The sequence below is a fragment of the Thermobifida cellulosilytica TB100 genome, from assembly GCF_001517975.1.
GTDB lineage: Bacteria > Actinomycetota > Actinomycetes > Streptosporangiales > Streptosporangiaceae > Thermobifida > Thermobifida cellulosilytica.
Genome location: NZ_KQ950182.1, coordinates 400523 through 457341, shown reverse-complemented (window position 1 = coordinate 457341; position 56819 = coordinate 400523). Strand labels below are relative to the sequence as shown.

At 70.8% G+C, this 56819-nt stretch carries 55 protein-coding genes and 1 tRNA gene (2 of these 56 running past the window's edge); 15 read left to right on the top strand and 41 right to left on the bottom strand.

Translation table 11 applies throughout. The annotated features are described in order from the left end of the window. From AC529_RS12175 to AC529_RS12165, 3 genes are all read right to left on the bottom strand, one after another. Nucleotides 1-276, bottom strand: the beginning of a protein-coding gene (locus tag AC529_RS12175; RefSeq protein ID WP_232306712.1) for a DUF2397 family protein. It extends 489 nt beyond the left edge of the window; 276 of the gene's 765 nt are visible here — the first part of the coding sequence; the start codon lies at nucleotides 274-276; the stop codon falls past the left edge of the window. Nucleotides 277-413: 137 nt separating this feature from the next. Beyond that, nucleotides 414-1130 carry a nuclear transport factor 2 family protein gene (locus tag AC529_RS12170; RefSeq protein WP_068756677.1) on the bottom strand — a complete coding sequence of 239 codons (717 nt, stop codon included), beginning with the start codon at nucleotides 1128-1130 and terminating at the stop codon, nucleotides 414-416. Nucleotides 1131-1303: 173 nt separating this feature from the next. Beyond that, nucleotides 1304-1385: transfer RNA gene (locus AC529_RS12165), tRNA-Tyr, on the bottom strand. Nucleotides 1386-1620: 235 nt separating this feature from the next. Between AC529_RS12165 and AC529_RS12160 the strand changes: the two genes are divergently transcribed. Beyond that, nucleotides 1621-2118, top strand: coding sequence for a YajQ family cyclic di-GMP-binding protein (locus AC529_RS12160; RefSeq protein WP_068756675.1), 498 nt, complete (start codon nucleotides 1621-1623; stop codon nucleotides 2116-2118). A gap of 87 nt (nucleotides 2119-2205) precedes the next feature. On the opposite strand, the gene AC529_RS12155 is transcribed toward AC529_RS12160, so the two are convergent. Further along, a complete protein-coding gene (locus tag AC529_RS12155; protein WP_068756927.1) occupies nucleotides 2206-3099 on the bottom strand; it encodes a M48 family metalloprotease in 894 nt (297 codons plus the stop codon). Between the two features lie 546 nt (nucleotides 3100-3645). Here AC529_RS12155 and AC529_RS12150 point away from each other — a divergent pair. The 5 genes from AC529_RS12150 to AC529_RS12130 all read left to right on the top strand — a co-directional run bounded on the left by AC529_RS12150 (nucleotide 3646) and on the right by AC529_RS12130 (nucleotide 8692). Further along, nucleotides 3646-5499, top strand: coding sequence for a 2-oxoacid:acceptor oxidoreductase subunit alpha (locus AC529_RS12150; RefSeq protein ID WP_068756673.1), 1854 nt, complete (start codon nucleotides 3646-3648; stop codon nucleotides 5497-5499). Next, on the top strand, nucleotides 5489-6547 hold the full coding sequence (locus AC529_RS12145; RefSeq protein ID WP_068756671.1) for a 2-oxoacid:ferredoxin oxidoreductase subunit beta: 1059 nt from the start codon (nucleotides 5489-5491) through the stop codon (nucleotides 6545-6547). Before AC529_RS12150 ends, AC529_RS12145 begins: the two co-directional genes overlap by 11 nt. A 122-nt stretch (nucleotides 6548-6669) precedes the next feature. Next, complete coding sequence (locus AC529_RS12140; protein WP_068756670.1) at nucleotides 6670-7332, top strand: NAD(P)H-binding protein; 663 nt, start codon at nucleotides 6670-6672, stop codon at nucleotides 7330-7332. A gap of 180 nt (nucleotides 7333-7512) precedes the next feature. Beyond that, complete coding sequence (locus AC529_RS12135; RefSeq protein ID WP_068756668.1) at nucleotides 7513-8034, top strand: hypothetical protein; 522 nt, start codon at nucleotides 7513-7515, stop codon at nucleotides 8032-8034. Nucleotides 8035-8137: 103 nt separating this feature from the next. Then, entirely contained in the window at nucleotides 8138-8692 is a 555-nt protein-coding gene (locus AC529_RS12130; RefSeq protein WP_157080193.1) for a GNAT family N-acetyltransferase, read from the top strand. Here AC529_RS12130 and AC529_RS20940 read toward each other — a convergent pair. Further along, nucleotides 8652-9368, bottom strand: a complete 717-nt coding sequence (locus AC529_RS20940; protein ID WP_068756666.1) for a GNAT family N-acetyltransferase — start codon at nucleotides 9366-9368, stop codon at nucleotides 8652-8654. The two genes, AC529_RS12130 and AC529_RS20940, sit on opposite strands and share 41 nt — an antisense overlap. A gap of 150 nt (nucleotides 9369-9518) precedes the next feature. On the opposite strand from AC529_RS20940, the gene AC529_RS12120 reads away from it, so the two are divergent. Beyond that, nucleotides 9519-10274, top strand: a complete 756-nt coding sequence (locus tag AC529_RS12120; RefSeq protein WP_068756664.1) for a MerR family transcriptional regulator — start codon at nucleotides 9519-9521, stop codon at nucleotides 10272-10274. 27 nt (nucleotides 10275-10301) lie between these two features. Here the strand turns inward: AC529_RS12120 and AC529_RS12115 are convergent, their stop codons facing one another. The 3 genes from AC529_RS12115 to msrA form a co-directional block, all read right to left on the bottom strand. Next, complete coding sequence (locus tag AC529_RS12115; RefSeq protein WP_068756662.1) at nucleotides 10302-10862, bottom strand: potassium channel family protein; 561 nt, start codon at nucleotides 10860-10862, stop codon at nucleotides 10302-10304. 382 nt (nucleotides 10863-11244) lie between these two features. Further along, complete coding sequence (locus AC529_RS12110) at nucleotides 11245-11787, bottom strand: NYN domain-containing protein (protein WP_083948160.1); 543 nt, start codon at nucleotides 11785-11787, stop codon at nucleotides 11245-11247. Nucleotides 11788-12054: 267 nt separating this feature from the next. Next, the gene (gene msrA, locus AC529_RS12105; RefSeq protein ID WP_068756658.1) at nucleotides 12055-12723 is read right to left on the bottom strand and encodes a peptide-methionine (S)-S-oxide reductase MsrA; all 669 of its coding nucleotides are present in this window, start codon (nucleotides 12721-12723) and stop codon (nucleotides 12055-12057) included. 95 nt (nucleotides 12724-12818) lie between these two features. On the opposite strand from msrA, the gene rarD reads away from it, so the two are divergent. Then, complete coding sequence (gene rarD / locus AC529_RS12100; RefSeq protein WP_068756655.1) at nucleotides 12819-13760, top strand: EamA family transporter RarD; 942 nt, start codon at nucleotides 12819-12821, stop codon at nucleotides 13758-13760. Between the two features lie 67 nt (nucleotides 13761-13827). On the opposite strand, the gene AC529_RS12095 is transcribed toward rarD, so the two are convergent. The 19 genes from AC529_RS12095 to AC529_RS12005 all read right to left on the bottom strand — a co-directional run bounded on the left by AC529_RS12095 (nucleotide 13828) and on the right by AC529_RS12005 (nucleotide 34698). Continuing rightward, the gene (locus AC529_RS12095; protein WP_068756654.1) at nucleotides 13828-14655 is read right to left on the bottom strand and encodes a YsnF/AvaK domain-containing protein; all 828 of its coding nucleotides are present in this window, start codon (nucleotides 14653-14655) and stop codon (nucleotides 13828-13830) included. Nucleotides 14656-14829: 174 nt separating this feature from the next. Then, nucleotides 14830-15834, bottom strand: a complete 1005-nt coding sequence (locus AC529_RS12090; RefSeq protein WP_068756652.1) for a polyprenyl synthetase family protein — start codon at nucleotides 15832-15834, stop codon at nucleotides 14830-14832. A 137-nt stretch (nucleotides 15835-15971) separates the two neighbouring features. Beyond that, nucleotides 15972-17609, bottom strand: coding sequence for an NADH-quinone oxidoreductase subunit NuoN (gene nuoN, locus AC529_RS12085; RefSeq protein ID WP_068756650.1), 1638 nt, complete (start codon nucleotides 17607-17609; stop codon nucleotides 15972-15974). After that, nucleotides 17606-19171, bottom strand: a complete 1566-nt coding sequence (locus AC529_RS12080; protein ID WP_068756648.1) for an NADH-quinone oxidoreductase subunit M — start codon at nucleotides 19169-19171, stop codon at nucleotides 17606-17608. The genes nuoN and AC529_RS12080 overlap by 4 nt, the downstream gene beginning before the upstream one ends. A 53-nt stretch (nucleotides 19172-19224) precedes the next feature. After that, nucleotides 19225-21171 (bottom strand): NADH-quinone oxidoreductase subunit L, encoded by a 1947-nt coding sequence (gene nuoL, locus AC529_RS12075; RefSeq protein WP_068756646.1) that lies wholly within the window; start codon nucleotides 21169-21171, stop codon nucleotides 19225-19227. Nucleotides 21172-21189: 18 nt separating this feature from the next. Continuing rightward, nucleotides 21190-21489, bottom strand: a complete 300-nt coding sequence (gene nuoK / locus AC529_RS12070) for an NADH-quinone oxidoreductase subunit NuoK (protein WP_068756644.1) — start codon at nucleotides 21487-21489, stop codon at nucleotides 21190-21192. Further along, nucleotides 21477-22337 (bottom strand): NADH-quinone oxidoreductase subunit J, encoded by an 861-nt coding sequence (locus AC529_RS12065; RefSeq protein ID WP_068756642.1) that lies wholly within the window; start codon nucleotides 22335-22337, stop codon nucleotides 21477-21479. The genes nuoK and AC529_RS12065 overlap by 13 nt, the downstream gene beginning before the upstream one ends. Beyond that, on the bottom strand, nucleotides 22334-22885 hold the full coding sequence (gene nuoI / locus AC529_RS12060) for an NADH-quinone oxidoreductase subunit NuoI (RefSeq protein WP_068756639.1): 552 nt from the start codon (nucleotides 22883-22885) through the stop codon (nucleotides 22334-22336). Before nuoI ends, AC529_RS12065 begins: the two co-directional genes overlap by 4 nt. Next, nucleotides 22878-24233 (bottom strand): NADH-quinone oxidoreductase subunit NuoH, encoded by a 1356-nt coding sequence (gene nuoH / locus AC529_RS12055; protein ID WP_068756637.1) that lies wholly within the window; start codon nucleotides 24231-24233, stop codon nucleotides 22878-22880. Before nuoH ends, nuoI begins: the two co-directional genes overlap by 8 nt. Further along, a complete protein-coding gene (locus AC529_RS12050) occupies nucleotides 24230-26713 on the bottom strand; it encodes an NADH-quinone oxidoreductase subunit G (RefSeq protein ID WP_068756635.1) in 2484 nt (827 codons plus the stop codon). The genes nuoH and AC529_RS12050 overlap by 4 nt, the downstream gene beginning before the upstream one ends. Then, nucleotides 26713-28029: an NADH-quinone oxidoreductase subunit NuoF gene (gene nuoF / locus AC529_RS12045; RefSeq protein WP_068756633.1), complete on the bottom strand. Its 1317-nt coding sequence runs from the start codon at nucleotides 28027-28029 to the stop codon at nucleotides 26713-26715. The genes AC529_RS12050 and nuoF overlap by 1 nt, the downstream gene beginning before the upstream one ends. Further along, a complete protein-coding gene (gene nuoE, locus AC529_RS12040; protein ID WP_068756631.1) occupies nucleotides 28026-28751 on the bottom strand; it encodes an NADH-quinone oxidoreductase subunit NuoE in 726 nt (241 codons plus the stop codon). Before nuoE ends, nuoF begins: the two co-directional genes overlap by 4 nt. After that, a complete protein-coding gene (locus AC529_RS12035; protein ID WP_068756629.1) occupies nucleotides 28748-30052 on the bottom strand; it encodes an NADH-quinone oxidoreductase subunit D in 1305 nt (434 codons plus the stop codon). Before AC529_RS12035 ends, nuoE begins: the two co-directional genes overlap by 4 nt. After that, nucleotides 30049-30807 (bottom strand): NADH-quinone oxidoreductase subunit C, encoded by a 759-nt coding sequence (locus AC529_RS12030; RefSeq protein WP_068756627.1) that lies wholly within the window; start codon nucleotides 30805-30807, stop codon nucleotides 30049-30051. The genes AC529_RS12035 and AC529_RS12030 overlap by 4 nt, the downstream gene beginning before the upstream one ends. After that, the gene (locus AC529_RS12025; RefSeq protein WP_068756625.1) at nucleotides 30804-31361 is read right to left on the bottom strand and encodes a NuoB/complex I 20 kDa subunit family protein; all 558 of its coding nucleotides are present in this window, start codon (nucleotides 31359-31361) and stop codon (nucleotides 30804-30806) included. Before AC529_RS12025 ends, AC529_RS12030 begins: the two co-directional genes overlap by 4 nt. Before the next feature lie 73 nt (nucleotides 31362-31434). After that, the gene (locus AC529_RS12020; RefSeq protein ID WP_068756623.1) at nucleotides 31435-31794 is read right to left on the bottom strand and encodes an NADH-quinone oxidoreductase subunit A; all 360 of its coding nucleotides are present in this window, start codon (nucleotides 31792-31794) and stop codon (nucleotides 31435-31437) included. Between the two features lie 83 nt (nucleotides 31795-31877). After that, nucleotides 31878-33182, bottom strand: coding sequence for a geranylgeranyl reductase family protein (locus AC529_RS12015; RefSeq protein WP_068756621.1), 1305 nt, complete (start codon nucleotides 33180-33182; stop codon nucleotides 31878-31880). Nucleotides 33183-33600: 418 nt separating this feature from the next. Further along, a complete protein-coding gene (locus AC529_RS12010; RefSeq protein ID WP_068756619.1) occupies nucleotides 33601-34311 on the bottom strand; it encodes a demethylmenaquinone methyltransferase in 711 nt (236 codons plus the stop codon). 72 nt (nucleotides 34312-34383) lie between these two features. After that, entirely contained in the window at nucleotides 34384-34698 is a 315-nt protein-coding gene (locus tag AC529_RS12005; protein WP_068756617.1) for a DUF4229 domain-containing protein, read from the bottom strand. Between the two features lie 374 nt (nucleotides 34699-35072). Between AC529_RS12005 and AC529_RS19660 the strand changes: the two genes are divergently transcribed. After that, nucleotides 35073-35276: a BldC family transcriptional regulator gene (locus tag AC529_RS19660; RefSeq protein ID WP_083948158.1), complete on the top strand. Its 204-nt coding sequence runs from the start codon at nucleotides 35073-35075 to the stop codon at nucleotides 35274-35276. A 99-nt stretch (nucleotides 35277-35375) separates the two neighbouring features. Continuing rightward, nucleotides 35376-35720 carry a PLD nuclease N-terminal domain-containing protein gene (locus tag AC529_RS11995; RefSeq protein WP_068756614.1) on the top strand — a complete coding sequence of 115 codons (345 nt, stop codon included), beginning with the start codon at nucleotides 35376-35378 and terminating at the stop codon, nucleotides 35718-35720. 67 nt (nucleotides 35721-35787) lie between these two features. On the opposite strand, the gene ccsB is transcribed toward AC529_RS11995, so the two are convergent. The 8 genes from ccsB to proC all read right to left on the bottom strand — a co-directional run bounded on the left by ccsB (nucleotide 35788) and on the right by proC (nucleotide 43440). Further along, nucleotides 35788-36780 (bottom strand): c-type cytochrome biogenesis protein CcsB, encoded by a 993-nt coding sequence (ccsB, locus tag AC529_RS11990; protein WP_068756612.1) that lies wholly within the window; start codon nucleotides 36778-36780, stop codon nucleotides 35788-35790. Nucleotides 36781-36783: 3 nt separating this feature from the next. Next, nucleotides 36784-38343 carry a cytochrome c biogenesis protein ResB gene (resB, locus tag AC529_RS11985; protein ID WP_232306711.1) on the bottom strand — a complete coding sequence of 520 codons (1560 nt, stop codon included), beginning with the start codon at nucleotides 38341-38343 and terminating at the stop codon, nucleotides 36784-36786. Nucleotides 38344-38369: 26 nt separating this feature from the next. Then, entirely contained in the window at nucleotides 38370-39182 is an 813-nt protein-coding gene (locus tag AC529_RS11980; protein ID WP_068756609.1) for a cytochrome c biogenesis CcdA family protein, read from the bottom strand. After that, complete coding sequence (locus AC529_RS11975; RefSeq protein ID WP_068756607.1) at nucleotides 39179-39796, bottom strand: TlpA family protein disulfide reductase; 618 nt, start codon at nucleotides 39794-39796, stop codon at nucleotides 39179-39181. The genes AC529_RS11980 and AC529_RS11975 overlap by 4 nt, the downstream gene beginning before the upstream one ends. Nucleotides 39797-39950: 154 nt before the next feature. Beyond that, nucleotides 39951-40154, bottom strand: coding sequence for a helix-turn-helix domain-containing protein (locus AC529_RS11970; RefSeq protein WP_068756605.1), 204 nt, complete (start codon nucleotides 40152-40154; stop codon nucleotides 39951-39953). A 298-nt stretch (nucleotides 40155-40452) separates the two neighbouring features. Beyond that, entirely contained in the window at nucleotides 40453-41250 is a 798-nt protein-coding gene (locus AC529_RS11965) for a phosphatase (protein WP_068756603.1), read from the bottom strand. 126 nt (nucleotides 41251-41376) lie between these two features. After that, on the bottom strand, nucleotides 41377-42555 hold the full coding sequence (locus tag AC529_RS11960; protein ID WP_068756601.1) for an acetoin utilization protein AcuC: 1179 nt from the start codon (nucleotides 42553-42555) through the stop codon (nucleotides 41377-41379). Between the two features lie 90 nt (nucleotides 42556-42645). Continuing rightward, nucleotides 42646-43440 (bottom strand): pyrroline-5-carboxylate reductase, encoded by a 795-nt coding sequence (gene proC / locus AC529_RS11955; RefSeq protein ID WP_068756599.1) that lies wholly within the window; start codon nucleotides 43438-43440, stop codon nucleotides 42646-42648. A gap of 111 nt (nucleotides 43441-43551) precedes the next feature. Here proC and AC529_RS11950 point away from each other — a divergent pair, with 111 nt between their 5' ends. Further along, nucleotides 43552-44274: a DUF433 domain-containing protein gene (locus AC529_RS11950; RefSeq protein WP_068756597.1), complete on the top strand. Its 723-nt coding sequence runs from the start codon at nucleotides 43552-43554 to the stop codon at nucleotides 44272-44274. 8 nt (nucleotides 44275-44282) lie between these two features. After that, on the top strand, nucleotides 44283-44564 hold the full coding sequence (locus tag AC529_RS11945) for a PIN-like domain-containing protein (protein WP_198156399.1): 282 nt from the start codon (nucleotides 44283-44285) through the stop codon (nucleotides 44562-44564). A gap of 90 nt (nucleotides 44565-44654) precedes the next feature. On the opposite strand, the gene AC529_RS11940 is transcribed toward AC529_RS11945, so the two are convergent. Next, entirely contained in the window at nucleotides 44655-45299 is a 645-nt protein-coding gene (locus tag AC529_RS11940; protein WP_083948157.1) for a TetR/AcrR family transcriptional regulator, read from the bottom strand. Nucleotides 45300-45335: 36 nt separating this feature from the next. Further along, complete coding sequence (locus tag AC529_RS11935; RefSeq protein ID WP_068756593.1) at nucleotides 45336-46241, bottom strand: sugar phosphate isomerase/epimerase family protein; 906 nt, start codon at nucleotides 46239-46241, stop codon at nucleotides 45336-45338. Between the two features lie 118 nt (nucleotides 46242-46359). On the opposite strand from AC529_RS11935, the gene AC529_RS11930 reads away from it, so the two are divergent. The 3 genes from AC529_RS11930 to AC529_RS11920 all read left to right on the top strand — a co-directional run bounded on the left by AC529_RS11930 (nucleotide 46360) and on the right by AC529_RS11920 (nucleotide 50948). Next, entirely contained in the window at nucleotides 46360-47058 is a 699-nt protein-coding gene (locus AC529_RS11930; RefSeq protein WP_068756591.1) for a class I SAM-dependent methyltransferase, read from the top strand. 381 nt (nucleotides 47059-47439) lie between these two features. After that, the gene (gene radA / locus AC529_RS11925) at nucleotides 47440-48804 is read left to right on the top strand and encodes a DNA repair protein RadA (protein WP_068756590.1); all 1365 of its coding nucleotides are present in this window, start codon (nucleotides 47440-47442) and stop codon (nucleotides 48802-48804) included. A 266-nt stretch (nucleotides 48805-49070) separates the two neighbouring features. Further along, nucleotides 49071-50948: a cellulase family glycosylhydrolase gene (locus AC529_RS11920; RefSeq protein ID WP_198156398.1), complete on the top strand. Its 1878-nt coding sequence runs from the start codon at nucleotides 49071-49073 to the stop codon at nucleotides 50946-50948. 72 nt (nucleotides 50949-51020) lie between these two features. Here AC529_RS11920 and AC529_RS11915 read toward each other — a convergent pair whose 3' ends face one another. The 4 genes from AC529_RS11915 to AC529_RS11900 all read right to left on the bottom strand — a co-directional run. Beyond that, nucleotides 51021-51731: a type 1 glutamine amidotransferase gene (locus AC529_RS11915; protein WP_068756588.1), complete on the bottom strand. Its 711-nt coding sequence runs from the start codon at nucleotides 51729-51731 to the stop codon at nucleotides 51021-51023. Nucleotides 51732-51742: 11 nt separating this feature from the next. Then, the gene (locus AC529_RS11910) at nucleotides 51743-52999 is read right to left on the bottom strand and encodes a MurT ligase domain-containing protein (protein ID WP_068756586.1); all 1257 of its coding nucleotides are present in this window, start codon (nucleotides 52997-52999) and stop codon (nucleotides 51743-51745) included. A gap of 207 nt (nucleotides 53000-53206) precedes the next feature. Beyond that, on the bottom strand, nucleotides 53207-55069 hold the full coding sequence (locus tag AC529_RS11905) for a hypothetical protein (RefSeq protein ID WP_232306710.1): 1863 nt from the start codon (nucleotides 55067-55069) through the stop codon (nucleotides 53207-53209). Nucleotides 55070-55361: 292 nt separating this feature from the next. Next, nucleotides 55362-56819: the 3' portion of an RNA polymerase sigma factor gene (locus AC529_RS11900; protein ID WP_232306709.1), read on the bottom strand. Its footprint extends 66 nt past the window's final position; 1458 of the gene's 1524 nt are visible here — the last part of the coding sequence; its start codon lies beyond the right edge, outside the window; it ends in the stop codon at nucleotides 55362-55364.

The window sequence follows — 56819 nt, the reverse complement described above, 5'->3', positions numbered from 1 at the left end:
GTTCTCGGCCGGGGCGAGCGTGCCGTGGCCCGCCGGCCGCACCGTCGAGGTGTCGACGGCCGGGGCGTCCCACCAACTGGAGGCCGCCGCGACGTTCTCCTCCACGCTCCCGCCCAGGTGCCGGGCGGGGTGGAGGGCGAAGGCGGCGGTGTAGAGCCGGTGTGCGGTGTCGGCGTCGGCCTGCTCGAACCAGGAGGCCAGCCTGAGCACGGCGGCCCGCCCGTGCCGCGTCTGCGCGCGGCGGCCCGTCGGCTCCCGGATCACTGAGTCACCCACACCTCAGCAGACTAGAGACCTCCCGGTCCTGCTGCGTCCCGAATCCCCTGAGATCTGACTCGCTCCGACCCGGAAATCCGCGCGGTGACATGCCGTTTCTCCCGGACCGGGCCCCAGGAAACGGTTTTTCGGGCCCATCAGCCCTGTGACCTGGCGTAATCGCCCGATGTCTCCCAGTCGAGGAGGGTCACGGGCTCGTCGCCGACCACCCAGGCGTCGTGGTGCGGCGCGATGCGGATCGTCTCGTCCTTCGTCGCCTCGAACTCGCTGCCCTCGGCCATCCGGACGTGGAGCGTGCCGGAGAGGATGTAGCAGAAGTGCGCGTAGGTGCACAGTTCGGTTCCGGCGATCGGTTTGACGTGGCGCGACCAGCGCCAGCCCGGTTCGAAGACGGCGCGGGCGACGTCGCTTCCGTTGCCGCGGAGCAGTTCCAGGCGGCCCTTCTCGAAGGTGCGGACCTCGTCGGCCTCGGCGAAGGTGCGCGTGCGGGTCCTCACCGGCGCGGAGGTGCCGCCGTCGCGGGCCCGGATGCCGGACTGGTGCACGATCCTGCCGCTGCGCAGGTCGAGCATGGCCGTGATCAGGGCCTGGGAGCCGTCGGGGTAGGTGCACCGCTGGAGGTAGGCGGCGTGGTCGCCCTGGACGACGAACTGCTCGACCTCGTTGCGGACGGCCCGGTCGAAGAGGTCGTGCAGCGTCCTGCCTATGGCGTCGCGGCCGTGCGCCCGCAGCGGTTCGCTCGGCGGGCTGGTGCGGTCGACGAGCTCGTAGTCGGCCTCCTCGTCGAACGTGGCGAGCACCGCCTCGACGTCGCGGTGTTCGATGGCGCGGACGAGTTCTTCCTGGAGGGTCACGGCGGCCTCCCGGAGTCGTGTGCTGCTTCCCTCTCTGGAAGCCTGCGTCCGGGGAGGCTTCGGGCTAACCCAAGACCGGGTCATCCTCTGGTGAAGTCCGGCCGGGAGCCCGGGACGACGAGAAGCGGCCTTCCGCAGGGTTTCCCCTGGTGGAAGGCCGCTTCTGCGAGGTGTGGCAGGTGTAGGGTTCGAACCTACGTAGGCTGAGCCGGCAGATTTACAGTCTGCTCCCTTTGGCCGCTCGGGCAACCTGCCTTGTGGTGCGTTCCGCTCTTCGGCGTCGCGCATGAATGAGAATAGCGGACAGCGGCGCGGAGGCGAAATCGGACACCGGCTCTCCCGGCTCCACGGCCTCTCCGGGCGTACCGGGCTAAGCTCTGTCACTGCTGTGGCCGGGGCCGCGGTGTACCGCCGCCCCGGTCACGACCGATCGCGATCCATCGGCCGGACCAGGCGTCCCCGGCCCAGGAACTTGGGGGTGCGAGCAGACGTGGCTGCCGAATCCAGCTTCGACATCGTCTCCAAACTCGACCGGCAGGAGGTGGACAACGCGGTCAACCAGGCCGGTCGGGAACTGTCGCAGCGCTTCGACTTCAAGGGGACGGGCACGACCATCGCCTGGGCCGGCGACCACGCGGTGGAGATCAGGTCCACCTCCGAGGAGCGCGCCAAGGCCGCGCTCGACGTGTTCAAGGACAAGCTGGTCAAGCGCGGCGTCTCGCTGAAGGTCCTGGACGCCCCCGACGAGCCGAAGGCGTCGGGCAAGGAGTACCGGCTGCCGATCGCCCTCAAGGAGGGCATCAGCACCGAGAACGCCAAGAAGATCTCCAAGATGATCCGGGAGGAGTTCCCCAAGGGCGTCCGGGCGCAGATCCAGGGCGACGAGCTGCGGGTCAGCTCCAAGAAGAAGGACGACCTCCAGGCGGTCATCGCCATGCTGAAGAACAGCGACCTGGACGTGGCGCTGCAGTTCGTCAACTTCCGCTGACCGCGGTCCGGCCCCGCCGGAGCCGGACCGCCGACCGGGCGCGCCGCCCCTCGGGCCGCGCGCCCGTCGCTGTCGGGGCGTGCCGGGTCACCGGCGTCCGTCCGGCCCCCCGCCCGGCCCGCCGCGGTTCCACCGCGCGGCCAGGTCCTGGAGGCGGCGGATCCGCTCCCGGGCGGGCGGGTGGACGGTGAAGAGCCGTCCCGCCAACTGGTCGGCGAAGGGGTGGGCGATCATCAGGTGCCCCGAGGTGAGCAGCCCCCGGTGGGTCGGCAGGGGGTGGGTGCGGGCCGCGACCTCGATCCGGTGCAGGGCGTTGGCCAGGCCGACGGGGTCCCCGGTGAGGCGGGCGGCGGCCTCGTCGGCCGCGAACTCCTGCGCGCGGCCGACCGCGGCCCGGACGACCGCCGCGGCGAGGGGGCCGACCGCGAGGAAGATCAGCCCTTCCAGCAGCCCCTGCCCGTCCTCGTCCTCGGAGTCGGCCAGGGGGAGCAGCAGGGACAGCGCGGTGAGGGACGTGATGCTCAGCGCGAGCATCGCGGCGACCGTGCCCACGACGGTGTCGCCCCTGCGCAGGTGGACGAGTTCGTGGGCGATGACGCCGCGCAGCTCGCGCTCGTCGAGCAGGGAGAGCAGCCCGGTGGTGCAGCACAGGGCGGCGCGCCGCCGGTTCCACCCGGTGGTGAAGGCGTTGGGCGCCCTGGTCGGCGACAGGTACAGCCGTGGCATGGGCTGCCGTGCGTCGGTGGCGATCTCCCGGACGATCCGGTACAACTCGGGCTGTTCGATCTCGCTGACCGGGCGGGCGTGCATCGCCCGCAGCGCCATGGTGTCGCCGAAGAGGTAGATGAGGCCGTTGACGACGGCGACGACGACCAGCCCCAGCTTGACCCCGGTGATCCCTCCGCACATCCAGCCCAGGACGATCAGAAGTATGGAGAGACCGACCACGAGCGCTGCCGCGCGGAACGCGTTGTGCCGCACGCCCACTCCCCTCCATGCCCGTAAGGCCCGGTCCACCTGCCCGGTCGGTACACCGTGACCAACGTCCGGACCCGGTCCCGGCGTTCCCCGGGACGGGCCGGGGAGGCCCGTATCACCCCACCCCACCCCCAGGCCCGCAAACTATGATCATCTATAGTTTGCCTGTGACCTTCACTACTCACCGCTCCAGTAGCGGGTGCGCCCTGGCTCGGCGGTGGCACGTGGACCTGCTCCGCATCAACGGCGGTCTGTGTCGCTCCTGACGCCGGGGGCGCTTCCGGGAGGGCGATTGCTCCCACCTGGTCCAATGTCCCCAGCCAACCCTGTGACGTGTCCCTGTCCCGGGTGCGCGTAGGCTTCTTCCCCGGAGCTTGGAGGCGAGTGCGGCCACTGAAGGGCCGCCGACCGCCGCACCGGGGTGGCACCACCGCCCTGGGACAGCGACCCAGCCGTGACGAACCAGCCACCCCTCGCCACGGTGAGACTGAGGTAACCCCAAGCCGCCGCGTCCGGCGCGGCGACTTCTTTAGGAGGTCGGCGATCTCAGTGCCCAAAGAGATCCAACAACTCGACCGTGTCATCATCCGCTTCGCCGGGGACTCCGGCGACGGCATGCAGTTGACCGGTGACCGGTTCACCCAGGAGACCGCGTCGTTCGGCAACGACCTGTCCACCCTGCCGAACTTCCCGGCGGAGATCCGCGCTCCGGCCGGCACGCTGCCCGGCGTGTCCAGCTTCCAGTTGCACTTCGCCGACCACGACATCATGACCCCCGGCGACGCGCCCAACGTGCTGGTCGCGATGAACCCGGCCGCGCTGAAGGCGAACCTGGAGGACCTGCCCAAGGGTGCGACCGTCATCGTCAACACCGACGAGTTCACCAAGCGCGCCCTGGCCAAGGTCGGCTACTCGGCCAACCCGCTGGAGGACGGTTCGCTGGCCGACTACAAGGTCAGCCCGGTGCCGTTGACCTCGCTGACGGTCAAGGCGCTGGAGTCCTTCGACATCTCCAAGAAGGACGCCGAGCGCGCCAAGAACATGTTCGCGCTGGGCCTGCTCTCGTGGATGTACAACCGTCCCACCGAGGGCACGGTGAAGTTCCTGGAGACCAAGTTCGCCAAGAAGCCCGAGATCATGAAGGCCAACATCGCGGCCTTCAAGGCGGGCTGGAACTTCGGCGAGACCACCGAGGACTTCGCGGTCTCCTACGAGGTCAAGCCGGCCGCGCTGCCCGCGGGCCGCTACCGCAACATCACCGGCAACCTGGCCCTGTCCTACGGGTTGATCGCCGCCTCGAAGCTGAGCGGACTGCCGCTGTTCCTCGGCTCCTACCCGATCACCCCGGCCTCCGACATCCTGCACGAGCTGTCCAAGCACAAGCGGTTCGGCGTGCGCACGTTCCAGGCCGAGGACGAGATCGCGGGCGTGGGTGCGGCGCTGGGCGCCTCCTTCGGCGGCGCGCTGGGCGTGACCACCACCTCGGGTCCGGGCATGGCGCTGAAGGCCGAGACCATCGGCCTCGCGGTGATGACCGAGCTGCCGCTGGTCGTCATCGACGTGCAGCGGGGCGGGCCGTCCACCGGCCTGCCGACCAAGACCGAGCAGGCCGACCTGCTGATGGCGATGTTCGGCCGCAACGGCGAGTCGCCGCTGCCGGTGCTGGCCCCGCGCTCCCCCTCCGACTGCTTCGCGATCGCGATCGAGGCCGCACGGATCGCCACCAAGTACCGCACCCCGGTGATCGTGCTCTCCGACGGCTACCTGGCCAACGGGTCGGAGCCGTGGCGCATCCCCGACCTCTCCGAGCTGCCGGACCTGTCCGTGGAGTTCACGACCGGCCCCAACGGGGAGAACGGGGAGTTCCTGCCCTACCTGCGCGACCCCGAGACCCTGGCCCGCCCCTGGGCGGTGCCGGGCACCCCCGGCCTGGAGCACCGCGTCGGCGGCATCGAGAAGAGCGACCGGACGGGCGAGATCTCCTACTCCCCGGCCAACCACGACCTGATGGTGCGCACCCGTCAGGCCAAGGTCGACAACATCGCGCGCGACATCGAGCCGCTGGAGGTGGACGACCCCACCGGCGACGCCCGGGTGCTGGCGCTGGGCTGGGGCGGCACCTACGGGTCGATCGCCACCGCCGTGCGCCAGGTCCGCCGCTCCGGGGCGAAGGTGGCCCACGCCCACCTGCGCCACCTCAACCCCTTCCCGGCCAACCTGGAAGAGGTGCTCGGCCGCTACGAGCGGGTCGTGGTTCCCGAGATCAACATGGGCCAGTTGGCCCTGCTGCTGCGCGGCAGGTTCCTGGTCGACGTCATCAGCTACACCAAGGTGCGTGGCCTGCCGTTCAAGTCCGAGGAGCTGGCAGGAGTGCTGCAGGAGGTCATCGACCGTGCCGAGTGAGAACAACGGGGCCGCGTTCCGCGGTCTGAGCCTGGTGCCGCGCAGCGACACCGCCTACAAGATGAAGGACTTCAAGTCCGACCAGGAAGTGCGGTGGTGCCCGGGCTGCGGCGACTACGCCATCCTCTCCGCCTTCCAGGGCTTCCTGCCCGAGCTGGGGGTGCCGCGGGAGAACATCGTGGTCATCTCCGGCATCGGCTGCTCGTCCCGCTTCCCGTACTACCTGTCCACCTACGGCATGCACTCGATCCACGGGCGTGCCCCGGCCATCGCCACCGGGCTGGCCGCCTCGCGCCCGGACCTGAGCGTGTGGGTGGTCACCGGGGACGGCGACGCCCTGTCGATCGGCGGCAACCACCTGATCCACGCGCTGCGCCGCAACATCAACATCAACATCCTGATGTTCAACAACAGGATCTACGGGTTGACCAAGGGCCAGTACTCGCCCACCTCCGAGGCGGGCAAGATCACCAAGTCCTCGCCGATGGGCTCGCTGGACAACCCCTTCAACCCGGTGTCGCTGGCGCTGGGCGCCGGGGCGACGTTCGTGGCGCGCACCGTGGACTCCGACCGCAAGCACCTGACCGAGGTGCTGCGGGCCGCCGCCGACCACCCGGGCGCCTCGTTCGTGGAGATCTACCAGAACTGCCCGATCTTCAACGACGACGCGTTCGCCCTGGTCAAGGACCCGGCGGAGCGGGACACGCGGGTGCTGCGCCTGGAGCACGGCCAGCCCTTGAAGATCGGCGAGGACCGGGGCGTGGTCCTCGGCGACTACGGTGAGCTGACCGTCGTCGACCTCGCCGAGACGGACGAGGAGCGCCTGGTGGTGCACGACGCCCACCGCGCCGACCCGGCGTACGCCTTCGCGCTGTCGCGGCTGGACGAGCCCGCGTTCGCGCACGTGCCCATCGGCGTGTTCCGCGACGTGGAGGCGCCCACCTACGACGCGGCCATGACCGAGCAGATCGAGCAGGCCAAGGCGCAGCAGGGTGAGGGCGACCTCGCCGAGCTGCTCGCCGGGAACGACACCTGGACCATCGGCTAGCCGCGGGTCCGGTACCGAACGCAGCGGGCGCGCGCCCCACGGGGTGCGCGCCCGTCCGCGTCCGCGGCCGCTCCCGGGTGTCCCCGACCGGTGCCGCGGAGGGGGGTACTAGCCTTTCGGCCATGCGTATCGTCATCGCCGGAGGACACGGCAAGATCGCCCTGCGACTGGAACGGCTGCTGGCCGAGCGCGGCGACACTCCCGTGGGTCTCATCCGCAATCCCGACCACGCCGACGACCTGCGCGCGGTCGGCGCCGAACCGGTGGTCGTCGACCTGGAAGCCACGACCGTCACCCAACTGGCCGAGAAGGTGATGGGCGCGGACGCGGTGGTGTTCGCCGCGGGCGCCGGTCCCGGCAGCGGGGCCGCCCGCAAGGAGACCGTGGACCGCGCCGCAGCGGTCCTCACCGCCGACGCGGCCTCGCTGGTGGGAGCGCGGCGCTTCCTCATGATCTCGGCGATCGGGGTGGACGAGGGGCCCGCTCCCGACGCCGACCCGGTGTGGGCGGCCTACGTCAACGCCAAGAAGGCCGCGGACGACGACCTGCGGGGCCGCAGCGAGCAACTGGACTGGACGATCCTGCGGCCGGGACGGCTGACCGACGAACCGGGAACCGGAAGGGTCCGGCTCGCGCCCAAGGTGGAGCGGGGGCCGGTCTCCCGGGACGACGTGGCCGCGGTGCTGGCAGCCCTGCTGGACGCCCCGGCCACCGTCGGACAGGTGCTGGAGCTGGTCGGCGGGGACACGCCGATCAGCGACGCGGTGGCCGCGGTAGGCCGTTGACCAGCGGCACGGGCCGGCGTCGGGAACGCCGGCCCGTGCGAACCCTTCGGCTCCTCTGTGGCTCTCAGAGGGGCAAAGGGGGCATCATGGTGGAGATGGCCCTCGGGTCTTCTCCGCGACAGGCGCGGATGACAGCAGCGCTCGACAGCGCTCGTCAAGGGCAGATGGGTACGGTTACAGATGAGCGTCACACAGGTCGTGAGGGACAGCACCGTCGTCGAGCACGCCAAGGTCGCGGCACAGCAGAAGCGGCGCATGTTCGTGGTGCAACTGCGCGTCAACACCTACGACGAGCCCTCAAGCAGCGTCCGCCCGGGACTCACCCGCATTCTCGAAGGCATCGAGGAGGCCGGTTGGCGTCTGGAGCAGATCTCCTACAGCCAGGACGGCAACGGCGAGCCCGCCCAACTGTGCATCTTCCGGCCCGCCCCCGCCGACGCGTCGGAGAAGGCCGAGGAGAGCAAGGCCGAGGCGGAGCAGCCGAAGCAGCCGCAGCAACCGCAGCAGCCCACCGGCCAGCAGCAGCCCTACCAGCAGCAGGACCCCTACGCCAACTACCAGTACCAGCAGGGGCAGCAGTACGACCCGCAGCAGGGCTACGGCCAGCAGCCCTACCCCGGCTACGGCCCCCAGCCGGGCTACGGCCAGCAGTACCCGGGCTACGGCCAGCAGTACCCGGGCTACGGCCAGCAGCAGTGGTGACGTCCGCGGGCGGGGCGGGGACCGGAGTACCGGCTCCCGCCCCGCCCTGTTCCGGACCGGGCCGCCGCGCCCGGTCCCGGCGGTGACGGAGGAGGGAGCCCTGGTGTCCGGCCCCGTCCTGCGTCCGGCGGCGGCCGAGGACGGTCCCGTGCTGGCCCGGATCGACGCCGAGACCTGGTCGCCTGCGGTCACCCCGGCTCCCCGCTTCTCCCCCGACCGCCCGTTCTTCGCCTCCGCCTCCCCCGCCGACGTGCTGGTCGCCGAACTCGACGGGCGTGTGGCGGGCTACGCGCGGGTGACGCCGTACCTTCCGCTGCCCAGCGCCGCCCACGTGCAGCAGCTCGCCGCGCTGGCCGTGGCCCCGGCGGCCCAGCGGCGCGGCGTGGGCCGCGCGCTGCTGGCCGGAGCCCGCGACCTGGCGGTGCGGCGCGGCGCCCGCGTCCTGCTGCTGCGCGTGCTGTCCAGCAATCCGGGGGCGATCGCGCTGTACCGCTCGGTCGGCTACCGGGTGGAGGGGGTGCTGCGGGGGGTGTTCCGCCTCGACGGGGAGTACGTGGACGACGTGCTGATGGCGCTGGACCTGACCGTCCCGGACGGGCAGGGCGCGGACGGGGCCGTCAGCCCCACAGGTGCCAGCGGGCCTGGGACACCTCGGTGAAGCCCAGGGAGCGGAAGAGCGGCGCTCCCGCCTCGGTGGTGGCCAGCACGGCGCGGCGGTCGGCGTGGTCGGCCAGCGCCCGGGCCGCCAGCAGCCGGGCGATTCCCCGCCCCCGCTGCTCGGGAAGGACGGCCAGGGCGTGGAGGCCCACCGTGGCGCCGTCGTCGTAGGTGCAGCAGGCCGCCGCGGGGACGCCCTGCCTGCGGGCCAGCCACACCCGCAGCCCGGCAACGGTGGGGGCGTGCGGCGGGAGGAGCCGTCCGGGGGCGCACGGCCACGGGAGCAGGCGGGGGAAGCCGTAGGCGATGACCTGCTCGGCCGCTTCCAGGCCCGCCCGGTCCGTCACCCGCGTGACCTCCAGGTCGGCCTTGCACGGCGGGGGCGGAACCGCTCCGGGCGGCCGGGCCATGACCGGCATGCGCACCGTGGCGACTCCGGCGCTCCCCGGCGCGGGCAGCGTGCCGAAGGGGTCCTCGACGATCCCGGCCGCCGCGGCGAGGTACCCGGCTGCCGCCGCGGGCAGCCGCCGCAGGGGGCGGCGGGCGACGATCCGGAACCGGTCCAGGGGGACCTCCCGCAGCACCACCAGGTCGGGGCTGTCGTGGCGGACCTCGGTGTGGACGGTTCCCAGTCCGATGCGTCCGGAGGCGGCGTTGGCCGCGTAGCTTTCCGGCATTGCCCGTCTCCGTGGTGGAACCGATCTGCCCTCCGCAGCCTAGCCTGCACCCGGGGCAAGAAGTCCGGGGAGGGCGGACGTGCGGCGGTCTCCCCGTGAACCTGACGCGGCGCCAGGTTCTAGCGTCGTTCCCCCGAAGGAGGAGAGCTGATGCGTGAGCGCGGCGGACGGTTCTGGAAGGTCGGCGAGCTGGCCCGGCCCACCGGGCTGACCGTGCGGGCGTTGCACCACTACGAGCACGTGGGGGTGCTGCGGCCGGCCTGCCGCACCTCGGCGGGGCACCGGCTCTACGACGAGGCCGGTGTGCGGCGGCTCTACCAGGTGGTGGCGCTGCGCGAGCTGGGCCTGCCGCTGGAGGCGATCGGGACGGTGCTGTCCGGCCAGGTCGACCTGGCCGACCTGCTGGACGACCACCTGGCGCACGTGGAGCGGCAACTGGACGCGCTCCGGTCGCTGCGGCGCCGGCTCACCGGGCTGGCGGCCACCGCCCGCTCGGCACGCGGGCTGGACCCCGACGACCTCTTCGGGCTGATGGAGGAGGTGGCCGAGTTGGAGGAGACCATCCGCGCCTACTACACCGACGAGCAGATCGCCTACCTGGAGCGGCGCCGCCGGGAACTCGGCGAGGAGGTGATCGCCTCGGTCGAGGCCGAGTGGCCGCGGCTCATCGAGCAGGTGCGGGCCGAGACGGAGGCGGGCACCGACCCGGCCGACCCCAGGGTGCGGACGCCGGCCGCGCGCTGGACGGAGCTGGTGGAGATGTTCCACGGCGGCGACGAGGGGGTCCGCGACGCGTTGTACCGGAGGTACCGGGACAGAGGCGGGGCCATCGCCGCGCAGCAGTGCGGCCCGACGGCCGCGATGACGGCCTACGTCCAGCGGGCGGTCGACGCGTCGGCGTCCTGACCCGGGCGGGTGCTTCGCGTCGGCCGGTCAGGCGGGCGGGGGCGGCCCGTCGGCGTCCCGGGTCTGCCGTACGCTTCTGGCCGCGCTGAACAGCAGCCGCAGCACACCGCCCAGCACCACCAGGTTGAGCAGCATCTGCACCATGACGAAGGCGCGGGCCGTCGCCGTCAGCGGGACGATGTCGCCGAAGCCGACCGTGGTGAACACGGTGACCGTGAAGTAGAGGGCGTCCAGTCTGCTGAGCGGTTCGGAGAAGGCGTCGGGGGCCACGAAGGACTGTAGGTGGTAGACGGTCGCGAAGACGGTCAGGAACAGCGGGACCACGAAGCCGACCGCCGCCGCGCCCCGGATCCCGGGGAAGCGCGCCCGGGAGATGGAGTACACCTGCCAGAGCACGACGACGGCGAAGACCGCGAGCATCGCGGTCAGGCGCAGCAGCGGCGCGGCGGCGCCGCGCTGCGGGTCGACGGGCACGACGGCGTAGGCGGTCAGCAGGGCCGTGTCGGCGGCGAGGACGCCCAGCGCGGCCCGGCTGGCGGCGGCCGCCCGCTGGCGGAGCAGCAGGGGGTCCAGGTCTGCGGAGTTCACCCGGCCTCCCCGTTCCGGGGAGCCGTCCCCGGGCGCGGCGCCCTCCGCAGCGGCGGCCGGGACGGGACGGACAGGCGGCTCATACCCCCGAGTGAACCACCGGGCTCCCGGAGTGTCCGGGAGGCCGCGGCGCGCGTGTCGGAACACCCGGGAGGCGCGGGGCCGACGGCGGCCACCGGGGGTGTGCCGCTGGGCCGTCCTCGTCCACGGACGCCAGCGGCGCGCGGCTGCGCACCCGACCAGCTGTTTCCTGTCGGACGGGCGGGAGGCCGCTGCGGGGCCGTGCCCACACTCTGGGAGTGAACAGGAACCAGCTTCCACAGGCACCGGCTGGAAAGAACGAGCCTTCCCCCAGGGCCCTCCCGCTTCCCAGCCTGCGACCTCACGCCTTGGAATAATCCGTTACGTCTTTGACCTGCTGGTATACCTGTTCATCCAACCAGTGGCACCACAGGTTCTTCTGGCGTATCGCCAAGCGTCGGTTGTGCATTCCAGAACCGCTCCAAGCCGCCACCTCAACTCGCGGCTTACCCCCGTTACCGCGGCCGAACTCGACCACTGCTTCAAGAGCAGGCTTCAGGTCGGTATCGGTCGACATCAGGATTCCCACGTCATAGCGTCCCTGGATCGCCAAGGCCACGAAGTCGATGGCCAGAGCTACATCGATGCCCTTCTCCTGGGGTTTCTCCCCGGGCTGGGACTGATGAGGCCAACCGTACGGGTACCTCAACGCCCGAGTGATCACTGTGACCCGGGAACTCTGTTGCCAGACGTCGATCTGCCGCGTACACGCGGCATAACCCTTGGGGTCATGGCTGGCATCTGGCCTTCCTCTATACACCCGGACTTCTTCGAGCTCACGCTCGTAAGGGCTGGAGGCAATCAGATACTCACCAAGGAGCAGCGGAGAGATCTGACCGCTCATGTCATGTGGGGTGCGTGGAGATCATGGAAGCACGTGCGCGCACCCTTGTAGATGTTCTGGTAGTCCAAGAAGAGGACGACACGTTCGGCCACGATAGGGGGCTCCGATGAATAATCCCCGCCAGTCCAGGTACCCCAGGACGGCGGGGAGCAGTACCTACTGTATAGATGCCAGCGGCACGAAAGGTCAAGCCGGACCTGAACAAAGATACCCAAACAAAGGAAAGTTTTTACCCTCCGGCGCGACGCCGCCGCCCGGCTTCCCGGCTCAGCTGTCGGCGGGTGCGACGCCCACCGGGCAGGTCGCTCCGGTGCCGCCCACGCCGCAGTAGCCGTTGGGGTTCTTGGCCTCCGACAGGTACTGCTGGTGGTAGGGCTCGGCGAAGTAGAACGGGGTGGCCGGGACGATCTCGGTGGTGATGGGGCCGTAGCCCATCCGGGTCAGGACCGGCTGGAAGGCGTCGCGGCTGGCCTCGGCGGCGGCGCGCTGCGCGTCGTCGTGGCAGAGGATCATCGAGCGGTACTGGGTGCCGACGTCGTTGCCCTGGCGCATGCCCTGGGTGGGGTCGTGGTTCTCCCAGAAGACCTTGAGCAGGTCGGTGTAGGAGATGCGGTCGGGGTCGAAGACCACCCGCACGGCCTCGGTGTGGCCGGTCAGCCCGGTGCACACCTCCTCGTAGGTGGGGTTGGGGGTGTAGCCGCCCGCGTAGCCGACGGCCGTGGTGATGATGCCGTTCTCGGCGCCCAGCCGCCAGAAGGTGCGCTCCACGCCCCAGAAGCAGCCCATGCCGAACTCGGCGATCTGGGCGCCCTCGGGATAGGGCGGGGTCAGCGGGGTGCCCAGGACCTCGTGGCGTTCGGGGACCGGCATCGGGGTGTCGCGGCCGGGCAGGGCGTCGGCCCGGTCGACCATCGTCGTCTTCGTGAAGCCGAACATGACTTCAGGCTATCCGCGCTGTCCAATCTCCCGGGGCCGCGCCACTGGGCATGCGCCTCCACGGGGCCCAGACTCCTTCTCATAGTCTGACCCCTGTGTCCGAACTCAACAAAGGCATGCTCTACGGCACGAGCGCGTACTTCTTATGGGGCTTCCTGCCCCTCTACTGGCCCCTGATCAGCCCGCCGTCCAGCCCTTTTGAGGTCCTCCTTCATCGGATGATCTGGTCATTGGCTGTCACCCTGGTGGCGCTGCTGGTCCAGCGGAACTGGGGGTGGATCCGCGAGGTGCTGCGCAGCCCCAAGCGGCTGCTGCTGCTCGTCCTCTCGGCCGGGGTGATCTCCGCGAACTGGGGCGTCTTCATCGTCGCGGTGACCACCGGGCACACCCTGCAATCCGCGCTCGCCTACTTCATCAACCCGCTGGTGAGCGTGGCGCTGGGCACGCTGATCTTCCGGGAGCGGCTGCGCTCGGCGCAGTGGGCGGCGGTCGCCCTCGGCACGGTCGCCGTGGTGGTGCTGACCGTGGACTACGGCTCCCCACCGGGGCTGGCCCTGGCCCTGGCCTTCTCCTTCGCCGCCTACGGCGTGTTGAAGAAGTTCGTACGGCTGGACGGGGTGGAGAGCCTGACCGCCGAGACCGCGGTCACGTTCCTGCCCGCGCTGGGCGTCGTGCTCTTCCTGGAGTCCTCGGGGGCCGGCACCTTCGCCTCGGTCTCCCCCGTGCACTCGCTGCTGCTGGTCGGCAGCGGGGTGGTCACCGCGGTGCCCCTGATGCTGTTCGGCGCGGCGGCCCACCGCATCCCGCTCACCATGCTGGGGCTGTTGCAGTTCATCGCGCCGGTGATGCACTTCCTCATCGCGTGGCTGATCTTCCGGGAGGAGCTGTCGACCGGCCGGTGGATCGGGTTCGCCCTGGTGTGGGCGGCGCTGACGGTGTTCGTCGTGGACATGCTCCGCCAGGCCCGCCGCTCCGCCCGTGCGGCCGCGCAGCCCGAATCCGGGACGGAGCCCCGGGCCGTGGCCGGGGCGGACTGAGGACGCGCGGGAGGGCGGCCCGCCGGTGGGACCGGACCGCCCTCCCCGTGTGGACCGCTGGGCCGCCTCAGCGCTCGCGGCGCCTGCCGGACCGCTTGTCCTCCTCGTCGATCTCGATGTGCTCCTTGCGGAGCTCGCCGGTCACCCTTTCGGTGTCGGTGACCTCCTCCTTGGAGATGCGCACCCGCTCCACGGGCACCTCCTCCTTGCCGACCACCGCGTGCTCCTCGTGCAGGACGATCTCCTCCTCCTGCTCGCCCATCCGGCTCCTGCCCGAGGTCGGCTCCTCGCCGGTCACCGGCTCGCGTTCGATGCGCAGCTCCTCCCGGCGCACGGAGACGTCCTGCTCGAACGGCTCGCTCTCCACGGTCTTGTGTATGCGGGCCCGGCCGGACTCGGTGCGCTCGACGCCTATCCTGGCCTGCTCCTCGGAGCGGGTCATGAACGCCTCCCCGCCCCGGCCGGACGCCTCCTCGGGCGACCGCTCCCCGGCGCCGCGCTCCTCTCTGCGCGTGCGCTCCTCCCTGCGGGCGCGCTCCTCTGCGGAGACCTCCTCGGCCTGGCCGCGCGGTCCGGGGACCTTGGGCTGCACGCCGTAGTGGCGGTAGAGCTGGGCCTCCTGCTCGGGCGAGAGGTGGCCGCCGGCCTCGAAGCGGGGCGAGTCCTTGATCAGGCTCTTGGAGAAGGGGACGCGCAGGTCCTCGTCGGTGATCTCGGCTCCGGCCAGCGGAACGAAGCTTTCCTGGGAGCCGAACATGCCGGTCTGGACCGTCACCCATGTCGGCTGGTGGGTCTGGTCGTCCCGGTAGACCTGGCCGATCCTGCCGACGCTGTGGCCGTCCTGGTCGATCAGCTTGTGCCCGATCAGCTCCTGGATTCCCAGCCGGGGTGCCATGCGAATCAACTCCCTTGGTCCGTGCCGCCTCAGACGGCTGCTCGCCGCGCTGCCTGACCGGCATCGCGGCAGTTCAGGGAGTCGGCTACCCGGTCGGCCGCGGGGTGACCCGCGACATGACCCGACATATACCCAGAAAAGGGCGGGGCGTGACCGGGCACGGCCCCGCCGGGGTCAGCCGTTGCGCTCCACGACGTAGTCGCACAGCGCCAGGAAGGCGCTCCGGGCCGGGCAGTCCGGGAGGGTGAGCAGCTCCGCCCGCGCCCGGTCCGCCCAGGAGTGCAGGTCGTCCTCGGCGGCCTTCATCGCCGGGTGCGCCCGCAGCAGGGCCAGCGCCTCGGCGGTCTCGTCGTCGTCCAGCGGACGGCCCAGCAGGGAGCGCAGCCGGGCGTGCTCGGGCTCGGTGCCCTGAAGCGCGTACAGCATCGGCAGGGTCAGCACCCCCTCGCGCAGGTCGGTGCCGGGGGTCTTGCCGGACTGCACGGTCTCGCTGGCCACGTCCAGGAGGTCGTCGGAGAGCTGGAAGGCCATGCCCAGGGCGTCGCCGGCCCGGGTGAGCGTCTCGATCACCTCGGGGTCGGCCTTGCCGAACATCGCGCCGAACCGGGCCGAGGAGGCGATCAGCGACGCCGTCTTGTCCGCGATGACGTCGAGGTAGTGCTTCATCGGGTCGACGCCCGGGCGCGGCCCCGCGGTCTCCATGATCTGGCCTCGCACCAGGCGGCCGAAGGTCTGCGCTTGCAGGCGGACCGCCTCGGTGCCCAGGTCGGCGAGGATCTCCGAGGCGCGGGCGAACACGTAGTCGCCGGTGAGGATCGCGATCGTGTTCCCCCAGCGCCGGTTGGCGCTGGGACGGCCCCGGCGCAGCTCGGCCTCGTCCATCACGTCGTCGTGGTAGAGGGTGGCCACGTGCGTCAGTTCGACCACCGCCGCGGCCGGGACGAGGTCGGGGTTGCTCGCGTCGCCGAAGCGGGCGGACAGCAGAACCAGGATGGCGCGGAGCCGCTTGCCCCCGGCTGCCAGCAGGTGCGCGGCGGCCTCGTTCAGCAGCGGGTCGCTCTCCTCCACCGTGTCCCGGAGCAGTTGCTCCACCTGCTCCAGCTCGGCCTGGATCTCCCCGGCGAGCGCCTTGTCAATACTCGGCAGCGTCAGAAACCCGCTCGGGACAGCACCGCTCACCTGAAGCTCCACCTGTCAGCAGGGCGCGCGATACTTCGCTTCGCGAAGTACCGCGCGCTCTCGAAACGAACACAGACTGATTCAGAAGTTATCCGACACAGAGTCAACGACCAAAGCGGGTGTCGGTTTCCTCCTGGTCACCGCATGAAGAGGGCTTCAGGAACGGTGCCCTCCGCAGCGGTCGTCTCCTCCGGCTGCGGGACCAGGTTGTCCAGCACCGGGCCGGGGAAGACGCCCAGGAGCAGGGTAGCCGCAACGCCCACGCCGACGACGGTGCCGGTGAGGGCGCCCGGGCGGAGCACCCGGGGCGCGTTCTCGGCGGGCTCGGCGAAGAACATCAGCACGATGATGCGCACGTAGAAGAACGCGGTCACCGCGCTGCTGAGCACGCCGACGACCACCAGCGGGGTCGCCCCGGCCGCCACCGCCGCCTCGAACACGGCGAACTTGCCGATGAAGCCGCTGGTCAGCGGGATTCCGGCGAAGGCGAGCAGGAACAGGCCCAGCGAAGCGGCCAGGAGCGGGGAGGTGCGTCCCAGCCCCGCCCACTGCGTCAGGTCGCCCGCCTCGGCGCCGCCCTCGGGGTTGCGCACCAGGGTGACGACCGCGAACGCGCCGACGGTGGTGAAGCCGTAGGCGGCCAGGTAGAACATGGCCCCGGCCAGGCCGTCGGCGCTGGCCGCCACGACCGCGGTGAGGATGAAGCCCGCGTGGACCACCGAGGAGTAGGCCAGCAGCCGCTTGATGTCGCGCTGGGTCACCGCGATCACCGCGGCGACCACCATGGTCAGGATCGCCACGACCCACAGCATCGGCCGCCACTGCTCCACCGACGCGCCGAAGGCGACGTAGAACACCCGCAGCAGCGCGCCGAACGCGGCGACCAGGGTGCCGGAGGCCATGAGCGCGGTGACCGGGGTGGGCGCGCCCTGGTAGACGTCGGGCTTCCAGTTGTGGAAGGGCACCGTGCCCACCTTGAACAGCAGGCCCACGCCGACCAGGGCGATGCCGGCGAGCAGCAGCGGGCCGCCGCCCTCGATCAGGCCGCCCTCGCTGCCCGCGCGGTTGATGTCGGCGAAGTTCACCGAGCCCGCGTAGCCGTACACCATGGCGATCCCGAACAGGAAGAACGCCGAGGAGAAGGCGCCCAGGATGAAGTACTTGAGCGCGGCCTCCTGGGAGAACAGGCGGCGGCGCCGGGCCAGGCCGCACAGCAGGTACAGCGGCAGGCTCATCACCTCGAGGGCGATGAACATGGTGAGGAAGTCGTTGGCCGCGGTGAACAGTTGCATGCCCAGCACCGCGAACATCACCAGCGGGTAGACCTCGGTGTGCCGGGTCCCGGCGAGGATGTGCGCGCGCTCCTCCTCGCTGCCGGGGACCGCGGCGGCCTGCGCGGTGAAGGCGCCCTCGCCGTCCCGGTCCTCGGCGATCAGCAGGAGGCTGACCAGCGCCAGCACCAGGATGACGCCCTGGAAGAACAGGGCGGGGCGGTCCACGACCAGGGTCGCGAAGGCCACCGTGAGGCCCGCGCCCTCCGCGGGCAGCGCGCCCACCTGCACCACGGTCAGCACGAAGGCCGCGCCGATGCCGAGCAGCGCCAGCACCAACTGGGTGATGCGGCGGCGCTGCGGGGACACGAACGCCTCGACGAGCACCCCGAGGACGCCGACCGCGAAGACCACCAGCAGCGGCGACAGCAGCCCGTAGTCGAGGTCGGGCGCCTGGGTGGTGACTGTCGGGGTCTGGGCCTCCGACAGGCTCAGCGGGATCATCCGTCTGCTCCTTCCTGGCCGCTGGCCTGGTCAACCCCCACCGCCGGAGCGGGGTCGCTGACGTCGATCTGCTGCATGGTCTGCTCCACCGCGGGGTTGATCACGTCCAGCAGCGGCTGGGGGAACACCCCGAAGAGGATGATCACGGCGACGAGCGGGGCCACCGCCCACAGCTCGCGGCCGGAGAGGTCCGAGACCCCGGCCAGCTTCTCCCGGACCGGTCCGGTCATGGTGCGCTGGTACAGCCACAGGATGTACAGGGCGGCCAGGACCACGCCGACGGTGGCGATGACCGCGGCCACCGGCAGGACCGTGAAGGTGCCGACGAACACCAGGAACTCGCTGACGAACGGGGAGAGCCCCGGCAGCGCCAGGCTGGACAGTCCGGCCACCAGGAAGGTGCCGGCGAGCACCGGGGCCGTCTTCTGCAAGCCGCCGTAGTCGGCGATCTGCGCGGACCCGTTGTTGCGGGCGATGAGGAAGCCCACGATGAGGAAGAGCGCGCCGGTGGAGAAGCCGTGGTTGACCATGTACAGCGCGGCGCCCGACTGGCCCTGCGAGGTCATCGCGAAGATGCCCAGCGTGATGAAGCCGAAGTGGGACACCGAGGTGTAGGCGACGAGCCGGAGCATGTCGCTCTGGCCGATCGCCACGATCGCGCCGTAGATGATGCTGACCAGGCTGAGCGCCACCACCGGCCAGACGAACCACTTGGCCGCCCCGGGGAACAGCTCCAGGCAGTACCGCAGCATGCCGTAGGTGCCGACCTTGTCGAGCACGCCCACCAGCAGCACGGCGGTGCCGGGCCGGGAGCTGCCCGCGGCGGTGGGCAGCCAGGTGTGCACCGGCCACATCGGGGCCTTGATGGCGAAGGCCACGAAGAATCCGAGGAACAGCCAGCGGGCCGCGGTGGTGTCCACCCCGGCGAGCAGGCCCTCGGGGCCGACCAGGTCGCTCCAGAGGAACGTGCCGTTGCCCGCCTGGGCGCTGTAGGCGTACACGCCGATCACCGAGACCAGCATGAGCAGGCCGCCCAGGAGGCTGTAGAGCAGGAACTTCACCGCGGCGCGGCGGCGGTCCTCGCCCCGGCCGTACCGCCCGATCATGAAGTAGACCGGGATCAGCATGGCCTCGAACAGGACGTAGAAGAGGAAGACGTCGGTGGCCGCGAAGACCCCGATCATCATCGCCTCGAGCAGCAGGATGAGGGCGAAGTAGCCCTTGCCGCCGTCGGCGGCCTCCTCGTGCTCCTTCCAGGCCGCCAGCACGACCAGCGGCACCAGGAGCACGGAGAGAGCGATCAGGGTCAGGGCGATGCCGTCGACGCCCACCGCGTAGTGCACGCCGAAGCGCGCGATCCACGGGTGGACCTCGGTGAACTGCATGCGGGGGCCGCCCGGGTCGAAGTTCAGCGCCATCGCGCCGACGACGGCGAGCACGACCAGGGTGCAGGCCAGGGTGACCCGCTTGGCGAGTTCCACCCGCTCGCGTGGGATGAGTGCCACGATCAGCGAGCCCAGTGCGGGCAGCGCGATCGCGAGTGTCAGCCAGGGGATGGTCATTGGTTCAGATCCTCACCTGCTGGTCCGGTGTGCGGCGCTGGGAGGTGGCGGTACTACGCAAGGTTCACTCCCAACGTGGTGGCCAGGACGACGGCCGCGCCGAAGAGCATGGTCAGCGCGTAGCTGCGGGCGAACCCGGTCTGCATGAGGCGCAGGTTCTCCGAAGCGGCGCGGACCGAGCGCGCGACCCCGTTGACGACACCGTCCACGGCGTGGTCGTCGAAGGCGACGGCGGCCCTGGTGAGCTGCTGGCCGGGCCGCATGAACAGGCCCTCGTTGATGGCGTTGCCGTACAGCTCCTCCCGGGCGGCGACGGTGATGAAGTTGCCCTTGGGCGCGGTGACCGGCACCTCGCTGCGGGCGTAGCGCAGCCACGCGTACCCCACCCCGACGACCATGAGCGCCAGCGCGGCCAGCGAGTACGGGCTGGTCAGCATGTGGACCAGGTCGAACTCGTGGTGCGGGGCGCCCACGACGGGGGCGAGGAAGTGGGCGAGGGTGTAGTTGACCACCAGGACCGCGCCCAGCGCCACCGATCCGACCGCGAGGACGATCATCGGGACCGTCATGGTGGTCGGGGACTCGTGCGGGTGGGCGTCCTCGGCCCAGCGCTTCTCGCCGAAGAAGGTGAGGAACATGATCCGGGACATGTAGAAGGCGGTGAGCCCGGCGCCCAGGACGGTCACCCAGCCCAGGATCTGGCCGGTGAGGCCGCCGGAGTCGAAGGCCGCCTGGATGATGCCCTCCTTGGTCCACCAGCCGGACAGGAACGGCACCCCGATGATGGCGAGGTAGCCCGCTCCGAAGGTGGCGAAGGTGACCGGCATGACCGTGCGCAGTCCGCCGTAGCGGCGCATGTCCACCTCGTCGTTCATGGCGTGCATGACCGATCCGGCGCCCAGGAACAGCCCGGCCTTGAAGAAGCCGTGCGTGACCAGGTGGGCGATGGCGGCGGCGTAGCCGATCGGCCCCAGCCCGGCGGCCAGCGTCATGTAGCCGATCTGGCTCATGGTGGAGCCCGCCAGCGCCTTCTTGATGTCGTCCTTGGCGCAACCGATGATCGCACCGGCGAGCAGGGTGGCCGCACCGACGATGGTGACCACCAACTGCGCGGTGGGGGCGGCCTCGAAGATCGGGCCGGACCGCACGATCAGGTAGACGCCCGCGGTGACCATGGTGGCCGCGTGGATGAGGGCCGACACCGGGGTGGGGCCCTCCATCGCGTCGAGGAGCCACGCCTGTAGCGGGAGCTGGGCGGACTTGCCGCAGGCGCCCAGCAGCAACAGCAGGCCCACGGCGGTCATGACCCCCTGGCCCGCGCCGTCGACCGCGCCGAACACCGGGCTGAAGGCGACCGTGCCGAACGTGGTGAACAGCAGCATGATCGAGACCAGCAGGCCGATGTCGCCGACCCGGTTGATCAGGAACGCCTTCTTGGCCGCGACCGCCGCCGACGGCTTGTGCTGCCAGAAGCCGATCAGCAGGTAGGAGGCCAGGCCCACGCCCTCCCAGCCGAGGAACAGCACGGCGTAGTTGTCGGCGAGGACCAGCACCAGCATGGCCGCGACGAACAGGTTGAGGTAGGCGAAGAAGCGCCGCCGGTTCTCGTCGTGCGCCATGTAGCCCACCGAGTAGATGTGGATCAGCGAACCCACACCGGTGATGAGCAGCGCGAAGGTGATCGACAGCGGGTCGACGAGCAGGCTCAGGTCGATGTCGAAGCCGCCGACCTTGATCCACTGGTAGACGTGGACCGAGACGCTGCGCTCCTCGGGGGTGCGCCCCAGGAGCTGCACCAGGCTCAGCACCGCCCAGACGAAGCTGGCCAGTGCTGCCGCGATGGCGAGCCAGTGGCCCCAGGCGTTGGTGCGCCTGCCGCCCAGCAGCAGGACGGCCGCGCCCAGCAGGGGCAGGGCGATCATGAGCCAGGCGTAGGAGAGTACGCCGCCGTCGGCCGCGGTGGTGACCGCGTGCACGTCGGCGGCCAGCATGGACGTCATCGTCGTCGTGCCCCCGCCCTAGTTCTTGAGCAGGTTGGCGTCGTCGATCGACGCGGACCTGCGAGTTCGGAAGATCTGCATGATGATGGCCAGGCCGACCACGACCTCGGCGGCCGCGACCACCATCACGAAGAAGGCGATGACCTGGCCTTCGATGCCGCCGTGCATCCGGGAGAAGGCGACGAAGGCGAGGTTGCAGGCGTTGAGCATCAGCTCGACGCACATGAACACGATGATCGCGTTGCGCCGCACCAGGACGCCCACGGCGCCGATGGTGAACACGATCGCCGCGAGCACGATGTAGTTCATCGGGTCCACGAGCCCTCGTCCTCCCGTTGTCCGTCGTTGTCGGAGGCCGCCGTGTCCGGCTTCTCGTCCGGGGCCGCGCCGATCGAGTAGCTCAGGTCCTCGGGGACACCGTGCTGCAACTCGGGGTTGCGCGCGGCGAGCACGGGGTTGATCGAGAGTTGGGAGACCGAGCCGTCGGGCAGCAGGGCCGGCATGTCGATGGCGTTGTGCCGGGCGTAGGTGCCCGGGCCGGGCAGCGGGGTCGGGTGGTCGCCGCGGATGCGGTCCTGCGACATCTGCCGCTGGGTGCGCTTCTTCTTGGTGCGGGCGGAGTGGGCCAGCACCAGGGCGCCGAGGACCGCGGTGATGAGCAGCGCCCCGGTCGCCTCGAAGGCGATGACGTAGCGGTAGATGATCTCGCCGGCGATCCACGGGATGCTGCCGCCCGCGGCGGCCACTCCGGCGCTCAGGCCGACCGGCTCCCCGGCCGTGATCGCTGCCAGGCCGCTGACCAGCGGCACCAGGAAGCACAGCGCGATGACGGCGGTCAGCAGGCGGTGGCCTCGTATGGTCTCCACCAGGGAGTCGGAGGAGCTGACGCCCACCAGCATGAGGACGAAGAGGAAGAGCATCAGCACGGCGCCGGTGTAGACGACGATCTGCACGACCATCAGGAACGGCGCCTGGTTGATCCCGTAGAAGACCGCGAGGCCGATCATCACCACGGCCATCATGAGCGCCGAGTAGACGGCCTTGCGGCTGAAGACCACACCGAGGGCGGCGAGCACCACGAGGGTGCCCAGGACGTAGAAGGTCGCGGCCTCGCCTCCGCCGACGGCGGCGGAGACGGCCGTTGTCTGGAGCGGGACGGTGTTCACTGAACAGCCTCGCTGTTCTGCTCGTCGGCACGGGCCGCCGCGGTGTCGTCGCGTCCGAGCCGGTAGTAGTCTTCTTCGCTCTCGCCGAGCCGCATGGGGTGCGGCGGCGCCTCCATCCCTTCCTTCAGCGGAGCGAGCAACTGCTCCTTGGTGTAGATGAGGCTCTCGCGGCTGTCGTCGGCGAACTCGTACTCGTTGGTCATGGTGAGCGCCCGGGTGGGACACGCCTCGATGCACAGCCCGCACAGGATGCAGCGCAGGTAGTTGATCTGGTAGACGCGGCCGTAGCGCTCGCCCGGGGAGTAGCGCTCCTCCTCGGTGTTGTCACCGCCTTCGACGTAGATGGCGTCGGCGGGACAGGCCCAGGCGCACAGCTCGCAGCCGATGCACTTCTCCAGCCCGTCGGGCCAGCGGTTGAGCTGGTGACGACCGTGGAAGCGGGGCATGGTGGGCGCCTTGACCTCGGGGTACTCGATGGTCGGCACCTTCTTGAACATGGTGTGGAAGGTGACGCCGAACCCCTTGACAGGATTGAGCCACTCAAGCACCGGAAACCTCCTTACGCTTGGGGGCCGAGGTCGGCTGGAAACGGGGTGCCTCCGCGGCCACGCTGCTGCCGTAGTGCGGGGCGCTCATGGGCGGGACGGGGAAGCCGCCGAACATCGGGTCCTCGCGGCGGGCCCGCAGCTCGGCCTCGCGTTCGGCCGCCTCCTGTGCCCTGGCCCTGGCCGCGGCGCGGCTCCAGGCCCACAGGGCGGCGAAGACCAGCAGCCCGAACACGGCGACGACGGCCGCGATGACGTATCCGGGGTAGTTCTCGTTGGTGAGCACCCGGATGACGGCGACCGCGGTGATCCAGACGAGCTGGATCGGGATGAGGATCTTCCAGCCGAGCTGCATGAGCTGGTCGTAGCGGACCCGGGGAAGGGAGCCGCGCGCCCAGATGAACAGGAACATCACGCAGACGAACTTGACCAGCCACCACAGGGCGGGCCACCAGCCCTCGTTGGCGCCGGGCCAGAAGGTGGTGATCGGCGGCGGGGCGAGGTAGCCGCCGAGGAACAGCGTGACGCTCATCGCCGCGACGGTGACCATGTTGACGTACTCGGCGAGGAAGAACATGGTGAACTTCATCGAGGAGTACTCGGTCATGAACCCGCCGACGAGCTCGCCCTCGCCCTCGGCGAGGTCGAAGGGGAGCCGGTTGGTCTCGCCGATCATCGTGATCAGGTAGATCACGAAGGACGGGAACAGGATGACCGCGAACCAGATGCTCTTCTGGGCCTCGACGATCCCCGAGGTGCTGAGCGTCCCGGCGTAGATGAACACCGCGACGAAGGACAGCCCCATCGCGATCTCGTAGCTGATGACCTGGGCGGAGGCGCGCAGGCCGCCCAGCAGCGGGTACGGCGAGCGCGAGGACCACCCGGCGAGCACGATGCCGTAGACGCCGATGGAGGCGGTGGCCAGCACCAGCAGGACCGCCACCGGGAGGTCGGTCAGTTGCAGCCGGGTCTGCACCCCGAACATGGTGACCTCGGGTCCGACCGGGATCACCGAGAAGGCGAAGAAGGCCGGGATCGCGGCGACCATGGGGGCCGCGATGTAGACGGCCTTGTCCACGGTGCGCGGGATGAGGTCCTCCTTGAGCGACAGCTTCACGCCGTCGGCCAGGGATTGCAGCAGACCCCAGGGGCCGAACCGGTTGGGGCCGTGGCGCTGCTGCATGCGGCCCATGACCTTGCGGTCGGCCATGATCATCATCAGCACGCACAGCATGAGGAAAACGAACACGGCCAGGGCCTTGATGAGGATGATCCACCAGGGATCGTTGCCGAAGGCGTCCAGCCCGGGTTCGGCGTTCAGCGCCGCCACGCTGACGGTCGTCGGTGTCACTTCTCACTCCCAGCACTCGTCGCGGCTTCGACGGGGTCGCCGTCCTCGACGGACAGGGTCACCACGGTCCCCGTGCCCGCGCCGAGGTCGCGCCGGACCGCGCAGCCCGCGGCGTTGGTCGGCAGCCAGACCACCCGGTCCGGCATCTCGGTGACGGCCACCGGGACGCGGACCTCTCCGGCCGGGCCTGCGATGCGCAGCGGCTGGCCGTCGACGGCGCCGATCTCGGCGGCGGTGGCGGCGGAGATCCGGGCGACGGCGGGACGGGCGGTCCCGGCGAGGTGGGGTTCGCCGTCCTGCATGCGCCCCCGGCCGAGCAACTGGTCCCAGGTGGCCAGAACCGCCTGGCCGGGCTCCGGGGTCGGGGCCTGGGCGGGGCGGACCACCGGGGTGGGCAGCCGGGTACCCGACCAGACGCCGAGCTCGGCGAGTTCGCGGCGGGCCGCGGCCGGGTCGGGCAGGCCCAGGTGGACGTCCATCTCGTTGGCGATGGCCGACAGCACCCGCAGGTCCGACAGCACGCCGGGCACCTTCAGGGCGGTGTCGAAGGGACGGCCCCGGCCCTCCCAGTTGACGAACGTCCCGGACTTCTCCGCGACGGCGGCCACCGGCAGCACCACGTCGGCGCGGTCGGTGACGTTGCTGGCGCGCAGTTCCAGGCTGACGATGAACGGCACCTTGGCCAGTGCGGCGCGCGCCGCCTCCGGGTCGGGCAGGTCGTCCAGGTCGACGCCGGCGATGACGAGGGCGTCGAGCTGTCCGGCCGCCGCCGCGGCGAGGATGCCGGCGGTGTCGCGGCCCTCGGTGGCGGGCAGCTCCGCGACCGACCAGGCGCGGGCGACCTCGGCGCGCGCCCGGGCGTCGTTGACCGGCCGGCCGAGCGGCAGCAGGTTGGGCAGCGCGCCGACCTCGACGGCGCCCCGGTCGCCGGCGCGGCGCGGCACCCAGGCCAGGCGGGCCCCGGTGGTGTCGGCGAGGCGGGCCGCCGCCGACAGGGCCCCGGGCACCTCGGCGAGGCGTTCGCCGACCAGGATGACCGAGCCCGAGGTGTGCAGCGCCTCCAGCGCCTCGGGGGCGACCGTGCCGAGGGAGGTGAGGGCGGTCGCCTCGTCCCCGGGGACGGTGGGGATCAGGGTCCCGTTGGTCTTGGCCAGGCCCCGGCTGGTGTAGGGCGCGATCGAGAACACCCGGGCGCCGTTCTTGCGGACGGCCTTGCGCAGCCGCAGGAAGACGATGGGCGACTCGTCCTCGGGTTCGAAGCCGGCGAGCAGGACCGTGGGCGCCTTCTCCAGGTCGCTGTAGGAGACCTCGATGTTGTGCCCGGCGACCCGGGCGGCGAGGAACTCGGCCTCCTCCTCCGAGTGGGGTCGGGCGCGGAAGTCGATGTCGTTGGTGCGCAGCGCGACCCGGGCGAACTTGGCGTAGGCGTAGGCGTCCTCCAGGGTGAGCCGTCCGCCGACGAGCACGCCCACCCGGCCGCGGGCGGCGGCCAGGCCGCGGGCGGCGACGCTCAGCGCCTCCGGCCAGGAGGCGACCTCCAGGGCGCGGCTGTCCTCGTCGCGCACCAGCGGGTGCTTGAGCCGGTCGGGCTGGGTGGCGTAGGTGAACGCCCACCGGCCCTTGTCGCAGTTCCACTCCTCGTTGACCTGCGGGTCGTCTCCGGCCAGCCGCCGGGTGACCTTGCCGCGCCGGTGGTCGGTGCGCTGGGCGCAGCCGGAGGCGCAGTGCTCGCAGACGCTGGGCGTGGAGACCAGGTCGAAGGGGCGGGAGCGGAACCGGTAGGCGGCGCCGGTGAGCGCGCCCACCGGGCAGATCTGCACGGTGTTGCCGGAGAAGTAGGACTGGAAGGGCTGCCCCTCGGCGATGCCCACCTGCTCCTTGGCGCCGCGCTCCAGCAGTTCGATGAACGGGTCGCCGGCGATCTGCGCGGAGAAGCGGGTGCAGCGGGCGCACTGGATGCAGCGCTCCCGGTCCAGCAGCACCTGGGTGGAGAGCGGGACCGGCTTGGGGAAGGTCCGCTTGACGTCGACGAAGCGGCTCTCGCCCTGCCCGTGCGACATCGCCTGGTTCTGTAGCGGGCACTCGCCGCCCTTGTCGCAGACCGGGCAGTCCAGCGGGTGGTTGACCAGCAGGAACTCCATGATGCCGCGCTGGGCCTTCTCCGCCACCGGCGAGGTCAACTGGGTCTTGACGACCATGCCGTCCATGACGGTGATGGTGCAGGATGCCTGCGGCTTGGGCATGCCGCGCCCGTTGCCCATGTCGGGGATCTCCACCAGGCACTGGCGGCAGGCGCCGACCGGGTCGAGCAGCGGGTGGTCGCAGAACCGCGGGATCTGGATGCCGAGCAGCTCGGCCGCGCGGATCAGCAGGGTGCCCTTGGGGACCTGGATCTCGAAGCCGTCGATGGTGACGGTGACGAGGTCCTCCGGAGGCACCGCGGGGGACCCGCCCGCGGTGGTGTTGGTCGTGACTGTCATCAGGCGTCCTCTTCCACGGACTCGTTCGCCCAGCGAGTGGTGCGCTGATACGGGAACAGCTCCCAGGCGGGGGTGTGCGTGCCCGCGGTGAACTCCTCCCGGAAGTACTTGATCGCCGAGGTCACCGAGCTGGTCGCACCGTCCCCGAGCGCGCAGAAGGAGCGCCCGAGCAGGTTGTCGCAGATGTCGAGCAGCGTGTCGATGTCCTCCTGGGTGCCCTTTCCGGCCTCGATGCGGCGCAGCACCTGGACCATCCAGGAGTTGCCCTCGCGGCACGGCGTGCACTTGCCGCAGGACTCGTGCGCGTAGAACTCGATCCAGCCGCGCACGACCCGGACCACGGAGGTGGTCTCGTCGAAGATCTGCAACGCCCGGGTGCCCAGCATGGAGCCGGCCGCGCCGACGGACTCGAAGTCCAGCGGGATGTCGATGTGCTCCTCGGTGAAGATCGGGGTGGAGGAGCCGCCGGGCGTCCAGAACTTGAGCCGGTGCCCGTCGCGGATGCCGCCGGCCATGTCGAGCAGTTCGCGCAGCGTCACGCCGAGCGGGGCCTCGTACTGTCCGGGCCGCTTGACGTGGCCGGACAGGGAGAAGAAGCCGAATCCGGCGGACTTCTCGGTGCCCATGGAGCTGAACCACTCGGCGCCGTTGGCGACGATGCTGGGCACGCTGGCGATGGACTCGACGTTGTTGACCACGGTCGGCGAGGCGTACAGGCCGGCCACGGCGGGGAACGGCGGCTTGAGGCGGGGCTGGCCCCGGTAGCCCTCCAGGGAGTCCAGCAGGGCGGTCTCCTCGCCGCAGATGTAGGCGCCCGCCCCGGCGTGCACGACCACGTCGAGGTCGAAGCCGCTGCCCAGGATGTCCTTGCCGAGCAGTCCGGCCTCGTAGGCCTCGGCGACGGCGTGCCGCAGCCGCCGGATGACGTGCAGCACCTCGCCGCGCACGTAGACGAACGCCTGGTGGCTGTTGATCGCGTAGGAGGCGATCGCGATGCCCTCGACCAGGGCGTGCGGGTTGGCCAGCAGCAGCGGCATGTCCTTGCAGGTGCCGGGCTCGGACTCGTCGGCGTTGACCACGAGGTAGCGCGGCTTGGGGTTGTCCTTGGGCAGGAAGCCCCACTTCATCCCGGTGGGGAAGCCCGCGCCTCCGCGGCCGCGCAGCCCGGACGCCTTGACCAGGTCGACGATGGCGTCGGGCTGCATCGTCAGGGCCTTGCGCAGCGCCTCGTAGCCGCCGTTCTCGCGGTAGGCGGCCAGGGTGAAGGAGTCCGCGCGGTCCCAGTTGCGGGACAGCACGGGGGTCAGCGTGGTCACTTGGTCCCCTCCTCGTCGGCCTTGGCGGCGGTGGCCGCCGGGTCGGGCGCCTGCCAGCCGCGTTCGCGGGCCAGCCGCAGTCCGGCCAGGGAGGCCTCACCGGCCTGCGGCCCCTCGGCGGCGCGGCCGTCGTCGAATCCGGCGAGCACGCGGGACGCCTGCTTCCAGGTGCACAGGCGGTCGGGGCCGCGGGTCGGCTTGACGTCCTTGCCGAGGCGCAGGTCGTCGACGAGCTTCTTGGCCGACTCGGGGGTCTGGTTGTCGAAGAACTCCCAGTTGACCATGACGACCGGGGCGAAGTCGCAGGCCGCGTTGCACTCCAGGTGCTCCAGGGAGATCTTGCCGTCCTCGGTGGTCTCGTCGTTCTCCAGGCCGAGGTGCTCCTTGAGGGCGGCGAAGATCTCGTCGCCGCCCATCACCGCGCACAGCGGGTTGGTGCACACGCCCACGTGGTACTCGCCGACGGGGCGGCGCTTGTACATCGTGTAGAACGTGGCGACCGCGGTGACCTCGGCGGTGGTGAGGCCGAGCTGCTCGGCGCAGAAGGCGATGCCCTCGTTGCTGACGTAGCCCTCCTCCGACTGCACCAGGTGCAGCAGCGGCAGCAGCGCCGACCGCGGCTTGGGGTAGCGGGAGATGATCTCCTTGGCGTCCATCTCCAGGCGGGCGCGGTTCTCTCCGCTGAAGATTCCGGAGCTGTCGGGGGTCTGGGGCGTGCTCATCGGTCGACGCCTCCCATCACGGGGTCGATGCTGGCCACGGCGGCGATGACGTCGGCGACGGTGCCGCCCTCGCACATGGCTGCCACGGCCTGGAGGTTGGTGAACGAGGGGTCCCTGAAGTGCACCCGGTAGGGGCGGGGGCCGCCGTCGCTGACCGCGTAGCAGCCGAGTTCGCCCTTGGGGCTCTCCACCATCGCGTACGCCTGGCCGGGCGGTACCCGGAAGCCCTCGGTGACCAGCTTGAAGTGGTGGATGAGGGCTTCCATGGAGCCGCCCCGGCCCATGATGTGGGCGATGTGGGAGGGCGCGTTGCCCATGCCGTCGGGGCCGAGTGCGAGCTGGGCGGGCCAGCCGATCTTGGCGTCCTCGATCATCACCGGGCCCGGCTGGAGCTTGTCCAGGCACTGTTCGATGATCTTGAGGCTCTCCTCGATCTCGGCCATGCGCACCCGGTAGCGGGCGTAGACGTCGGCTCCGTCGGAGACCGGGACGTCGAACTCGTAGTTCTCGTAGCCGCAGTAGGGCTTGGCCTTGCGCAGGTCCCAGGGCAGTCCGGCGGCGCGCAGGATCGGCCCGGTGACGCCCAGCGCCAGGCAGCCGGTGACGTCGAGGTAGGCGACGTCGCGGGTGCGCGCCAGGTAGATGGGGTTGGCGTCGAGGAGCTTGCGCATGTCCTTCAGGCGCTTGGGCATCTCGGCGAGCAGCTCGCGCACCTTGCCGACGGTGCCCGGGGGGAGGTCCTGGGCCACGCCGCCGGGGCGGACGTAGGCGTGGTTCATGCGCAGGCCCGTGACCATCTCGAAGATGTCCAGGACCATCTCGCGTTCCCGGAAGCCGTTCGTCATGATCGTGGTCGCGCCCAGCTCCATGCCGAACGTGGCCATCGCGACGAAGTGCGAGGCGATCCGGTTGAGCTCCATCATCATCACGCGGATGACGTTGGCCCGCTCGGGGATCCGGTCGGTGATGCCGAGGAGCTTCTCGACGGCGAGGCAGTAGACGGTCTCGTTGAACAGCGGCGTGAGGTAGTCCATGCGGGTCACGAACGTGGTGCCCTGGGTCCACGTCCGGTACTCCATGTTCTTCTCGATGCCGGTGTGCAGGTAGCCGATGCCGACCCGGGCCTCGGTGACGGTCTCGCCCTCGAGGGTGAGGATGAGCCGGAGCACCCCGTGCGTGGAGGGGTGCTGGGGGCCCATGTTGACGACGAGCCGGTCGGGCTGCCCCTTCTGGGCTGCGGCGACCACCTCGTCCCAGTCGCCTCCGGAGGCGTCGACGTAGGTCTCGGTTGGAGTGGTCATGCGTAGGACCTCCGCTCGTCCGGCGGGGGGACCTTGGCCCCGCGGTACTCGACCGGGATGCCGCCCAGCGGGTAGTCCTTGCGCTGGGGGTGGCCGTGCCAGTCGTCGGGCATCTGGATGCGGGTGAGAGCGGGGTGGCCGTCGAAGACGATCCCGAAGAAGTCCCAGGTCTCCCGCTCGTGCCAGTCGTTGGTGGGGTAGACGCTGACGATGGAGGGGATGTGCGGGTCGGCGTCGGGGCAGGTCACCTCGAGCCGGATCTCGCGGTTGTGGGTGATGGAGCGCAGCTCGTAGACGGCGTGCAGCTCGTTGTCCGTGTCGTCCGGGTAGTGGACGCCGTTGACCCCCAGGCACAGCTCGAAGCGGAGTGCCGGGTCGTCGCGCAGCCGGGAGACCACGTCCACCAGGTGCTCGCGCCGGACGTGGAAGGTGATCTCGCCGCGGTCCACGACGACCCGCTTGATCGCGGTGTCGTAGGGCGTCCCGACCTCCTTGAGGGAGCGCTCCAGCGCGTCGGCGACCTCGTCGAAGTAGAGGGTGCGCGGGTCGTCGGGGTTGCTGTAGGGGCGCTCGGAGGCGAGGGGTGCGGGCCGGTAGACCCGCAGCCTGCCGTAGCCGGAGGTGTCGCCCGTGGTCTTGGCGCCGAACATGCCCGTGCGCGCGATCGGCGAGTTGAGGCGCTGCCGGCCCAGCTCCGCAGGCAGATTGTCCTTTTCTGGTAGGTTAGGCTTACCTTGTTGCTCGTTGGAGGTCATCGGGTGGCTTCCTCCGTCTGCTGGATCAGCGGCAGCGCCCGCAGGCGTCGCTGCTCCAGTTCCTCGATCTCACGTTCGCGGTGCACACCGAGCTTGGTGTTCTGGACCTTGTCGTGCAGCTTGAGGATGGCGTCCAGCAGCATCTCGGGGCGGGGCGGGCAGCCGGGGAGGTAGATGTCCACAGGCACGATGTGGTCGACGCCCTGCACGATGGCGTAGTTGTTGAACATGCCGCCGCTGGAGGCGCACACGCCCATGGCGATCACCCACTTGGGCGCCGCCATCTGGTCGTAGATGGTGCGCAGGACGGGGGCCATCTTCTGGCTCACACGCCCCGCCACGATCATCAGGTCGGCCTGGCGCGGCGTGGCGGAGAAGCGTTCCATGCCGAAGCGTGCGATGTCGTAGCGCGGTCCGCCGACCGCCATCATCTCGATGGCGCAGCAGGCCAGGCCGAAGGTCGCGGGCCACATGGACGTCTTGCGGACGAAGCCGACGATCTGTTCGACCGTGGTCAGCAGGACCCCGCTGGGCAGCTTCTCTTCGAGACCCATCAGGCGAACCCCCTTTCCGGTTCTGCGATCTCAGTGGGACGACCGGGGATCAGGCGCGGAACGGTCATGCTGATCAGTTCCATTCGAGACCGCCGCGGCGCCACTCGTAGGCGTAGGCGATCGAGACGTTGACGAGGAACAGGACCATCACGACCAGGCCGAAGATCCCGAGCGCGTCGAGGTGCACCGCCCAGGGCACCAGGAAGATGACCTCGATGTCGAAGACGATGAACAGCATCGCCGTCAGGTAGTACTTGACCGTGAACCGGCCGCCTCCCACGGGCTGGGGAGTGGGGTCGATGCCGCACTCGTACGCCTGGAGTTTGGTGCGGTTGTAGCGCTTGGGTCCGGCGATCGCCCCGACGATCATCGAGACGATCACGAAGGCGGCGCCGATACCGCCGAGCACGAAGATGGGGGTGTACAGCTCCATCGGCTAGCTGCTCCCTCTGGTTGGTACGCGGAAGAGGTTCATGTCCTGCCGTCCTCGCGGTGTGGGTCTCGTGGGTGGGGTCCTCACGCGGCCGGCGCGATCTTGGACAGGCCGTTGATCAACCGGTCCATCGCGTCTCCCTGGCTGGGTTCGGTGAGGTTGGCCAGCATCTTGAGGGTGAAGCGCATCAGCGTGGGCCGTGGGAGTCCGTACTTGGTGGCGTACTTCATGAACTCCGGGTTGCCGATCAGCTTCACGAAGTAGCGCCCCAGCGTGTAGTAGCCGCCGTAGGTCTCCCGCAGGATCTGCGGGTAGCGCAGCAGGGTGCGCTCGCGGGCCTGCTGGGTGGGGCGGCTGAGCGCCTGGACGGCCACCTCCGCGGCGATCTGGCCGGCTTCCATCGCGTAGGCGATGCCCTCCCCGTTGAAGGGGTTGACCATGCCGCCCGCGTCGCCGACCAGCATCAGGCCGCGGGCGTAGTGCGGGGTCCGGTTGAAGCCCATGGGCAGGGCCGCGCCGCGGATCGGCCCCCGCTGGTTCTCCTCGGTGAAGCCCCACTCCTCGGGCATGTTCTGGGTCCAGCGCCGCAGGAGCTTGCGGTAGTCGACCTTCTGGAAGGAGGCGGTGGAGTTGAGGATGCCGAGCCCCACGTTGCTGGTGCCGTCGCCGACCCCGAAGATCCAGCCGTAGCCGGGGAGCAGCACCTTCTTGCCGTCCTGGTGGTCCCACAGCTCCAGCCAGGACTCCAGGTAGTCGTCGTCGTGGCGGGGGCTGGTGAAGTAGGTGCGCACCGCCACGCCCATCGGCCGGTCGTCGCGCTTGCGGATGCCCAGGGCGATCGACAGACGCGAGGAGTTGCCGTCGGCCGCCAGGACGAGGGGGGCGCGGAAGTGGCGGGTGCGGCCCTCGGCGTCCGTGGCGCTGACCCCGACGACGCGGTTGCTGCGCGCGTCGACGAGGGGCGCGGTGACGTTGGTGCGCTCCAGCAGCCGGGCGCCGGCCCGGACCGCGTGGCGGGCCAGGATCTGGTCGAAGTCGTAGCGGGTGCGGACCAGGCCGTAGTCGGGGTAGGCGGCGAGTTCGGGCCAGGGCAGTTCGAGGCGGACGCCGCCGCCGATGATGCGCAGTCCGCGGTTGCGGATCCAGCCCTCGCCGTCCACGGGGATGCCCATGGCGACGAGCTGCTTGACGGAGCGCGGAGTGAGGCCGTCGCCGCAGACCTTCTCGCGCGGGAAGGCGGTCTTCTCCAGCAGCAGGACGTCCAGACCGGCGGTGGCCAGGTAGTAGGCGGCCGTGCTCCCCGCGGGGCCCGCTCCGACGACGATGACGTCCGCCTCGTCCTGCGGGGCCGTGGTGTCTGTGGCTGGGGTCGGTGCTGTCTGGCTCACGGGTGGTCCTGACTGCTCGGCGCGGTCGCACCTCGGGGGCGTGCTTGTGGCTGTCTCGTCGTGGGAGAGAAGACTCGCCCCCTTGTGAAGTGCTTCACAAGGTCTTCAAGCCGAAGTCTAGACCTTTCGCGACCCGGGAGCGACCCCAGGCTCTGGTTGTCGGGCTTTCCGCAACACCCCAGCTACCTAGGGGTTTAAAAATCAAGTTAAGGGAAATCAAGATCCGTTTGACCGTTTTGCCCGTTATGGGACTAGAGTCCCGACAAAAATCCCAAAAGGCCCCAAAACAGGACATAACCCCACGGGAGATTCCTCACTCCGGGTCACTGACCTGCGCCGATGCGTCTTGGTCACGATCACAAAAAACCTCCGTGTCCGCCAGGACACGGAGGAGGCGGGCGCGCGGGCGCCGCCCGGCTCAGTCCTCGCGGCGGGCGCGGTGCAGCGCCACCACCCCGAAGGTGAGGTTCCGCCAGGCCACCCGGGACCACCCGGCGGCCTGGAGCTGGCGGGCCAGCGCGCGCTGGTCCGGCCAGGCCGCGATCGACTCCGACAGGTAGGCGTAGGCGTCGGGGTTGTCGCTGAAGCCGCGGGCCACGAGGGGCAGGCCGATCTCCATGCCCTTGGCCAGGATCCGGTCCAGGGGCCGCACCGGAAGGTGGCTGAACTCACAGATGACCAGCCGTCCGCCGACCTTGGTGACCCGTCGCAGCTCCCGCAGCGCCCGGTCCGCGTCCTGCACGTTGCGCAGCCCGAAGGAGATGGTGACGGCGTCGAAGGTCTCGTCCGCGAACGGCAGGGCCAGCGCGTCGCCCGCCACCACGGTGACCCCCCTGCGGGAGGCCCCGCCCCGGCGCTCGGCCCCGACCTGGAGCATGCCCAGCGAGAAGTCGCAGGCGATGACCCGCGCGCCCTTGCGGGTGAAGGACTCCGAGGAGGTCCCGGTGCCCGCCGCCAGGTCGAGCACCAGCTCTCCGCTGTAGGCGTCGACCGCGTCGACGACGGCCTTGCGCCAGCGGCGTTCCCAGCCCAGCGTGAGCACGCTGTTGAGGAGGTCGTAGCGGCTCGCGATGGTGTCGAACATCGCGGCGACGTCCTGGGGGTCCTTGTCCAGTTCGGCACGGGTCATGCTGCACAGCCTAGAGGGTGGGCCGCGGCCTCCCGCGCGGCCCCGGCCCCCGGGGGCGGCGCGCGCCCCGGGTCACCGGTGCTGCCCGGCTCCCCGGTCGGCCTGCCCGGGCGCGCGGGCGCCGTCCTGCGCCTCCTGGAGCTCGTCCTCCTTGGCGGCGCCCGCCTCGAGCCACTCCCCTAGGCTGCGGATCCGGCCCATCCCCGCCACCAGCGAGGCGGACAGCGCGTCGCGCTGCCGGGACAGCAGCACGAAGCTCACCAGTCCGCTGATCAGCAGTGCGAGAACGGCCGCGAGCAGGCCCCGGGCGCCGAGCAGGTACACCACACCGAAGGCGACCGCGAAGAGCAGCGCGCGGGCCGCGGTGTAAACGACGAAGTTGCGCATGAAACCGCCTCACAACGGGTGGAAACGGGTCGTCGGGGCGACGGCGCAGGTGCCGAGAGGGGTTGGTCGCCGACAGTCCGCCCGAGAGGTTCCACCACGGCCTCCCGGCGCTGCATCGTCCCTCTTCACACCCTAAGGGGGCGTCCTCCGGAGGGGCGCGCGACCCCACCGGGAGGCGCGGGGATCCCGGGTCCGCCCGGCCACGAAAAGCTACTGCCGGGAAACTTCTGAGACAGATATCACGTTCCGATCACATCTGACCGTCCCCGCCCACGTTTCCCCTCATCTTTCCGAAAACTAAGGAGGAAACAGCCCGACTCATGCACACTAGGGGATCAAACGCCCGGACCACGTCCGGGCGGGTGCGAAGGGGGATGGTGAAGGTGGAAAGGACGACCGAACGCTTGCTGACGCCGGGAGAGGTGGCCTCTCTCTTCCGGGTGGACCCCAAAACGGTCACCCGGTGGGCCGCGTCCGGACGGATCAGCAGCATCCGCACTCCCGGTGGACACCGCCGCTTCCGGGAGTCCGAGGTGCGTGCCCTGCTCCACGGGGAGGCTCCCGAGTCCTCTCGCTGACCTGCAAGAACCCGCAACCGTATCCTCGACGGCGCCAGACCCGCTCCATGGCGTTCCACTCCCGCACATCCAGGTCGCTCCCCGGATAGTCTGGAAGACATGGTTTGGCTCGGTGGCCTGATTACGCTGCTCACAATCGTGCTCTGGGTGTACGCGTTCTTCGACGCGCTCACCTGCCCCGCTGAGGAAGTCCGCACTCTTCCCAAGGTGCTCTGGCTGCTCGTCATCGTGCTGTTCGCAGTGGTCGGCCCGCTGCTGTGGCTCTTCCTCGGACGCCCCCACACGCGCCCCGGCACGGTGGTCTCCTCCGTGCCGGCCGTCTCCGCCGACCACCTGGACCCCTCGGACTTTCATCGGCCGTCCGGTCGCAGCGTCCCGCTCGGCCCGGACGACGACCCCGAGTTCCTTCAGCGACTCAACAAGCGCATCAACCCGGAGGACTGAGACGAGACGCGGTGAAGGCCCGCCCCTGGAGCCGGGGACGGGCCTTCACCGCGTCTCGGGACCGGGCTCAGGCGTAGCTGTGCAGCCCGCTGAACAGGTAGTTCACCCCGAAGAAGTTGAACAGCAGGCAGGCGAAGCCCACCAGGCTGATCCAGGCGGCCTTCTTGCCCTGCCAGCCGGCGGTGGCGCGGGCGTGCAGGTAGGCAGCGTAGACGACCCAGGTGATGAAGGACCACACCTCCTTGGGGTCCCAGCCCCAGTAGCGGCCCCACGCCTCGTCCGCCCAGATCGCCCCGGCGATGACGCCGAAGGTCCACAGCGGGAAGGCCAGCACGATCATGCGGTGCGCGAGGCGGTCCAGCAGCGCGGCGCTGGGCAGCTTGGCGGCGATGGCGTTGACCTGCTCCCCCAGGGCCTTCTTGGCCTCGGTCCGCTCGGCCATCAGGTAGGTGAGGGTGGCCGACCCCGAGACCATGAACGCGCCGGTGGCCAGGATCAGCGCCGAGACGTGGATGGCGATCCAGTAGGAGTCCAGCGCCGGGACCACCGGCCCGCTCTCCGAGTACAGCCAGCGGACCGCGACGCCGAGCAGCAGCAGCACCGGGACCAGGACGAACGCGCCCAGGTAGTGGGCCCGGTAGCGGAGCGCCGCGAACAGGAACGCCGCCACCCCGCACATGCAGATCGCCACGACGAACTCGAACATGTTGCCCCACGGCCAGCGGTCCGCCGCCAGGCCGCGGGTGACGATCTGCGCCAGGTTGACCAGCAGGCCCAGCACCGTGACCGCCATGCCGATCCGGCCGAGGAGGTGCCGGGACGCCTTGGCCTCGGGCTCCTGCTCGCGCAGGTTCACCTGAAGGCCGTCGGCGCGCTCCCCCGCCTCCGCGCCGACCGCGACCAGCCGGGTGTCCTTCAGGGACTCGCGGCGGCCGTAGGCGGCTTCGAAGACGAAGAGGAACAGGGCGACCGCGTAGACCACGATCATCCCGAGGACCAGGTTGTCGCTGAGATTCGACAGCGCGGGGTCGACCGCGCCGTCCGCAGCGAGAATGTGCACCGTTTACTCCTTCTCCGTGCCTGCTCGGCGGTCCGACCGCCGCAGTCGTCCGTTCAACTGGGTGGACAGCTCGTGGAACCGCCGCAGGGGCGCGGTCCCCTCGGTCTTGACGAGTCCTGCGACCTCGACCACGGTACGCCCGTCCTCCCTGCGGACGGCGCGGACCCACGCCCTCCGGGGCTGCACGAACAGGGTGCACAGCAGTCCCAGCACCGCCGTGGCCGCGCTGGCCAGCGCGTACGGCCGACCGGGGTCGCTGGTGACCTGGAGGCTGACGTAGTCGCGGTAGCCGGTGAACTCGACGACGGCCCCGTTGGGCAGCTCCCAGCGGTCGCCCACGGCCAGCGGCGGGGAGTCCCCGATCTCCTCCATCCGCTTGGTGTAGAGCTGGTAGACCGACTGGGGGTTGCCGCTGTCCAGGCCGAGGTCGCCCACGAAGCCCTTGAGCACCACCACGGGGTTGCGCGCGGCCGGGAAGTCCGAGACGAGGTCGCCGCTGTCGTCGCTGGTCGCCGAGGGGAGGAACACCCCGGTGAAGCCGAGCTGCTCGGGCGCGATGTCGGGGACCTTGACCACGCCGTCGGAGGTGAAGTTGCCGTCGCCGCGGTCCAGGAACGGCACCGCCTGGTCGAAGACCACCCGGCCCTCGGGGTCGGTGACCCGGAAGGTCGGGGCGTAGCCGTGGCCCAGCAGGTAGACCTGCGCGCCGTCCACCCGGAGCGGGTGGTTGACCCGCAGCTCGTGGGTCTGCTCCGGGGAGTCGGGACTCTCCCGGTAGGTGACCTCGGCGAGGTAGCTCTCGGCCTGGCCGGCCTTGCCGCCCTCCTCGACGAAGGACGCCTCGAAGCCGTCGAGCCGCAGCCAGAACGGCTGGATGCCGGCCGGGTCCACCGCGGTCCCCGGATAGAACGCGTCGTAGGAGGTCAGCGTGTTGGCGAACGCGTCCCCCTCGACGAGGAGCATGTTGCCCCGGTAGCCGAAGAAGGAGCCGTAGGCCAGCGACACCAGCAGGCCCACCAGCGACAGGTGGAAGACGACGTTGCCCGTCTCGCGCAGGTAGCCGGTCTCGGCGGACAGCGAGTCGCCGTAGTCGGCGATCCGGTGGCCCCGGAGCAGCGTCCGGGCCTCGCCGAACACCTCCTCGGGGGAGGCGTCCACGTCGAAGGTCGCCGAGTACGGCATCCGGTCCAGACGGCGCGGGGTCTTCGGCGGGCGGGCGCGTACCAGCCGGTAGTGCGCCGCGGCGCGCGGCAGCACGCACCCCGCCAGCGAGACGAACAGCAGCAGGTAGATCGCCGAGTACCAGGGCGAGGAGTAGACGTCGAACAGGGAGAGCTTGTCCAGCAGCGGCGCGAGGTCGGGGTGGTCCAGGTAGTAGTTCTGGACCTCCTCGACGCTGACCCTGCGCTGGGGCAGCAGCGATCCCGGGACCGCCCCCAGGGCGAGCAGGAACAGCAGGACGAGCGCGGTGCGCATGGAGGTCAGCACGCGCCAGGCCCAGCGCGCCCAGCCCAGCGGCGAGAGCGCGGGCGCGGAGGGCGGGGTGGCGGTCGGTTCGGTCACCGTGCTCGGTTGGCGTGCGGTCACTGCTAGATCACCGTTGTGAAGTTCGCGGTCCAGCCCTGCATGACGGCGGTGACACCGGTCCACAGACCGGTGACCAGGAGCAGCCCCACCACGACCAGCATCGCGCCGCCCGCGGCGGTGACGAGCCGGTAGTGGCGTTTGACCCAGGCGAAGGCGCCCAGCGCCCTGCGGTAGAGCAGGGCGGCCAGGACGAACGGCAGGCCCAGGCCCAGGCAGTAGCTCAGCGACAGCAGCGCCCCCCGGCCGACGCTGCCCTCCATGAACGCCAGGGACTGCACGGCGGCCAGCGTCGGCCCGATGCACGGGGTCCACCCCAGGCCGAACAGCACGCCCAGCAGCGGGGCCCCGGCCAGTCCGGCTCCGGGCAGCCGGTGGATGCGGAACTCGCGGTTGAAGCCGGGGAGGAGCCCCATGAACGCCAGGCCCAGGACGACCGTCAGCGCGCCGAGCACGCGGGTGATGGTTTCGGAGTGGTCGAGCAGCAGCCCGCCGACGCCGCCGACGAACACGCCGACGGACACGAAGACCGCGCTGAAGCCCGCGATGAACAGCAGGCTCCCGGCGAGCATGGTCCAGCGCCGGGAGACCATGAGGTCGTCGACCGTGACGGTCCGCACGGTGCCGTCGCCCGCGTCCTCCCGGACCTCCCCCCGGCTGTGCGCGGCGATGTCGGCCCCGGTCAACCCGGTCACGTAGGACAGGTATCCGGGCACCAGCGGCAGCACGCACGGGGACAGGAAGGAGACCAGTCCGGCCGCCGCGGCCAGCGGGACGGCGAGGAGGAGGGAACCGGAGAGGACGGTCTCGGCGATCACCGGGAACCAGCGTCCTCTGCGACGACCGTGTCGACCAGCTCGGTGAGCTGGTTGTAGTCGGTGGCGCCGATGACGCGGGCGGCGATGCGGCCCTGGCGGTCGATGACCAGCGTGCTGGGGATGGCCTGCGGCGGGACGGTCTCGCGGAACGCCTGCGGCACCTCGCCCGGCTGGTCGTACAGGCTGGGGTAGCCGACCTCCTGGTTCTGCTCGAACGCCTGCGCAGAGGTGCGGTTGTCCTTGATGTTGACGCCGAGGAAGCGCACGCCCTCGTCGGCGTGCTCGGCGCTGACCTCGTTGAGGACGGGGGTCTCGGCCCGGCACGGCGCACACCAACTGGCCCAGAAGTTCAGCACCACGACGTCGCCGGAGTAGTCGGCGAGGCTGATCCGGTCGCCGTCCAGCGTCTCGCCCTCGACCTGCGGGGCCTGCTCGCGTTCCTCGACGGGGAACAGGGTGCTGGACCCGTCCCCCGAGATGTAGCGGTCGTCCTCGCTGGCCGCTCCGGTGTCGACTCCCTCGGCGCAGCCGGCGAGGGCGGCCAGCACCGCCACGGCGGCGGCGCAGCGCAGCGCGGCAGCGCGCAGTCGGGAGCCTGGTCTGGTGAAGGGCATCGCGGAAGAACCTCGTCAGCGGGATGCGGCAGAAAATGCATCAACAACGACGAAGTGTAGTAGACGCCCGAATGCCCGGGACGAGGCCCCGCGGTTACCGTACGGCGGGCGCGAACAGGGGCGATGCCCCGTGCACCGCCCCCGGAGAACGAGATCAGCCCGCCTCGACGAACGCCTCACGGAGGTAGTCGTGCACGGCGCGCTCCGGCACCCGGTAGGAGCGCCCCACCCGGATGGCCGGCAGCGTCCCGGAGTGCACCATTCGGTAGACCGTCATCTTGGAGACTCGCATGATCGCGGCCACCTCGGCCACAGTCAGGAACCTCACCTCTCCCAGCGAACCCTTGCTCCCGCTCATGTCCTGACGCTCTCTTTCCCGGACGTGCGCCCGCGTCCCTGTCTGCTGCGCGCGCCGGTCTCCCTCTCTTCGCCCGGCCGCGCTGGTGTGTCGCCCGACAACTTCTGACCCGTCCGTCCTCAGAGTAAGTCTCGGGTCACGTCATTAAAAGGGGGCGTTTTTGCATTCCTCCCGGTGGGAGACAGGGGGCGGCGGCGGAGGTTTGAACCGTGGGTAATTAGCGTCCACTCCCGGCCGTCCCCCTTGTGAACTGGGCTTATGTCGGGTGTCCGGGTTTTTGGGAAACGTCGGGCGACTTTCAGGCCAGTCCGGCGCGGTGAATCACGTAGTCCGAAAGCGGGCGGTAGTCCTCGGGCAGGTACCCGTCGTCCAGCGGCACCGTGGCATGAAGTTTTCCTTCGTGTTCTCCCAGGAAGAGCGCAGGATCGTTACTGTCGGCGAAACCGATGGTGTCCACTCCGGCCTCGCCCGCCGCGCCCGCGAACCCGTGGTCGGCGATGACCAACTGCGGCCACGGCTCGCCCTCCTCCGTCAGCCGGGACAGCGCCGCGCGCATCGCGAAGGGGTGGTGGCTGTGCCGGGGGGCGGTGCCGTCCACCACCATGCCCACCCCGTCGCGCCAGACCAGGATGCGGCGGGTCGGGGGGTACTCGCCGGAGACGTCGTAGGAGTATCCGGCGGCCGCGGTGACCACCTCGCACCCGTGCCCGGCGAGCAGGTCCTTCCAGCGCCGGTAGACCTCGCCCAGGTTGCGGGGGTGGCCGGTGGCGACCATGACGCGCTCGCGGTCGCGCGCGGCCCTGGCCAGCCGGTCGGCCACCGTCTCCAGGGCGTCCACGGTGCGGTCGGGGTCGATGGTGTCGATCCCCCACAGGTAGTCCTCGTCCGCGACGACGCCGCAGCGCTTGGCCATGAGCGCGAGGACGTCGGAGAACGTCCACTCCCGGGAGAAGGTCAGCCCGAACTGGTAGTAGGGGTCTCCCTGGACCAGCCGCCGGTAGTGCTTGAGGTTGTTCTGCCGCGGGGTGTCGACCTGGCCGGCGATGCCGGTGCGCACCAAGTGGTCGACGAGTTCCGCACGGGAGGGCGGCGTCACAGGTGGGACCCCCTTTTCACGTCACTGCCGGGGTTCCGACATTTGCGGATCATCCCGACTCTTCGTACCCCGTTCGTGTCGTGTTCAACTCTCCCCGGTGCCGTGTCCCGCAGCCGCCGACCGGCCTCACAGCATCGGGTCGATGCCGTGGCAGGGGAAGACCGCCGTGCGGGTGGCCCGGATCGCGCGGTCCACCGCGTCGGCCGGGTCGTAGCCCGCCTCGAACGGGGTGTAGTCGGCCGTCCGCCCGTCGGTCATGTGCAGCGGGGCGGCCTCGCCGGTGCGCTCCTTGACGAACTCGTGCCACTCGTCCGGGGTGCGCGTCTCGGGGTCGATCGGCTGTCCCGCCGCCTGCGCCAGCAGGTGGCTCCAGGCCCGGGGCACCACCTGGACGAGCTCGTACCCGCCGCCGCCGAGCAGCACCCAGCGTCCCGCCGCGGTCTCCTTGGCCAGTTCGTGCAGGGCCTCGTAGGTGCGGCGCTGCCCGTCCAGGCTGAGCGTCAGGTTGGCCAGCGGGTCGAGCGTGTGGGTGTCGCAGCCCTGCTGGGTGACCAGCACCTCCGGCTGGAACTCGCGCAGCAGCGGCGGGACGATGGCGTGGAAGGCGCGCAGCCACCGGGCGTCGTCGGTGCCCGCGGGCAGCGCGACGTTGACCGCGTACCCCTCGGCGTCGGGGCCGCCGATCTCCTCCGGGTAGCCGGTGCCGGGAAACAGCGTCAGCGGGGACTCGTGCAGGCTGATGGTCAGCACCCGGGGGTCGTTGTAGAACATCTCCTGCACGCCGTCGCCGTGGTGGACGTCCACGTCGACGTAGGCGACCCGCTTGGCGCCCTGCTCCAGCAGCCAGGCGATCGCCAGCGCCGCGTCGTTGTACACGCAGAAGCCCCACGCCTTCTTGGGCATGGCGTGGTGCAGGCCGCCCGCGATGTTCGCCCCGTGCTCGGCCTCCCCGGTCCACACGGCGCGCGCCGCCGCCACCGAGGCGCCCGCGATCAGCGCGGACGCCTCGTGCATGTGGGCGAAGACCGGGTTGTCGAGGGTGCCCAGGGAGTAGGTCTCGTCGGGCTGGAGGGTCTGCCCGGCCCGCTTGACCGCGGCGATGTAGGCGCGGTCGTGGACGAGCTCCAGCAGGGCGTCGTCGGCCGGCTCGACCGGCGCGAAGGAGACGCCGGGCGCATCGAAGACCCCGAGGCGGCGGCACAGGTCCATGGTCAGCTCGACCCGGATGGGCGCGAGCGGATGCTGCGGTCCGAAGTTGTAGCCGGTGAGCCCGTCGTCCCAGGCGATGCGCAGCGAGCAGGCCATACGCCCTCCCGTCAGTGGCAGTGTTCTTCACCACATTAGTTGACCGGCACCGGCCGCCCGCGCGGGGATCACCCGGTTCGCCCCCTGGCCTCAGCCTTCGGACAGCTCGGCGCTGCGCCGCTGCGCGGCCTCCACCGCGTCGGCCAGGGCGCTGCGCAGGCCGTGGCGCTCCAGCTCCCGCAGCGCGGCTGCGGTGGTGCCGCCGGGCGAGGTGACGGCCTCGCGCAGCAGGGCGGGGTGCTCGCCGGAGTCGCGCAGCATCGCCGCGGAGCCCACCGCGGTCTGCGCGACCAGTGTCTCGGCGGTCGCCCGCGGCAGCCCCAGGAGCACGCCCGCCTCGATCATCGCCTCGGCGACCAGGTAGAAGTAGGCCGGTCCGCTGCCGGACAGGGCGGTGACGGCGTCCATGTGCTTCTCAGGCACGCGCAGCACCCGCCCCACCGAGCCGAGCAGGGCCTCGGCGCGCGCCAGGTGCTCCGCGGAGGCGTGCGCGCCCGCGGCGACGGCGGTCATGCCCTGCCCGACCAGGGCGGGGGTGTTGGGCATGGCCCGCACCACGGCGGTCTCCGGGGGGAGGTGCTTCTCCAGCACGGCCGTGGTGATCCCGGCGGCCACGGAGACGACCAGGCGCCCGGGCGGCAGCGCCGCGGCGATCTCGTTGAGCGCCGCGACCATGTCCTGCGGCTTGATCGCGAGGAGGAGGGTGTCGGCGCGCGAGGCGGCCTCGGCCGCGGAGACGTTGGCGACGCCGTAGCGTTCGCGCAGCTCCTCCGCACGCTCCTGGCGCGCCTCGGTGATGAGCACACCGGCCGGGTCGTGCCCGGTGTCGAGGATTCCGGCGAGCAGGGCCTCGCCCATCCGGCCCGCTCCGATGATCGCGATCATGCAGTCACACCTTTCGACAGTTGCCACGTTACGGTACGAGCGTTCCAGCCCGCTTCGTACCGGCAACTGCAATACTTGCGTCGTCGGGGAGACCAGAACCTCGGAGGGGCGATGGCCAGTACACAGATTCGTCCGTTGGACGATTTCCGCTACACCCTCCCCATTTACCGGCGTGCAGAAGCGGCCAGACTGGTGGGCGTTCCCCCCTCGACATTGCGGAACTGGGCCCAGGGGTACGTCTTCAAACGCCTCAACGGCGAGCAGACCGTCTCCGCACCTCTGGTGACCACCGAACCCCCTCCCCACGGCCAGGGGCCCAGCGTTCCGTTCGTCGGCCTCGCCGAGGCCTACATACTTGCGGCATTCCGTCAGGCGGGGGTGCCCATGCAGCGCATCCGCCCGGCAATCAAACGCCTGGAAGAAACGTTCGGGCTGGCCCAAGCCCTGGCGAGCGAACGTCTGTGCACCGACGGCGCCGAAGTCCTCTGGGACTACGGTCGGAGTTCCACGGAGCCCTCCGACCAGGAGTTCGTTGACGGGCTCGTGGTCGTACGCAACGGCCAAGGCGTCTTCCGGGAAGTGGTCAAGGACTACCTGACGCGGGTCACCTACGAGGACGGCTGGGCAAAGATGATCGAGCTGCCGACGTACCCCGATGCCCGTGTCATCGTCGACCCCCGGATCAACGGCGGTCAGCCGACTCTGGCGGACCGGGGTATCCGAGTGGCCGACGTCCTCGACCGGCTCCACGCGGGAGAGAGCCCAGAGGACCTCTCCTACGACTACGACCTTCCCCTCTCTGTCATAGAGTCCTTGTCTCTCCGAGCCGCCTGATCTCGAACATGTCTCCCTCTTCCGATCCCTCTTTCTTTCTGGACCGAGGGCTTGGCTCGCGCATCGTGGCTGAAGCCCTCCGTGACGCCGGATGGCGCGTGGAGACGATGGACGAGCGCTACGGGAAGGCCGAGTCCCAGAGAATCGAGGACGTGCAGTGGATCTCTGAAGCCACTGCCAACGGTGACGTCCTGCTCTGCAAAGACCTGCGCATTACGGTGAACCCGCTTGAAGCACAGTGCCTCTACATGACAGCGCCCGGGTCTTTGGTATCCCCAACGGGAACCTGAGAGGGCCCCAGATGGCCGCACTGTACCTGCGCTACCGCCAAGAGATCTTCGACATGTCCAAACGTGCGAGCGGACCCTTCGTCGTCGCAGTCAGTCCGGAAGGTCTGCGGCGCCGTCGACTGGCCTACCCGCCTCAGTAGAGATCCGCCCCACCCCGGAGGGCAGCCCCATGACCAGGCGGACCGCCGGGGCGTAGCGGGCCACCACCTCCTCCGGGTCGGCGGAGGCCAGCGGTTCGACGCGGACGACGTGGCGCACCAGCACCATCCCGAACAACTGGGAGGAGATCAGCGCGGCCCGCAGCGGCTCCACCCCGAGTTTCGGGGCGATCCGCCGGACCAGGACGTCGGTCATGAAACCGCGCAGGACCTCGGCGGCCTGCTCGCTGGTCATGGCCGAGCGGAACAGGGCGAGAAAGGGGGCGCGGCCGTGCTCGTCCCCCCAGACCCGCAGGAAGGCGCGGACCACCGCCTCGGCGGGGTCGTGCTCCGGGTCGTCGAGCATGATCCGCTCCAGCAGTTCGCCGGGGTCGTAGGGCAGCTCCATCGCCGCGGCGAACACCTGGTCCTTGGTGCCGAAGTAGTGGTGGACCAGGGAGGGGTCCACCCCGGCGCGCCGGGCGATGCCGCGTACCGAGGTGCCTTCGTACCCCTTCTCGCTGAAGTCGAGCCGTGCCGCCCGCAGGATCTCCTCGCGTGTGCGTGTCGTCCCCGGGCGCCGTCCGGTCCGCGCCACCCCGCCCCGTCCTGTCCGTCGTCGTTCCTGGTCCTGTCAGTCCGCGCTGACCGTGCCGTCGCCCCCGACCGAGAACACCCGGGGGGCGCCGGAGGCCGCCGAGTGCAGCACGACCCGCTCGCGCTCCCGCTCCGACTGCTGCGCGCTGCGCGCGAAGTGCAGCCGGGTGAAGGCCAGCGCCTCGGCCAGTTCGGTCAGCCGTGTCTCGCGGTCGGACTTGCGGGTGTTGACCTCCAGCACGATCTGGCCGCGGTAGTCGTGGTCGGCGAGGTACTCCAGGAGTTCGGCGCAGGGCTGGTTGCCGCGGCCGGGGATCAGGTGCTCGTCGAGGCTGCCCCCGCCGACGCCGTCCGCGAGGTGCACGTGGGAGAGGCGGTCGCCGAGCCGACGCGCCATGTCCATGGCGTCCGACTGCGACATGGCGGTGTGCGAGAGGTCCAGGGTGACGTCGGGGTAGTCGCGGTCCAGCGGGTTCCAGCTGGGTGCGTAGGGGACGACCTCCCTGCCCCGCATGCGCACCTGGTACATGTTCTCGACGGCGAAGACGACGTCGGTCTCGTCCTGCATCCGCTGGATGCCCTTCTCGAAGTCCTTGGCGTACTCGCGCTGCCACTTGAACGCGGGGTGCACCACGACGGTCGTGGCGCCCAGCGCTTCGGCCATCTCCTTGGACTTGACGAGCTTGACCCAGGGATCGCGGCCCCACACCCGCTGGGTGAAGATCAGGCAGGGGGAGTGGATCGCGGTGATGGGGAGCTGGTGGTAGTCCGACAGACGCCGGAGCATGTCGACGTCCTGGCTGACCGGGTCCGAGGTGACCATGACCTCGATGCCGTCGTAGCCGAGTTTGGCGGCGATCTCGAAGGCCGCCGGGGTCTTCTCCGGGTACACCGACGCCGTCGAGAGGACGACGGGGGCGTCTGGAACCTGGATAGCGTTCACTTGAACCACCATACGTGCTGTCGTAGTGAAATTCCTGCGCACAAGTGGCCCAGGGGGCGGCACGCTGTGCTCGCCGGGCCGCGGTGGGCGTCCCCGCGTCGTCGTTAGGGTCATCCAGGTGAACAAAGCGCTCACCGGGGCGATTCCCAGCCCCAACATCTGGAACGCTCCGCGCACCTACGAGACGGAGAACCGTGCCGCCGACCCCGAGGGCCGGATCGAGGAGGCGATGCGCGCGGTCCGACCCTGGACCGGTGCGCATGTTCTGGACATCGGCTGTGGCACCGGCTTCCACCTGCCGCGCTTCGCCGTTGAGGCGCGGTGGGTGACCGGGGTGGAGCCGCACCGAGGGCTGGCCGGGGCGGCTCGCAGGCGCGTGCGGGCGCTGCCCAACGTGACGGTCCGCACCGGGGTGGCGCAGCGGCTCCCGGTGGCCGACGCCTCGGTGGACGTGGCGCACGCGCGGTGGGCGTACTTCTTCGGTCCCGGCTGCGAGCCCGGGCTGGCCGAGCTGGACCGGGTGATGCGGCGGGGTGGAGTGGTGTTCGTCATCGACAACGACGCCACGCGCAGCACCTTCGGCGGCTGGTTCCGGCGGTCGCTGCCGTCCTACGACCCGCTCGCCGTCGAGCGGTTCTGGAGCGGCCGGGGGTTCACCCGGCGGTCGGTGGACATGGGCTGGAGGTTCGAGAGCCGCGCGGACTTCGAGGCGGTGGTACGCATCGAGTTCCCGCCCGCCCTGGCCGAGGAGATCATCGACGGCCACCGCGGTCTGGAGGTCGACTACGCGGTCAACGTCTGGTGGCGGGAGTACTGAGTCCACGCGCCCTCTCCGCTCAGCGGGTCCGGAGCCGTGCGGAGCGGCCGGGGGGATGCGGCGCGCGGACGGGCTCCTCCCCCTCGGGGGTCCGGAGGTAGGGAGGAGGGCAGGGGGGCACGCCGCGGTCGCGGACGGCCCCGGGGGTGGCCGCCCCGGGGGTTCTTCCTGTGGAGGCCACCGCGCGCCCTCCTCTGCTCTGCCACGGCCCACGGGCTTCCCGCCTGTCCTGGACGCTGCCCTCTGTCTCCTATGCGATCGTGCGCCCCGCGCTCTGGTTCCGGACCCGCCGCGGAAAAATTTCCCGACCTTTCCCCGTCCTCGGACCTCTTCGTCTCCCGTGGTTCCCCCGTTGTCCCCGAAGAGCGCTAGCGTGCAGGTATGGCAAGGGCAGCGAAGCGGACGTTCCGGTGTACCGAGTGCGGGTGGACCGCCCTGAAGTGGGTGGGCCGCTGCGGGGACTGCCAGGCGTGGGGCACCGTGGAGGAGGTCGCCGCGCCGACTCCGGGCGGGGTGGTCCCCGTGCGGACGGGCACCCCGGCCCGGCCCATCGCCGAGATCGACGTGGAGTCCGCGCAGGCGTCCCCCACCGGCCTGGCGGAGCTCGACCGGGTGCTGGGCGGCGGGGTGGTGCCCGGCGGGGTGCTGCTGCTCGCCGGTGAGCCGGGGGTGGGCAAGTCCACCCTGCTCCTGGAGGTGGCCGCGCGCTTCGCCGAGCTGGGCCCGGTGCTGTACGTGACGGGCGAGGAGTCGGCGGGGCAGGTGCGGCTGCGCGCCGAGCGGGTGGGCGCGCTGGCGCCCAAGCTGTACCTCGCCGCGGAGACCTCGCTGGCCGCGCTGGCCGGGCACGTCGACGAGGTGGCGCCCCGGCTGCTGATCGTCGACTCGGTGCAGACCATGAGCGCGCCCGACGTCCCCGGCGTCCCGGGGGGCGTCACCCAGGTGCGCGAGGTCGCCGCGGGGCTGATCCGGCTGGCCAAGGAGCGCAACATCGCCACGGTCCTGGTCGGGCACGTCACCAAGGACGGCTCCATCGCGGGTCCGCGGGTGCTGGAGCACCTGGTGGACGTGGTGCTGCAATTCGAGGGCGACCGGCACTCGCAGTTGCGCATGCTGCGCGCGGTGAAGAACCGGTACGGACCCACCGACGAGATCGGCTGCTTCGAGCTCACCGACTCCGGCATCGTGGGCCTGCCCGACCCGAGCGGCCTGTTCCTGACCCGCCGCGCCGAGCCGGTCCCGGGCACCTGCGTCACGGTCACCGTGGAGGGGCGGCGCCCGCTGATCGCCGAGGTGCAGGCGCTGGTCGCGCCGACCGCGCTGCCGCAGCCGCGCCGCGCCACCTCGGGGTTGGACTCGGCCCGGGTGGCGATGGTGCTGGCGGTGCTGGAGAAGCGGGTGAACCTGCGGATGGGCGCGGCCGACGTCTACACCTCCACGGTGGGCGGGGTGCGCCTGGTGGAGCCGTCGGTGGACCTGGCCCTGGCGCTGGCCCTGGCGGGGTCGCACACCGACCTGGCGCTGCCGCGCGGGATGGTCGCCATCGGCGAGGTGGGGCTGGCCGGGGACGTGCGCGCGGTCAGCGCCCTGCAACGTCGGTTGCAGGAGGCGCAGCGGCTGGGGTTCACCACCGCGATCGTGCCCGCCGGCGCCGACGGCCCGGTCGAGGTCGAGGGCATCACCGCGGTGGGCGTCACCGACCTGGGGCAGGCGCTGGTCACGGCCTTCCCCGAGCTGCGCCGCTGATCCGGTGCCGCTCCGCTGCCGGGCGGGCTGCCGGGGAGCGGTCCGCCGCCGATCGTGCTCACTTTCTGTCACCGGTCGTTGACTTTTTCCTTCCGCCTACTTTATGGTGATCCGCGCCACAGATATGGCGACCGGAAGGTGAGCGATCCCGGGTCCTGTTTCCTGTTGTCCGACCCGGCCTCTCCCCCGAAACTGGGAGCGCTCCCAGTCCACTCCGGTCCCGTCCGCGCCCACGACGGGCGCGTTCCCCCGAAAGGACACAGGAAGTGGGCAGAACGACCCCCCTGATGCGGCGGCTGCGCGCCGGTGCGGCCGCGGTCGCGCTCGGCGCCACCGCGCTCATCCCCCTGACCTCCTCCCCCGCACTCGCCAACAGCGGCGACTGGCTGCACACCGACGGCAACAGGATCGTGGACGCCGCGGGCAACGAGGTGTGGCTCACCGGAGTCAACTGGTTCGGCTTCAACACCAGCGAGCGGATGTTCCACGGGCTGTGGGCCGCCAACATCGAGGACGTCACCCGGGAGATGGCCGAGCGCGGCCTCAACATCGTCCGGGTACCCATCAGCACCCAACTGCTCCTGGAGTGGAAGAACGGCCAGACCTCCCCCAACGGGGTCAACGAGTACGTCAACCCCGAGCTGGCGGGCAAGAACAACCTCCAGGTCTTCGACTACTGGTTGCAGTTGTGCGAGAAGTACGGCCTCAAGGTCATGCTCGACGTGCACAGCGCCGAGGCCGACAACTCCGGTCACGTCTACCCGGTCTGGTACAAGGGCAGCATCACCACCGAGGACTTCTACGAGGCCTGGGAGTGGGTGACCGAGCGCTACAAGAACAACGACACCATCATCGCCGCCGACATCAAGAACGAGCCCCACGGCAAGGCCAGCGAGACGCCGCGCGCCAAGTGGGACGACTCGACCGACGTCGACAACTTCAAGCACGTCTGCGAGACGGCGGGCAAGCGCATCCTGGCCATCAACCCGAACATGCTCATCCTGTGCGAGGGTGTGGAGATCTACCCGAAGGACGGGGAGAACTGGTCCTCCACCAACGGCCGGGACTACTACTCCACCTGGTGGGGCGGCAACCTGCGCGGCGTCGCCGACCACCCCGTCGACCTGGGTCCCCACCAGGACCAACTGGTCTACTCGCCGCACGACTACGGGCCCACCGTCTGGCAGCAGCCCTGGTTCGAGGGGAACTGGAACAAGGAGACCCTGACCACCGACGTCTGGCGGCCCAACTGGCTCTACATCCACGAGGACAACACCGCGCCGCTGCTCATCGGCGAGTGGGGCGGCTTCCTCGACGGCGGCGACAACCAGAAGTGGATGACGGCGCTGCGCTCCCTCATCATCGAGGAGCGCCTGCACCACACCTTCTGGGCGCTCAACCCCAACTCGGGCGACACCGGCGGCCTGCTCGGCTACGACTGGATGACCTGGGACGAGCAGAAGTACGCGTTCCTCGAGGCCGCGCTCTGGCAGGACAACAACGGCCGCTACATCGGCCTGGACCACGAGGTCCCGCTGGGCGGCAGGGGCTCCACCACCGGCCTGTCGCTGAACCAGTACTACGGCGGCGCGCCCGTCGACCCCACGGACCCGACGGACCCGACCGACCCCACCGACCCGGCCGACCCGACGGACCCGACGGACCCCACCGACCCGACGGACCCGACCGACCCGGCCGACCCCACGGCTGACCTGGAGGTCCACTACCGCAACAACAGCGCTGCCACCAACGACAACCAGATCGCTCCGGGCCTGCGCCTGGTCAACACCGGAAGCAGCCCGATCGACCTGTCCACCGTGCGGATCCGCTACTACTTCAGCAACGAGTCCAGCGGTTCCCTACAGTACGCCTGCGACTGGGCGCAGGTGGGCTGCTCCAACGTCAGCGCGTCCTTCGGCTCGCTGAACGCCCCGGGCGCCGACACCTACCTGTCGCTCACCCTCAGCGGCACCCTGGCCCCGGGCTCCAGCACCGAGATCCAGGGCCGCATCCACTCGTCGAACTGGTCGAACTTCGACGAGAGCGACGACTACAGCCGCGGCAGCAACACCGACTGGGCGGCTAACCCGGCGGTGACCGCCCACATCGGCAGCACCCTGGTCTGGGGCACCCCGCCCGCCTGAGGCGTCTGCCGGTCCTGAAGACCAGAGGGGCCCGTGCCGCTCGGCGGCGCGGGCCCCTTCCGTGGTCCTCGGCTACAGCACGGCGGCCAGGCGTTCGTCGTGCAGCCGCTCGCCCCAGGACGGCGGCAGCGGCTGGATGTCGCCCACCCGCCAGCGCAGCAGCAGGTCGGCCAGGGCCGGGTTGCGCGGCAGGGCCGGGCCGTGCAGGTAGGTGCCGAGCACCTGCCCCTGGTAGGCCCCTTCGGTGGCGCCGTCGTTGCCGATGCCCAGCACCGTGGTCGACAAGGGCTTGGCCGACGGTCCGACCGAGGTGCGGCCCTGGTGGTTCTCGAAGCCGGTGATCCGGCCCACGCCCAGCGCCGGGTCGACGTCCGCGACGATCTCCCCGACCGCCCGGGTGTCGCCGCGTCCGCTGCGCACGTCGAGGATGCCGACCCCGGGCAGCGGGTTGGCCGCGTCGTCGCCGTAGGTCTCGCCGATGATCTGGTAGCCGGCGCAGACCGCGAAGACCGCAGCTCCCCGCTCGGCCGCCCGCTTGAGCCCGCCGTCGGCGCGCAGCCGCTGCGCCGCCAGGATCTGCGGCCGGTCCTCACCGCCGCCGAGCAGGTAGATGTCGCCCTCCACGGGCACCGGGTCGCTGGAGTGGACGCGCACCACCTCGGTGGGGATGCCGCGCAGTTCGGCGCGGCGCCGCAGGACCAGCACGTTGCCCTGGTCCCCGTAGGTGCTGAGCAGGTCGGGGTAGATCCACACGATCCGCAGTGTGCTGCTGGTGTCGCTCACGGGCTCCCCCTCTACTGGACGCGGCCGTAGGCCGTGCGGATCTGCTGGAACGCGGTGTAGTTGGCGATCACGTCGACCTTGGTGATGTCGGGCTGCTCCGCCTTCAGGCGGGTGAGGACCTGCTCGACGCTGTCGGCCACCTCGAAGGCCACCTCGTCGGTCTCCAGGCGCAGCGCGAGGTCGGTGCGGCGCTCTCCCATCACGAAGACCCGGCGCCCGCGCAGCACCGTGTAGTCCACGTCCCACAGCCAGGAGGTGTCGCGGCCGTCGGGCACCTGAGCGTTCACCGAGAGGATCACCGGCACCCGCGGCGGGTCCAGGACCGCGAACGACTCCAGCCACCCCGCGGGGTTCTTCGCCAGCAGCAGCCGGACCTCGACGCCCCGGGTGACGATCGAGGTGTAGCGCCCGGCGACCGACTCGATCTGGCGGATCCGGGGCAGCGCCTGCTCGGGGCGGATGCCGTAGGCGGCGGCCGTGGCCAGCGCGATCGCCGCGTTGGAGCGGTTGGCGTCGCCCGGCAGCCGCAGTTGGAGCTTGTGCTCCACGCCCTGGGGGTCGGTGACCGTGTCGGCGGCGGTGTTCACCGACCACGTGGTGTGCGGCCTGCGCAGTCCGCACTCGGGGCACTCCCAGTGCGGGTCGGGCTCACGCTTGAGGTGGCCGCCGCACTCGGGGCAGCACCACGAGTCCTCCTTCCACCGCTGGCCGGCCGCCACCCAGGTCGCGTGGGGAGCACCCAGGCCGGCCCAGGCCACCAGCGGGTCGTCGGCGTTGGCGACGACGTGCGCCTGGCTGTTGGCCAGGGCGTCCCGCCACTTCTTGGCCAGCAGGTTGATCTCGGAGGCGCGGTCCATCTGGTCGCGGCTCAGGTTCATCAGCACGACCACGACGGCGTTGGTCTCGCGGAGCACCTGCGGCAGGTACTTCTCGTCGGTCTCCAGTACCCCGATGCGCGCCTTGGGATGGTTGGCCAGCGCGGTGATGTGGCCGGTCGGCATGTTCGCGCCATGCTCGTTGGTGGCGATCTCCCCGATCTCGCGCAGTGCCGAGGCGATCAGCCTGGTCGTGGTGGTTTTTCCGTTGGTGGCGCTGACCAGGGCGATCCGGCGTCCGCGGGCGAGTTCGGCGAGCAGGTTCGGTTCGACCTTGAGCGCGATTCGCCCCCCGATGACCGAGCCGTCGCCGCGCCCGGTAGCCCGGGACAACGAGGCCGCGCCCTTGCCCAGCGCAGCAGCGAGCTGGGCACGCAAGGGAAGTTCGCTCATTGATCCCCACAACGTTCGATGGAAGAGAGTGCATGACGCCTTCGCTACAGGCGGCAGCCCAAGCCTATTGCCCCTTCGGGGGAGTAAACCGTCACTGCGCCTCGGGTTGCGCCTTCTTCATATTTCTGGAGTACCCGGTTAACACGGGGCTGCTCGCGGCGCGTCCCGGCGGTCGGAGCTGGACGTCCGCCGGGACGCGGGCGGCGCTCAGGCCACGGGCCGCCGCCAGTCCAGGCGCTCCGGGGGCGGGCCGACGTGGGCCTCCGTCGTCTCCTCGGGCGGCGCGGCCCCGCCCTCCGCGGCCGGGACGGCGGCCTCCTCCACGGTCTTCAGGGTCGCGGTGGGCAGGGCGAGGATGCCGGGGTTGGCGTCGGCGACCACCGGATCGTCCCCCGAGCCGGGGACGATCACGGCGGTGTGCGGGAGCCGTTGCAGGCCGTAGACGTCGAACCGCTGCGTGGTGAGCGGGTCGACGCCGTTCTCGGCCGACAGCGTGTCCTGTTCGGACGCCTGGCTGGTGGCCTTGCCCCACGCGGTGGCGGCGCGGATGTGCCGGACCAGGGTGAGCGGCGCGATCGACTTGGCGGCGTAGCGGACCGGGGAGGCCGCGGTGACCTGTTCGGAGGTGTCGGTGGCGTAGCCGTCGGGGGTGGTGCCGTGCAGCGCGGCGCCCATGATCTCGGTGAGCCGGTGCATCCGCCCCCGCTTCCCCGTTCCGAGCAGTCCGGCGACGGCGGCGGCCGACTCGGCGTCGGGCTGGCGCATGACCACGGGAAAGCTGCCCTCGGCGCGCAACTGGGCCAGGGCGTTCTCCCCCGCCCGCCGGTACAGCAGCACCACCCCGGTGGCCAGGCGCTCGGCGGACTCGGTCAGGCGGCGCACCGCCCACTCCGGCAGCGCGTCGGCGCCGCAGAGCACGATCATGCGCCCCCACGGCCGTCCCGGCCCCCTCCGGGCCGCCCGCAGGTCCAGCAGTGTGCTGAGCGCCTCGACGGTGTAGGTGCCGTAGGCCCGTTCGGCGAACTCCCCGGCGGTGCGGTCGGTGGCGATGATCTTCACCTGGGCGTAGGGCTCCTGCTCGGCCCGGCTGCCCAGCCCTTCGAAGGGCAGCAGGGCGCGGCGCAGCGCGGAGGCCCGCGCCGCGATCTCGGGGTCGGCGGCGAACGCCTCGCGCAACTGCTCGCGCTCGCTGCGGGTCAGCAGGACCAGCGCCGGGTCGTCCCGGGCGTCGTCCTCGCCCGGCAGCCCGATCAGTCCGAGCGCGGCGACGACCCGGACGATCTCGACGTCGCCGCCCAGCACCGCGAAGACCCGTTCCAGGATGCTCCGGTCGGTGGCGGCGTCGCCGGGCTCGACCGCCTGGGCGGTGGCGGCGAGGATCGCGGCGCGGCGGCGGGAGTTGAGGGTGGCGCCGATCTTCATCCGGGGCAGGTCGGCGGGGAGCACCCACACCCGGGGGATGAGGCCGCAGCGCTGGGTGAGCGAGACGAACTGCCCGGCGACCGCGCGCCCGGACAGGTCGACGACGGTGAGGTCGCCGCCGTCCTTGATCAGCGCGGCTCCCAGGGTGGTGAGCAGCGCCGACCAGCCCGCCTCGGTGCCGCCCACGACGGCGATCCGGCGGGCCTCCTCGGGGATCTCCACGGCGTGCCAGCAGGGCTGGGACTCGTAGACGCGCTTGCGGTGCTGCCACTCGGAGTACCGGGCGGCGTGCTCCTCCTGCCGCTTGCGCAGCTCCTGCTCCCGCTTCTCCTGCTCCGTGCGGCGCCTGGTGCGCTCGCGGGCCAGCAGCGCGCCCATGTCGCTGCGGCTCTGCGCGAGGACGAGCAGCACCGGGAACGCCACGACCAGGCAGGCGGCGCAGCCGAGCACGGCGAGCAGCAGCGGCATCGCCCCGACCATGGTCAGCAGGAGCAGGACCGTGCTGATGAGGACGAGCAGGCACAGCCCGACGAACAGGGGGCGGTTGGTCTCCGCTTCCGAGCGGCGCTTGTTCCTCTCCCACTCGGCGTCGACGTCGGCGCGTTCGGCGGGGGTGGGGCGGCGCGGCGGCGGTCCCGGAGGAGGCACGAGGGTCTCGTAACGCCAACCGAGAAAGGGCCTGCCCGGCCGTCTGCGCTCCGATCGTTCGTCGGGCACCGCTCACAACCTCCCACCCGGCCACGAGGGGACAGACCGGCGAATCCTCAGGCGATAGACACGATTGTGGCCAATCTGTCGCCATCGTGTCACGAGTTTTGGGAAACCGGGGCACCGGATCGGCCCTGTGCGGCCCCGTATCCCGGGGCCTGGGGTTCCCGGCTCGGGCCGCGGGACGCCGCTCCCCGGCCGCCCGGTGGGAGGAGTCGGCGTCCGCTCCCGGTCAGCCCGGCGTGGGGGTGCACCCCGCCCGGTACGCCTTGCCGCTGCTGGTCGCGGTGGAGCCGTCGGCGGCGCCGGCCGTGACCCTCCAGGTGACCGGGGAGTCCAGGGGCAGCCCGCCGACGCTGGCCTGCCAGTCCCCCGGAGCGCCGCCGGGGGCCATGGCGGTCTGCTGGGTGCCGGACGGGCTGGTGACGGTCAGGGTGACCGAGGTGGCCTCCCCCTGGGTCCGGGCCGAGACCGCCAGGGTCCAGGTCTGGGGGCACTCCTCCGCGGTGGCGTCCTGCGCCCCCGCGGTGAGGGTCAGCGGGCCTTCGGGGGAGGTGCCCGGGTCGGCACCGGGCTGGGCGAGGTCCGGGGTGTCCAGGTCCGGGGTGCCGGGGTCGGGGTCGTCGGAGGGTGGGGACGTCTCGGGGTCCCCGTCGCGGACCGGGGCCGGGGAGTCCTCGCTCCTGGCGGCCTCACCGGCCGAGGGCTCCGGGAGGCGGTGGGCGGTGGGGGGTTCGACGGGTTGCAGGGAGACCACGGGCACCGCCTCGACCCCGTTGCCGCCCGCCGCGACCTCCGACAGCAGCGGCAGCCCGACCCACCCGGCCAGGGCCACGAGCAGCAGCGAGGCGGCCAGGCTCAGCGCGGTGGACAGTCGGCGGGAGCTGTCGGCGAGGGCCTCGGGATCGCTCCCATGGTCCTGTTCCGGGAAGCCGTCGGCACGGTAGGGGCCGGCCTGGGCGGCGAACTCCGCGTGGTGGGCGACGAGCTCCGGATCGAAGGCGTTGGTCAGCAACTGGTCGTGCAGGAAGGCGGGGGCCGCGGCGATGGGCAGCGCGCTCAGCAGCGACGCGGGGGCCACCAGGGCGGCGCGCTCGCGTTCGCAGTTCTCGCAGGTGGACAGGTGGCGGTTGATGCGCTTGCGCCACAGCGGACTGAACTGGCTGTCCCACCCCCGCAGCAGGGTGCGCAGCACCGGGCAGTCGCGCCCCCGGGTGCGGGCCACCAGCAGGGCGCCGATGGAGCGTTCGAGCTGGGCGCGCGCGGTGGAGGCCACCGCGTTGGCCTGCTTGACGCCCACGCCGAGGACGGCGGCCAGTCCGGGGCCGTCGAGCTGGTGGCGCAGGGTCAGGTGGATGACCTCGTGCTCACGCGGGTTGAGGCCCTTCATCGCCTCGTGGACGAGGTCGCGTGCCTCCTCCCGGCGGATGCCGGTCTCGGGAGGGGAGAGGGTCTCGTCGCTCATGTCCGTCGCCTCGTCGAGGGGGGCGTACCGGTGGCGACCGCGCAGGATCCGGTGACACTGGGAGCGCGCGATCGCGTACAGCCACGGGCGCAGGGCGTCGGGATCGCGCAGTTGGGAGATCCGCTCGCGTGCGATGAGGAAGACGTCGTGCACCGTGTCGGCTGCCGCCTCGGCGTCGTCGAGCATCCTCAGGCTGTAGTCGTAGAGGCGATCGGCGTAGGCCCG

Bases quoted from the DNA above. Each gene is read 5' to 3' on its own strand.
- msrA (WP_068756658.1), bottom strand. From the start codon at position 12,723: ATGTTCGGCTTCACGAAGACGACGATGGTCGACCGGGCCGACGCCCTG.
- AC529_RS11970 (WP_068756605.1), bottom strand. From the start codon at position 40,154: ATGAGCGGGAGCAAGGGTTCGCTGGGAGAGGTGAGGTTCCTGACTGTG.
- AC529_RS12140 (WP_068756670.1), top strand. From the start codon at position 6,670: ATGCGTATCGTCATCGCCGGAGGACACGGCAAGATCGCCCTGCGACTG.
- AC529_RS20940 (WP_068756666.1), bottom strand. From the start codon at position 9,368: ATGCCGGAAAGCTACGCGGCCAACGCCGCCTCCGGACGCATCGGACTG.
- nuoL (WP_068756646.1), bottom strand. From the start codon at position 21,171: ATGACGTCCATGCTGGCCGCCGACGTGCACGCGGTCACCACCGCGGCC.
- AC529_RS11950 (WP_068756597.1), top strand. From the start codon at position 43,552: ATGGCCAGTACACAGATTCGTCCGTTGGACGATTTCCGCTACACCCTC.
- radA (WP_068756590.1), top strand. From the start codon at position 47,440: ATGGCAAGGGCAGCGAAGCGGACGTTCCGGTGTACCGAGTGCGGGTGG.
- AC529_RS12120 (WP_068756664.1), top strand. From the start codon at position 9,519: ATGCGTGAGCGCGGCGGACGGTTCTGGAAGGTCGGCGAGCTGGCCCGG.
- AC529_RS12030 (WP_068756627.1), bottom strand. From the start codon at position 30,807: ATGACCTCCAACGAGCAACAAGGTAAGCCTAACCTACCAGAAAAGGAC.
- AC529_RS11910 (WP_068756586.1), bottom strand. From the start codon at position 52,999: ATGAGCGAACTTCCCTTGCGTGCCCAGCTCGCTGCTGCGCTGGGCAAG.
- AC529_RS12135 (WP_068756668.1), top strand. From the start codon at position 7,513: ATGAGCGTCACACAGGTCGTGAGGGACAGCACCGTCGTCGAGCACGCC.
- AC529_RS12035 (WP_068756629.1), bottom strand. From the start codon at position 30,052: ATGACCACTCCAACCGAGACCTACGTCGACGCCTCCGGAGGCGACTGG.
- proC (WP_068756599.1), bottom strand. From the start codon at position 43,440: ATGATCGCGATCATCGGAGCGGGCCGGATGGGCGAGGCCCTGCTCGCC.
- AC529_RS11960 (WP_068756601.1), bottom strand. From the start codon at position 42,555: ATGGCCTGCTCGCTGCGCATCGCCTGGGACGACGGGCTCACCGGCTAC.
- nuoE (WP_068756631.1), bottom strand. From the start codon at position 28,751: ATGAGCACGCCCCAGACCCCCGACAGCTCCGGAATCTTCAGCGGAGAG.
- nuoN (WP_068756650.1), bottom strand. From the start codon at position 17,609: ATGATCCCGCTGAGCCTGTCGGAGGCCCAGACCCCGACAGTCACCACC.
- AC529_RS12025 (WP_068756625.1), bottom strand. From the start codon at position 31,361: ATGGGTCTCGAAGAGAAGCTGCCCAGCGGGGTCCTGCTGACCACGGTC.
- AC529_RS19660 (WP_083948158.1), top strand. From the start codon at position 35,073: ATGGTGAAGGTGGAAAGGACGACCGAACGCTTGCTGACGCCGGGAGAG.
- AC529_RS12110 (WP_083948160.1), bottom strand. From the start codon at position 11,787: ATGAGCGGTCAGATCTCTCCGCTGCTCCTTGGTGAGTATCTGATTGCC.
- AC529_RS11995 (WP_068756614.1), top strand. From the start codon at position 35,376: ATGGTTTGGCTCGGTGGCCTGATTACGCTGCTCACAATCGTGCTCTGG.
- AC529_RS11945 (WP_198156399.1), top strand. From the start codon at position 44,283: ATGTCTCCCTCTTCCGATCCCTCTTTCTTTCTGGACCGAGGGCTTGGC.
- AC529_RS12050 (WP_068756635.1), bottom strand. From the start codon at position 26,713: ATGACAGTCACGACCAACACCACCGCGGGCGGGTCCCCCGCGGTGCCT.
- AC529_RS12095 (WP_068756654.1), bottom strand. From the start codon at position 14,655: ATGGCACCCCGGCTGGGAATCCAGGAGCTGATCGGGCACAAGCTGATC.
- AC529_RS12010 (WP_068756619.1), bottom strand. From the start codon at position 34,311: ATGACCCGTGCCGAACTGGACAAGGACCCCCAGGACGTCGCCGCGATG.
- AC529_RS12005 (WP_068756617.1), bottom strand. From the start codon at position 34,698: ATGCGCAACTTCGTCGTTTACACCGCGGCCCGCGCGCTGCTCTTCGCG.
- AC529_RS12020 (WP_068756623.1), bottom strand. From the start codon at position 31,794: ATGGAGCTGTACACCCCCATCTTCGTGCTCGGCGGTATCGGCGCCGCC.
- AC529_RS12080 (WP_068756648.1), bottom strand. From the start codon at position 19,171: ATGACCATCCCCTGGCTGACACTCGCGATCGCGCTGCCCGCACTGGGC.
- AC529_RS11975 (WP_068756607.1), bottom strand. From the start codon at position 39,796: ATGCCCTTCACCAGACCAGGCTCCCGACTGCGCGCTGCCGCGCTGCGC.